Source organism: Methylovorus glucosotrophus, assembly GCF_009858335.1.
Taxonomy (GTDB): Bacteria; Pseudomonadota; Gammaproteobacteria; order Burkholderiales; family Methylophilaceae; genus Methylovorus; species Methylovorus glucosotrophus.
Genome location: NZ_VMSE01000001.1, coordinates 1,153,432 through 1,211,102, shown reverse-complemented (window position 1 = coordinate 1,211,102; position 57,671 = coordinate 1,153,432). Strand labels below are relative to the sequence as shown.

Annotated in this window: 46 protein-coding genes and 1 tRNA gene (2 of these 47 only partly in view); 11 read left to right on the top strand and 36 right to left on the bottom strand. The window is 56.6% G+C overall.

All coding sequences use genetic code 11. The features are described 5' to 3' along the window. Together rlmB and rnr are read right to left on the bottom strand one after the other, a co-directional pair. Nucleotides 1–720, bottom strand: partial view of a 23S rRNA (guanosine(2251)-2'-O)-methyltransferase RlmB gene (gene rlmB, locus FNL37_RS05650; RefSeq protein WP_159355434.1) — the 5' portion only. The gene continues 30 nt to the left of window position 1, outside the view; 720 of the gene's 750 nt are visible here — the first part of the coding sequence; the start codon lies at nucleotides 718–720; its stop codon lies off the left edge, out of view. A 6-nt stretch (nucleotides 721–726) separates the two neighbouring features. Next, nucleotides 727–3,171, bottom strand: coding sequence for a ribonuclease R (gene rnr, locus FNL37_RS05645; protein WP_159355432.1), 2,445 nt, complete (start codon nucleotides 3,169–3,171; stop codon nucleotides 727–729). Nucleotides 3,172–3,248: 77 nt separating this feature from the next. Here rnr and FNL37_RS05640 point away from each other — a divergent pair. Beyond that, nucleotides 3,249–3,333, top strand: a tRNA-Leu gene (locus FNL37_RS05640). A 274-nt stretch (nucleotides 3,334–3,607) separates the two neighbouring features. Here FNL37_RS05640 and FNL37_RS05635 read toward each other — a convergent pair. From FNL37_RS05635 to FNL37_RS05625, 3 genes are all read right to left on the bottom strand, one after another. Beyond that, nucleotides 3,608–4,159 carry a hypoxanthine-guanine phosphoribosyltransferase gene (locus tag FNL37_RS05635; protein ID WP_013442498.1) on the bottom strand — a complete coding sequence of 184 codons (552 nt, stop codon included), beginning with the start codon at nucleotides 4,157–4,159 and terminating at the stop codon, nucleotides 3,608–3,610. A 69-nt stretch (nucleotides 4,160–4,228) separates the two neighbouring features. After that, entirely contained in the window at nucleotides 4,229–6,163 is a 1,935-nt protein-coding gene (locus FNL37_RS05630) for a polysaccharide biosynthesis protein (RefSeq protein WP_159355430.1), read from the bottom strand. A gap of 231 nt (nucleotides 6,164–6,394) precedes the next feature. Continuing rightward, nucleotides 6,395–7,561, bottom strand: a complete 1,167-nt coding sequence (locus FNL37_RS05625) for a nucleotide sugar dehydrogenase (RefSeq protein WP_159355428.1) — start codon at nucleotides 7,559–7,561, stop codon at nucleotides 6,395–6,397. Between the two features lie 399 nt (nucleotides 7,562–7,960). On the opposite strand from FNL37_RS05625, the gene FNL37_RS05620 reads away from it, so the two are divergent. Then, complete coding sequence (locus FNL37_RS05620) at nucleotides 7,961–8,659, top strand: SDR family oxidoreductase (RefSeq protein ID WP_159355426.1); 699 nt, start codon at nucleotides 7,961–7,963, stop codon at nucleotides 8,657–8,659. Next, on the top strand, nucleotides 8,634–9,776 hold the full coding sequence (locus FNL37_RS05615; protein ID WP_159355424.1) for a PA0069 family radical SAM protein: 1,143 nt from the start codon (nucleotides 8,634–8,636) through the stop codon (nucleotides 9,774–9,776). Before FNL37_RS05620 ends, FNL37_RS05615 begins: the two co-directional genes overlap by 26 nt. Before the next feature lie 61 nt (nucleotides 9,777–9,837). Here FNL37_RS05615 and FNL37_RS05610 read toward each other — a convergent pair whose 3' ends face one another. From FNL37_RS05610 to FNL37_RS05590, 6 genes are read right to left on the bottom strand one after another with little or no spacing between them, the layout of a single operon-like run. Beyond that, entirely contained in the window at nucleotides 9,838–10,236 is a 399-nt protein-coding gene (locus FNL37_RS05610) for an RNA-binding S4 domain-containing protein (protein WP_015830377.1), read from the bottom strand. After that, nucleotides 10,233–12,386 (bottom strand): Lon protease family protein, encoded by a 2,154-nt coding sequence (locus FNL37_RS05605; protein ID WP_159355423.1) that lies wholly within the window; start codon nucleotides 12,384–12,386, stop codon nucleotides 10,233–10,235. The genes FNL37_RS05610 and FNL37_RS05605 overlap by 4 nt, the downstream gene beginning before the upstream one ends. A 51-nt stretch (nucleotides 12,387–12,437) precedes the next feature. After that, entirely contained in the window at nucleotides 12,438–12,893 is a 456-nt protein-coding gene (gene moaE, locus FNL37_RS05600; protein ID WP_013442505.1) for a molybdopterin synthase catalytic subunit MoaE, read from the bottom strand. Between the two features lie 6 nt (nucleotides 12,894–12,899). Beyond that, nucleotides 12,900–13,151, bottom strand: a complete 252-nt coding sequence (gene moaD / locus FNL37_RS05595) for a molybdopterin converting factor subunit 1 (RefSeq protein WP_013442506.1) — start codon at nucleotides 13,149–13,151, stop codon at nucleotides 12,900–12,902. After that, the gene (locus FNL37_RS13890; RefSeq protein ID WP_013442507.1) at nucleotides 13,148–13,324 is read right to left on the bottom strand and encodes a hypothetical protein; all 177 of its coding nucleotides are present in this window, start codon (nucleotides 13,322–13,324) and stop codon (nucleotides 13,148–13,150) included. The genes moaD and FNL37_RS13890 overlap by 4 nt, the downstream gene beginning before the upstream one ends. 27 nt (nucleotides 13,325–13,351) lie before the next feature. Next, nucleotides 13,352–14,707, bottom strand: coding sequence for a DNA recombination protein RmuC (locus FNL37_RS05590; protein ID WP_159355421.1), 1,356 nt, complete (start codon nucleotides 14,705–14,707; stop codon nucleotides 13,352–13,354). Nucleotides 14,708–14,822: 115 nt separating this feature from the next. Between FNL37_RS05590 and FNL37_RS05585 the strand changes: the two genes are divergently transcribed. Genes FNL37_RS05585 through FNL37_RS05575 form a run of 3 tightly spaced genes read left to right on the top strand, consistent with a single transcriptional unit; the run spans nucleotide 14,823 to nucleotide 17,955 of the window. Further along, complete coding sequence (locus FNL37_RS05585) at nucleotides 14,823–16,550, top strand: CHASE2 domain-containing protein (RefSeq protein WP_159355419.1); 1,728 nt, start codon at nucleotides 14,823–14,825, stop codon at nucleotides 16,548–16,550. A 2-nt stretch (nucleotides 16,551–16,552) separates the two neighbouring features. Continuing rightward, nucleotides 16,553–17,062, top strand: coding sequence for an SH3 domain-containing protein (locus FNL37_RS05580; protein ID WP_159355417.1), 510 nt, complete (start codon nucleotides 16,553–16,555; stop codon nucleotides 17,060–17,062). Continuing rightward, nucleotides 17,059–17,955, top strand: a complete 897-nt coding sequence (locus FNL37_RS05575; protein WP_159355415.1) for a M48 family metallopeptidase — start codon at nucleotides 17,059–17,061, stop codon at nucleotides 17,953–17,955. The genes FNL37_RS05580 and FNL37_RS05575 overlap by 4 nt, the downstream gene beginning before the upstream one ends. An 87-nt stretch (nucleotides 17,956–18,042) precedes the next feature. Here FNL37_RS05575 and typA read toward each other — a convergent pair whose 3' ends face one another. Then, the gene (gene typA / locus FNL37_RS05570; protein WP_013442512.1) at nucleotides 18,043–19,851 is read right to left on the bottom strand and encodes a translational GTPase TypA; all 1,809 of its coding nucleotides are present in this window, start codon (nucleotides 19,849–19,851) and stop codon (nucleotides 18,043–18,045) included. Nucleotides 19,852–20,194: 343 nt separating this feature from the next. On the opposite strand from typA, the gene FNL37_RS05565 reads away from it, so the two are divergent. Beyond that, complete coding sequence (locus FNL37_RS05565; RefSeq protein WP_013442513.1) at nucleotides 20,195–21,601, top strand: DEAD/DEAH box helicase; 1,407 nt, start codon at nucleotides 20,195–20,197, stop codon at nucleotides 21,599–21,601. Nucleotides 21,602–21,639: 38 nt separating this feature from the next. Then, nucleotides 21,640–23,019 (top strand): DEAD/DEAH box helicase, encoded by a 1,380-nt coding sequence (locus FNL37_RS05560; RefSeq protein WP_159355413.1) that lies wholly within the window; start codon nucleotides 21,640–21,642, stop codon nucleotides 23,017–23,019. Between the two features lie 77 nt (nucleotides 23,020–23,096). Here FNL37_RS05560 and FNL37_RS05555 read toward each other — a convergent pair whose 3' ends face one another. From FNL37_RS05555 to FNL37_RS05530, 6 genes are all read right to left on the bottom strand, one after another. Further along, nucleotides 23,097–23,510 (bottom strand): group II truncated hemoglobin, encoded by a 414-nt coding sequence (locus FNL37_RS05555; protein ID WP_159356163.1) that lies wholly within the window; start codon nucleotides 23,508–23,510, stop codon nucleotides 23,097–23,099. After that, the gene (gene purT / locus FNL37_RS05550; RefSeq protein WP_013442517.1) at nucleotides 23,510–24,709 is read right to left on the bottom strand and encodes a formate-dependent phosphoribosylglycinamide formyltransferase; all 1,200 of its coding nucleotides are present in this window, start codon (nucleotides 24,707–24,709) and stop codon (nucleotides 23,510–23,512) included. The genes FNL37_RS05555 and purT overlap by 1 nt, the downstream gene beginning before the upstream one ends. 97 nt (nucleotides 24,710–24,806) lie before the next feature. After that, entirely contained in the window at nucleotides 24,807–26,225 is a 1,419-nt protein-coding gene (locus FNL37_RS05545; protein ID WP_013442518.1) for a sigma-54-dependent transcriptional regulator, read from the bottom strand. 27 nt (nucleotides 26,226–26,252) lie between these two features. Next, on the bottom strand, nucleotides 26,253–28,676 hold the full coding sequence (locus FNL37_RS05540; RefSeq protein ID WP_159355411.1) for a TonB-dependent receptor: 2,424 nt from the start codon (nucleotides 28,674–28,676) through the stop codon (nucleotides 26,253–26,255). 203 nt (nucleotides 28,677–28,879) lie between these two features. Then, on the bottom strand, nucleotides 28,880–31,369 hold the full coding sequence (locus FNL37_RS05535) for an ABC transporter permease (RefSeq protein ID WP_159355409.1): 2,490 nt from the start codon (nucleotides 31,367–31,369) through the stop codon (nucleotides 28,880–28,882). After that, nucleotides 31,366–32,055, bottom strand: coding sequence for an ABC transporter ATP-binding protein (locus tag FNL37_RS05530; RefSeq protein ID WP_159355408.1), 690 nt, complete (start codon nucleotides 32,053–32,055; stop codon nucleotides 31,366–31,368). Before FNL37_RS05530 ends, FNL37_RS05535 begins: the two co-directional genes overlap by 4 nt. Here FNL37_RS05530 and FNL37_RS05525 point away from each other — a divergent pair. Next, nucleotides 32,054–32,695 (top strand): arylesterase, encoded by a 642-nt coding sequence (locus tag FNL37_RS05525; protein WP_159355407.1) that lies wholly within the window; start codon nucleotides 32,054–32,056, stop codon nucleotides 32,693–32,695. The genes FNL37_RS05530 and FNL37_RS05525 overlap by 2 nt on opposite strands. On the opposite strand, the gene tilS is transcribed toward FNL37_RS05525, so the two are convergent. From tilS to FNL37_RS05485, 8 genes are all read right to left on the bottom strand, one after another. Next, nucleotides 32,692–34,062 (bottom strand): tRNA lysidine(34) synthetase TilS, encoded by a 1,371-nt coding sequence (tilS, locus tag FNL37_RS05520; protein WP_159355405.1) that lies wholly within the window; start codon nucleotides 34,060–34,062, stop codon nucleotides 32,692–32,694. The genes FNL37_RS05525 and tilS overlap by 4 nt on opposite strands. 20 nt (nucleotides 34,063–34,082) lie before the next feature. Next, nucleotides 34,083–35,051 (bottom strand): acetyl-CoA carboxylase carboxyltransferase subunit alpha, encoded by a 969-nt coding sequence (locus FNL37_RS05515; protein ID WP_170291269.1) that lies wholly within the window; start codon nucleotides 35,049–35,051, stop codon nucleotides 34,083–34,085. 39 nt (nucleotides 35,052–35,090) lie between these two features. Beyond that, nucleotides 35,091–38,540 carry a DNA polymerase III subunit alpha gene (gene dnaE / locus FNL37_RS05510; protein ID WP_159355402.1) on the bottom strand — a complete coding sequence of 1,150 codons (3,450 nt, stop codon included), beginning with the start codon at nucleotides 38,538–38,540 and terminating at the stop codon, nucleotides 35,091–35,093. Between the two features lie 172 nt (nucleotides 38,541–38,712). Continuing rightward, entirely contained in the window at nucleotides 38,713–44,013 is a 5,301-nt protein-coding gene (locus FNL37_RS05505; protein WP_159355400.1) for a hybrid sensor histidine kinase/response regulator, read from the bottom strand. Between the two features lie 25 nt (nucleotides 44,014–44,038). Then, entirely contained in the window at nucleotides 44,039–45,724 is a 1,686-nt protein-coding gene (locus tag FNL37_RS05500; protein ID WP_015830395.1) for a methyl-accepting chemotaxis protein, read from the bottom strand. A gap of 132 nt (nucleotides 45,725–45,856) precedes the next feature. Further along, complete coding sequence (locus FNL37_RS05495) at nucleotides 45,857–46,372, bottom strand: chemotaxis protein CheW (RefSeq protein ID WP_015830396.1); 516 nt, start codon at nucleotides 46,370–46,372, stop codon at nucleotides 45,857–45,859. Then, on the bottom strand, nucleotides 46,359–46,736 hold the full coding sequence (locus tag FNL37_RS05490) for a response regulator (RefSeq protein WP_013442529.1): 378 nt from the start codon (nucleotides 46,734–46,736) through the stop codon (nucleotides 46,359–46,361). The genes FNL37_RS05495 and FNL37_RS05490 overlap by 14 nt, the downstream gene beginning before the upstream one ends. A 2-nt stretch (nucleotides 46,737–46,738) precedes the next feature. Continuing rightward, the gene (locus tag FNL37_RS05485; protein WP_159355399.1) at nucleotides 46,739–47,146 is read right to left on the bottom strand and encodes a response regulator; all 408 of its coding nucleotides are present in this window, start codon (nucleotides 47,144–47,146) and stop codon (nucleotides 46,739–46,741) included. Nucleotides 47,147–47,378: 232 nt separating this feature from the next. Here FNL37_RS05485 and FNL37_RS05480 point away from each other — a divergent pair, with 232 nt between their 5' ends. Both FNL37_RS05480 and tpx read left to right on the top strand, forming a co-directional pair. Continuing rightward, complete coding sequence (locus FNL37_RS05480) at nucleotides 47,379–48,539, top strand: FIST signal transduction protein (protein ID WP_015830397.1); 1,161 nt, start codon at nucleotides 47,379–47,381, stop codon at nucleotides 48,537–48,539. A gap of 218 nt (nucleotides 48,540–48,757) precedes the next feature. Then, nucleotides 48,758–49,261, top strand: a complete 504-nt coding sequence (gene tpx / locus FNL37_RS05475) for a thiol peroxidase (RefSeq protein ID WP_013442532.1) — start codon at nucleotides 48,758–48,760, stop codon at nucleotides 49,259–49,261. 106 nt (nucleotides 49,262–49,367) lie between these two features. On the opposite strand, the gene FNL37_RS05470 is transcribed toward tpx, so the two are convergent. The 10 genes from FNL37_RS05470 to FNL37_RS05425 form a co-directional block, all read right to left on the bottom strand. Next, on the bottom strand, nucleotides 49,368–50,051 hold the full coding sequence (locus tag FNL37_RS05470; RefSeq protein WP_015830398.1) for a DUF4197 domain-containing protein: 684 nt from the start codon (nucleotides 50,049–50,051) through the stop codon (nucleotides 49,368–49,370). Between the two features lie 100 nt (nucleotides 50,052–50,151). After that, nucleotides 50,152–52,629 (bottom strand): glycogen/starch/alpha-glucan phosphorylase, encoded by a 2,478-nt coding sequence (locus FNL37_RS05465; RefSeq protein WP_159355398.1) that lies wholly within the window; start codon nucleotides 52,627–52,629, stop codon nucleotides 50,152–50,154. A gap of 245 nt (nucleotides 52,630–52,874) precedes the next feature. Then, a complete protein-coding gene (locus FNL37_RS05460) occupies nucleotides 52,875–53,300 on the bottom strand; it encodes an ExbD/TolR family protein (protein ID WP_015830400.1) in 426 nt (141 codons plus the stop codon). Next, a complete protein-coding gene (locus FNL37_RS05455) occupies nucleotides 53,297–54,040 on the bottom strand; it encodes a MotA/TolQ/ExbB proton channel family protein (protein WP_159355397.1) in 744 nt (247 codons plus the stop codon). The genes FNL37_RS05460 and FNL37_RS05455 overlap by 4 nt, the downstream gene beginning before the upstream one ends. A gap of 56 nt (nucleotides 54,041–54,096) precedes the next feature. Then, the gene (locus tag FNL37_RS05450) at nucleotides 54,097–54,879 is read right to left on the bottom strand and encodes an energy transducer TonB (protein WP_238525292.1); all 783 of its coding nucleotides are present in this window, start codon (nucleotides 54,877–54,879) and stop codon (nucleotides 54,097–54,099) included. Beyond that, nucleotides 54,869–55,111 carry a hypothetical protein gene (locus FNL37_RS05445; protein WP_013442544.1) on the bottom strand — a complete coding sequence of 81 codons (243 nt, stop codon included), beginning with the start codon at nucleotides 55,109–55,111 and terminating at the stop codon, nucleotides 54,869–54,871. The genes FNL37_RS05450 and FNL37_RS05445 overlap by 11 nt, the downstream gene beginning before the upstream one ends. 9 nt (nucleotides 55,112–55,120) lie before the next feature. Then, nucleotides 55,121–55,255, bottom strand: coding sequence for a hemin uptake protein HemP (gene hemP, locus FNL37_RS05440; protein WP_202943907.1), 135 nt, complete (start codon nucleotides 55,253–55,255; stop codon nucleotides 55,121–55,123). 270 nt (nucleotides 55,256–55,525) lie between these two features. Next, nucleotides 55,526–56,143, bottom strand: coding sequence for a 30S ribosomal protein S4 (rpsD, locus tag FNL37_RS05435; protein ID WP_013442546.1), 618 nt, complete (start codon nucleotides 56,141–56,143; stop codon nucleotides 55,526–55,528). 31 nt (nucleotides 56,144–56,174) lie between these two features. Further along, complete coding sequence (locus FNL37_RS05430) at nucleotides 56,175–56,453, bottom strand: hypothetical protein (protein ID WP_013442547.1); 279 nt, start codon at nucleotides 56,451–56,453, stop codon at nucleotides 56,175–56,177. Between the two features lie 152 nt (nucleotides 56,454–56,605). Further along, nucleotides 56,606–57,671, bottom strand: the 3' portion of a protein-coding gene (locus FNL37_RS05425) for a choice-of-anchor I family protein (protein WP_015830404.1). Its footprint extends 422 nt past the window's final position; the window shows 1,066 of its 1,488 coding nt (coding positions 423–1,488); the start codon falls outside the window, past its right edge; the stop codon is at nucleotides 56,606–56,608.

Genomic DNA, 57,671 nt, shown 5'->3' with positions numbered 1-57,671 from the left:
GTAAAGGCAAATCCCACTTGCCACCGATACATTCAAGCTCTCCACCGAGCCGAACATGGGAATGCTTACCAGCGTATCGCAGGTTTCAGCGGTGAGACGACGCAAACCCGCACCTTCAGCCCCCAGCACCAGCGCCAATGGACCGTCCAGCTTGGTGGTGAACAGATTGCCCGGTGCATCGGCCGCAGCGCCAACAACAAATACTCCTGCCTCCTGCAACTCGCGCAGGGTACGCGCCAAATTGGTCACTGCGATGAAAGGAATCGTCTCGGCAGCACCGCACGCAACCTTACGCACGGTCGCATTCAAACCTGCCGCTCTATCCTTGGGGGCAATCACCGCATGTACGCCCATGGCATCCGCCACGCGCAGGCATGCACCCAGGTTATGAGGGTCTTCCACGCCATCCAGCACCAGGAAAAACGGGGGTTCGGTCAGATCCGACTCCAGAATATCGTGAATATCCTTGTACGGAATCGGCGTATCCACCACGCGTGCAATCACGCCCTGATGCCGGCCGTTAGCGCCTGCCATGCCATCCAGACGGGAGCGCTCTACCTGCATCAGACGCACAGAAGCACCTTCCGCCAGATTGATCAGGTCCTTCATGCGGGCGTCCACACGATCTTTGTCGATCAGGATTTCCTGCACGCTGGCCGCATGCTGACGCAGGCGGCTCAAGACGGCGTGAAATCCAAACAATATACGGCTATCACTCATTACAACTTATGACCTTTTACTGGTTTTACGGGAGGACACCTTGGCGCCTGATTTTGCGCCAGGCTTGGATGCGCTGCTTTTTCTGGGCTTGGCAGCAGGTTTGGCTGCTGACTTGCTGCGCGACGGCTTGGCTGCCGTGCGAGGCCGGGCTCCAGCGCTGGCTGCAGGCTTTCTATCGGCAGAGCGGCGCGGCTTGGCGAGCCGAATTGTATCACCATCTGCCCCACCCTCCTGCGCAAAGGCTTCATCCGGCACGGTATTTTTTGCCTTGTCAGACGAGGCCAGCACAAAGTCGATGCGACTGACTTCCAGGTCCACCCGGCTTATCTTGACGCGCAGGCGATCACCGAGGCGGTATTTCACGCCCGTACGCTCCCCTGCCATTTCGTGGCGGGTCTTGTCGTAGATGAAGTAGTCGTTGCCGAGCTCGGTCACATGCAACAGGCCTTCGACAAAAATACCGTCCAGCGCGACGAACAACCCAAAACTGGTGACGCCAGCCACGGTACCGGCAAATTCCTCGCCGATTTTATCCTGCATGTAATAGCACTTGAGCCAGGCCTGAACATCACGGGTGGCATCATCCGCGCGCCGCTCGGTCATGGAGCAATGCTGGCCCAGGGCCTGCCAGTCTCCCGCCTTGTAGCGCTCGCCATTCAGCACGGCCTTGATGGCGCGATGCACCAGCAAGTCAGGGTAACGGCGAATGGGCGAGGTAAAGTGGGTGTAAGCCTCATATGCCAAGCCAAAGTGGCCGACATTATCCGGGCTGTAAACCGCCTGTTGCATGGAACGCAGGAGAACGGTTTGCAAGAGCTGCTCATCCGGGCGCCCCTTGATGCGGGAGATGACCTTGCCGTAATCCTTGGCATGCGGGGTATCTCCACCGCCTACACCAAAGCCGAACTCACCCAGGAACGTACGCAGAGCTTCCAGTTTTTCCGGGGTAGGGCCTTCGTGAATACGATACAGACCGGGCTGCTCGTGCTGTATCAAAAAGTCAGCGGAACAGACATTGGCCGCCAGCATGCACTCTTCAATCAACCGATGCGCCTCATTGCGCGTCACAGCTTCAATGCGGTCTATCTTGCCGTTATCGTTAAAAATCATGAGGGTTTCGGTGCTTTCAAACTCAATCGCACCGCGCTTTTCTCTGGCCTTGAGCAATATCTTGTAAAGACTGTACAGATGGTCGATGTGCGGAACCAGCCATGCATACTCTTTTGCCAGCTCTCCATCCGGGTGGCTGATGATGTCATACACCTTGGTGTAGGTCATGCGAGCCTTGGAGCGCATCACGGATGGGTAGAATTCATAGCGCTTGATCTTGCCCAGAGCATCAATCTGCATATCGCAAACCATGCACAAGCGCTCCACATCCGGGTTAAGCGAACACAGGCCATTGGAAAGTGCTTCCGGCAACATGGGGATCACGCGGCGCGGGAAGTAGACCGAATTACCCCTGTCGTACGCATCCTTGTCCAGCGCATCGCCAGGCTTCACGTAAAAACTGACATCGGCAATCGCCACTACCAGACGCCAGCCTTTGCCTTGCGGCTCGCAGTAGACAGCATCATCAAAATCCCGCGCGGTTTCGCCATCAATGGTGATCAATGGCATGTCACGCAAATCGATACGGCCCTTGTAATCCGCTGGGCGCACCTGTTTGGGATACTTGGCCGCCTGTTTTTCCGCTTCCGCAGAAAACTCATACGGCAATTGATGCTTGCGCAAGGCGATTTCGATCTCCATGCCGGAGTCCGCATAGTTGCCCAATACTTCTACCACTTTGCCGATAGGCTTGGCATAGGCCGACGGCTGCTCAATCAGCTCCACCATCACGACCTGGCCTGCACCGGCATTCATGTCCTGTCCGGGCGGCACCAGAATATCCTGATTCACCCGCTTGTCTTCAGCGGCGACAAAGGTCACACCCTGCTCGCGAATCAAACGCCCCACCAGCTTTTTGGTCGAACGCTCCAGCACTTCCACAATCTTGCCCTCGGGACGTCCGCGGCGGTCAAAGCCGGCGGGACGCACCATGACACGGTCACCGTGCATGACTTGCGACATTTCACGCGGACTCAAAAACAGATCATCCCCGCCATGGTCAGGCACCAGAAAGCCAAACCCATCAGCATGCCCGACCACACGGCCAGCAATCAGATTCAGCTTCTCGGCAATACACAGCGCACCCTTGCGATTGCGCATGATTTGACCATCGCGCTCCATCGCATTCAGACGACGATTAAAAATCTCCCGCTCTTCTTCCGAAATGCCGACCAGCTCATATAACTGCTCAACACTCACGGGCACCCCCTGCTCGGTCATCACATCAAGGATGAACTCCCGACTGGGCAGGGGGTTAGCATAATTCTCGGCTTCGCGCTTGGCATAAGGATCGGCTTTACGCACTTGGCTTATACTGGCGTTACGCGATTTCTTTTTCATTCTTTAAATATTCCATTTGACAAACTTTTTTGTTGATATAAAATCTCGGCTCTTTCGATGCACAAGCATCTAAGAAAGCCCAGATGGCGGAATTGGTAGACGCGCATGGTTCAGGTCCATGTGCCTTCGGGTGTGGAGGTTCGAGTCCTCTTCTGGGCACCAGATACAAACAAAACGCACTGTACATTTTAGATGTCGGTGCGTTTTTGTTTTTGGCCTCGACGATGGGCATAAGTGCTTTATCAATGCTCTAGTTTCAATCTCGAATTGATTATACAGAAGACCGCCCGGCTTGATATTGCCGAATCATGACATGCAGGGGTTTAGTTGAATCTGATGCATGTTGAAATCCACGGCGTAACATCAATCCGCCTGCAGAAGATAAACCCGCCAGAGAGCTCCAGCGGTCGACAATCACATCAAGCTTCAGAACGTTTTAATTAACGTTCAGTGCATAAATGGCAGGCAGGTTACGCCACCAGCCATATACATCCATCCCACAGCCGAAAACATAGCGATTGGGTACGGATAAGCCAACATAATCGGCCTGAATGGGTTTGACGCGCTCGAGATCTTTTTCGACCAGCACAGCAATCACCACTTCGGCAGCGCCGTGGGCCAGGCATTTCTCACGTATGGCCGCCAGGGTTTGTCCCTCATCAAGAATATCATCCAGCAGCAATACGGTTTTGCCACGCACATTATCGCGTGGCTCAACAGTCCAAACCAGTTGCTCACCTTCGGTTTTTTCATGATATCGGCTGGCTTGCACATAATCGAACTCAAGCGGAAAACCAAGCTGGGGCAGGAGCTGACCGGAAAATACAACGGCGCCACCCATCACACACATGACCAGCGGCTCGGTACCGGCGATGCGTGCCGATATCTTCTTGGCAAGCACCGCAATCGCATTCCTGACATCTTCTTCAGTGTAAATAATCTCTGACTGTTGAAGAATTTGCTCTGGATTAACGGATCGATTTGCCACACATGCCCCTTTGTTGATTACTTTTCGACAAAATACCACATATCCGCATAAATGCTTAGCCATGCCCCCTTAATGAAGGGTAGACGACTGCGGTCCGAGGGTGCGTTTGGTTTCAGTGGCAACCTTAGTGGTGTCTTGATGCTGATATTCCTGCACCCACAGCTTCAGCTCCTGCTTGATCGTCGCCTCATCCGCATTCAAGGTAGTGGCTATCCATTTGAGCAAGGCGTGTACCCAGGTCAAGTCAGCGGAGCGGGCAATGGCAATGCGCAGTTTTTCGTGAGGCGTCGGCAAGGTATGTTCATCATCGGCGAGCAGCTCTTCATATAACTTCTCTCCAGGGCGCAGGCCGGTGAAGACGATTTCGATTTCATCGTCCTGCAGGCCAGACAGTTTGATCATATCGCGAGCCAGATCAGCAATCTTCACCGACTCACCCATATCCAGCACAAAAATCTCGCTGCCCTTACCCATCAAGCCCGCCTGCATGACGAGCTGGGTAGCCTCGGGAATAGACATGAAATAACGGGTGATATCCGGATGAGTCACGGTGACAGGCCCCCCCTTGGCAATCTGTTCACGGAACTTGGGAATAACACTGCCGCTACTGCCCAGGACATTGCCAAAGCGGACAATAACAAAACGGGTGCCATGACTTTCCTGCAGGCCCTGGCACACCATTTCCGCCAACCGTTTGCTGGCCCCCATCACATTAGTCGGATTCACGGCTTTATCGGTCGAAATCAGCACGAATTTGGCAACACCGGCCTCTTTCGCAAGGCTGGCAAGGGTATAAGTCCCGAGCACATTGTTATGCAGGGCTTCCGACACATTGCCGGTTTCCATCATGGGCACATGCTTGTAGGCGGCTGCATGAAAGATGACAGCCGGCTTGGTCTGCTGTAACAGATGACGAAGACGTTCCGCGTTCTTCACATCGCCAACCACATATTCAATATCGGCAGGCCGGTTGCTCATCGCTGAGAACTCCTGCTCCAGCTTATATAAAGCGAACTCCGAGATATCAAGACAGATCAGCTTGGCTGGCTTGAATGCCAGTATCTGACGGCAGAGCTCCGAACCGATCGAGCCACCAGCACCGCTCACCATGACCACCTGAGCCTGCAGGAGAGCGTGCATGCCTTCGGTGTCGAGTTGCACAGGCTCCCGCCCCAGCAGATCTTCCACTTCAACCCGACGTATTTGTGAAATGCTGACCTTGCCATTCATCAAGTCTTCCACCGAAGGCACCGTCAGGATGGTCAATGCATGCGCATTGGCTTTTTCCACGGCGGCCCTTCTCTGCTGATGCGAGGCGGAAGGCATGGCCACAATCACATGCTCCACCTGGTAGCGACGTGAAAAATAGCCTATGTCATCAATATTCCCCAGCACCTTGACGCCCAGCAGCTGGCGCCCATGCATGGCCTCATCGTCATCCAGCATGCCCACCACGCGCCACTCCTGGCTGCGCGTCAGGTCCTTGAGCAGATTGATGGCCGACGTACCCGCTCCCAGCAGCAGAACGGGCTGCCCCTGAGAGTGAAAAGCCCCATACAGGCGATGCTCTTTCCAATAGCGATAGAGAAAGCGGCTCCCTCCCATGCCCAATACCAGCAACATGGGGTCGAGGATCAGCACTGAACGAGGAATCACGCCATGTGGCTTGGTCATGAAAATGACCGCCACCACCGTCGCAGCGGCCGTCGCGACAGCGAATAGAATACGCTTGAGATCGGGCAGGCTGGCAAAGCGCCAGACGCCGCGATACAGCCCAAAATTGATAAAAAACACGAACTGCAAAGGCACTATCCACAGCATGGCCTGCAGCATGGAATCCTGGAATGCGGAGGGAATCTGAAAGTTAAAACGCAATGCAAAAGCGAAATACCATGCAGCAACAGCCACCGTCAGATCATGCAAAACCGCAGCCGCCGTACGTGGATTCGCCATGCGCCGATATTGCGACCAATGGTCGCGCAATTTATTTTTAAAACCTGGCATACCGTACCGCACTAAAAAGGTATTGCAATTCTACTTAACCTTAAGCGATTAATAGAGATAATTTTAGGCGTTTTACATTATCAGGCGGTTTGATAGACCGCATCTTGGCAAGGTGAGGATTGTTTGCGCTTGCGACAAAGCAAGCAGACTGGCCATATCCTGCATCACAGCGGACGTTGGGCAAGGCCAGGCTGACAGCTTATAGTCGGTGATCCGTCATGCCACGGACGCTTAATCACTGCCAAACAAATCGCGCGTAAACACCTTGTCCGCCACATCCGCCAGTTCCTTGGCCATGCGGTTGGAGACGATCACATCGGCCTTTTGCTTGAAGGCTTCCAGATCATTCACCACCTTGGAGCGGAAGAACTCGGGCTCAGTGAGCACAGGCTCATACACAATCACTTCAATCCCCTTGGCCTTGATGCGCTTCATGATGCCCTGGATGCTGGAGGCACGGAAGTTATCTGAACCGCTCTTCATGATGAGGCGATAGATACCAACGACATTCGGCTTGCGCTTGATGATGCTGTCCGCCACGAAGTCCTTGCGGGTGGTGTTGGACTGCACAATGGCGTTGATCAGTGTTTGCGGTACATTGTTGAAGTTCGCCAGCAACTGCTTGGTGTCCTTAGGCAGGCAGTAGCCACCATAGCCAAACGAAGGATTGTTGTAGTGGCTGCCAATACGCGGATCCAGGCCCACGCCTTCGATAATCTGCTTGGTGTCCAGGCCATGGGTCAGTGCATAGCTGTCCAGCTCGTTGAAATACGCCACGCGCATGGCGAGATAGGTGTTGGCAAACAGCTTGATGGCCTCGGCTTCGGAGCTATCGGTAAACAGCAGCGGGATATTCTCTTTCAGTGCGCCTTCTTGTAGCAGCCGGGCAAAGGTTTCGGCACGGGCGGACTTCTCGCCCACCACGATACGGGAAGGATAGAGGTTGTCGTAAAGCGCTTTGCCTTCCCGCAGGAATTCCGGCGAGAAGATCAGGTTATTGGTCTGGTATTTTTCTCGGGCACCAACAGTAAAGCCGACCGGAATGGTGGACTTGATGATCATCACGGCATTCGGTGCGTAGGTCTTGACGTCGCGAATCACGGCTTCTACCGAGCCGGTATTGAAGTAGTTGGTCTCGGGGTCGTAATCGGTCGGGGTAGCGATGATGACATAGTCAGCGCCCTCATAGGCCGCCTGCTTGTCCATGGTGGCCTTGAAGTTCAGGGTCTTGGTGGCGAGATACTCTTCAATCTCGGCATCGGCAATCGGCGATTGCTTGCGGTTCAGCATCTCCACCTTCTCCGGCACGATGTCGAGCGCGACCACTTCGTTTTTCTGGGCCAGCAACACCGCCATGGAAAGTCCTACGTAGCCGGTACCGGCAATTGCTATCTTCATCTAGTGACTCCTGAGTCTGTGGAATTTATTAAGGTCATCAATGACATATTCTGCCAAGCAAAAATCGTGACAGCCAAGGCTGAAAGCCGCATGACATGCGAGTGACTGGTCAGAGATTTTCGCCATTGTTTGTTTATTCTGATTGACGTGTTTAGTGTTTCTCATGAGATGCCTGGCGCATGCCTCATTGTAATCTGCTGTGCTGCCTCGTCACAATTTTAGTTGGCTCCCGGCCCGCACCTCGCCTTCAGGTGAGCAGGTTACGTTTCTCCCTCGGATACCCCTCTGCAACTGTTCATGATCGCCGACAGTCTTACCCGTAAATCGAGATTATTTATGATGCCTCAAGTTATATAATTCCAAGTAACTCACCGCAATAGTCCATGGAGACCATACCCAATGCCAACTTTACTTGTTACAGGCGCCAATCGTGGCCTGGGCCTGGAATTTACCCGCCAATATGCCGAAGCCGGCTGGCAGGTGCACGCATGCTGCCGCAGGCCTGAAGACAGCCATGCACTCAAAGCCTTGCATACCGCGCACCTGGACCGCATCACCCTGCACAAGCTGGATGTCGCGGATTTCAATCAGATAGACAAGCTGGCCGAGACACTCGCCGACACGCCAATTGATGTACTCATCAACAACGCCGGGATCTATCCCGACCATGCAGGCAGCCGCCTGAGCAATGCCGATTATGAAGCCTGGCTGACAGCATTCCGCGTCAACAGCATGTCACCCCTGAAAATGGCGCAGGCATTTGCTTCACACGTGGCAAAAAGCAGCGAGAAAAAAATCATCAACATCACCAGCAAAATGGGCAGCATTGCCGACAATGGCAGTGGCGGCCACTATATTTACCGCTCCAGCAAAACGGCGCTGAATAGCGTGAGCAAGAGCCTGGCGATTGATCTGGGCAATCAGGGTATCAGTGTGCTCGTGCTGCATCCAGGCTGGGTGCAAACCGACATGGGCGGCCCCAACGGCTTGATCAATGCCGAGCAAAGTGTCAGCGGCATGCGCCAGGTCATCGCCAAACTGACCCCCAAGCAGAGCGGGCAATTCATTGCGTATGACGGACAAGCCATCCCCTGGTGAAGAAGATCAGCTGCCTACCCGGCCCTTGATCTTCAAGGGCCGAGGCAGCACCAGCAACCAGAACGGGCGTTTCGAGCAATTGCAGCGCGAAGCCTTTGATGACGGCTGGGCACAGGAAGACGCCGACACTGGCACGCCGCGACTGATCACCGAGATCATCCACGATAGCAGTCGCAGTATCCTGCAGTACAACGACTCGCCCGATATCCCGTTTGACCGTTCCATCAACCCCTACCGTGGCTGTGAGCATGGCTGCATCTATTGCTATGCGCGCCCCAGCCATACCTACCTCGGGTTTTCGGCCGGGCTGGATTTTGAGAGCCGCATATTGGTGAAGCCTGATGCCGCTGCCCTGTTACGCCAGGCGCTGGCAAAGCCAGGCTATGTGTGTCAGCCGATCGCCATGGGGACCAATACCGACCCCTATCAACCACTGGAACGGCAGCAGCGCATCACGCGCCAGATCATTGAAGTGTTGGCCGAACACCAGCATCCCCTCACCATCGTCACCAAATCTGCCATGGTAGAGCGAGACATTGATCTGCTGGCGCCGATGGCAGCCCAGAATCTGGCGCGCGTCTTCATGTCAATTACCACCCTGGATCGCCATCTCAGCCGCGTCATGGAGCCGCGCGCCGCCGCGCCAGAACGTCGCCTGCAAACACTGGAAAGATTGTCCAAAGCAGGTATTCCCTGCGGCGTCATGACAGCACCCATGATTCCCGCGCTGAATGATGCGGAGATGGAACATATTCTGGAACATGCCCATGCAGCAGGTGCGCGCTATGCCGGCTATGTATTGCTGCGGCTGCCTTTGGAGGTGGCTCCGCTTTTTGAAGAATGGCTGCAACACCACTTTCCACTGAAGGCGGCGCATGTCATGAGCATCATCCGGCAATCACGTGGGGGCAAAGCCTACGATGCCCAGTTTCATCAGCGCATGCGCGGACAAGGCATATTTGCCGATCTGCTAGCGCAGCGCTTCCGCCTGGCCGCGAGCAAACTGGGATTCATGCAGGAGCGCAGCCCTTTGAATACCAGCATTTTCCGGCCGCTCGCCGCGACGACTGCTCGCACAGCCAAAAAGCTGACACCGCAACGCGATCTGTTTGAGTAAGGGAGTAAGAGAAGAACTTGGTGAGCTAGCGCAAAAGACGCTCACCAGGTGGATCGCAGGCTTACCAGCTTCCGCCAGTAAATCGCTTGATATCGCGCAACTGGCGTTTGGTAGGCCGCCCGGCGCCGCGCTCGCGCTTGCCATGGTCGGCTTCGCGCGTGACCGCTGCATCTTCACGCTTACGCGCACTTTCCGGGGTTTCCTGATACAGCAAGGCGGCCTCGGGGGCGCCACGGCGTTGATTGGACAAGGCCATGACCTCCACTTCCATTTCCAGCTCTTTGCGGCGGATGTAAATGCGCTGCCCTACCCGCACCTCTTTGGCTGGCTTGGCGCGATCCCCATCCACATGCACCTTGCCGCCATCAATGGCATCCGTCGCCAGGCTGCGTGTCTTGAAAAAGCGCGCTGCCCACAGCCACTTGTCGAGACGGCACTTGTTGTCTTCTTGCATGCTCATCTGGCGGGCGTATTATTGAAATAATATTGACGGAAGGCCTCCAGACTCTGCTGAACGCGCCCCATGATGCTGCCCGCTGGATACTCACCCTCGTGAAGCTCGGCGCCCGCCTCCATGCCCGTCAGCAAGGCCATGCCTTCCAGCACATGCTCAATGGCATATAAATGAAAACGTCCCTGCTCCACCGCGGCAATCACCTCTTCATCCAGGATCAGATGTCGCATGTTGGCCTTGGGAATAATCACGCCCTGGCTACCGTCAAGACCTACCCGCTGACATACCCGGAAATAGCCTTCAATCTTCTCGTTGACGCCACCAATCGCGGTGACTTCACCGTGCTGGTTCAGCGCCCCGGTAACCGCAATGCCTTGCGAAATAGCCAAGCCCGACAGGGCCGACAACAACACGAACAATTCGGCACAAGAAGCCGAATCCCCTTCCACCCCATGGTATTCCTGCTCAAACACCATGGATGCTGCCAGCGATAGAGGCGTCAGCATCGGAAAACTGGCAGACAGCCAGCTTTGCAGAATGAATACGCCCTTGTCATGGTTAGGGCCGCTCATCTTGACCTCGCGGTCAATGTTGATCAGGCCTTGCGCGCCAGCAAAGCAGCGTGCCGAGATACGAATCGGCGAGCCGAAACTGGCATCGCCCAGATCAATATGGCTAAGGCCGTTGATCTGCCCTACCGCACCACCGTGCAAGCGCAACATGAGTTCGCCTTCGGCAATCGAATCGCGCAGCTGCTGCTCTGGTATCTGGTGCCGTGCCAGGCGCGCTTGTTGCGCGGCGCGTACATGCTCAGGCTGGACAATGCCATGGGCGGTAGCGGCGGATGGCGCCTTGCGCATGAAAGACGCGCTTTCCTGCATCAAGGTACTGAGAGCGGCATATTGGGTGCTGATGCGCGCCTGATCCTCCACACGGCGGTGCATGGCGCGTATCAGCGCCGCCACAGCATTTGCACTGAATGGCGGCAAACGCAGCTCGCGCGCCTGGTAGGCAATGAATCGGGCCATGGCAGCGTAAGCGTCCGGCGTTGCCGCAAAGCTATCGACAAAATCCACCTTGACCGGGAAATAACGTGCCAGGCCAGGCATTTCGTCATGCAATTCGTAATACTCTTCCGGAGTGGCAATCAGGACCAGTTTGACATCAGCCGCCAGTGGTTGCGGACAGAAATGCCCCGAGCCGCCTTGCCCGCTGCTGCCATTGGATTCCTCGATCAGCACCTGACCATTCCGTAAAAAGCGGAACAGCTTTTCCACGATCTGGCTGCCACTCTGCTGGTCAGAAGCCAGGTCACGCAGATGCAGCATCAGCATGCCACCATGGGCACGCAACAGATTGCCAGCGCGCAGACGCAGGAAGTCAGGCGTAGTCGTGCTATCCATGCCCGCATCAAAACCGCCAAACAGGGAGTGGAAAGTCGGGTCGTTGTCATAAATCACCGGCGCCATTTGCAGCTGGCGGTTATCCACCAGCAGATTGACGCGGTAGCGGTGCAAAAAGCTTTCCAGCAGGCCTTCGTTTTCCGTGCTTTGTGCGGGCACAAACACGTCGAGATTTTCCAGGGTGTCGTGCTTGAGGCTCTGCAGGTATTGCTCAAACAGCGCTGTGTCGTGCTCCACATCTGCCAGCACCTCGCGCAGCGCCGCCTGCTGCTGGTCTATCCAGGCAGCGGCATCCTGACGGGCTTTATCCTGCTGCGTTTTATCGCCTGTATTGGCCGCGGCATCCAGCTCAGCCAAGAGTAGCGGCAGCCCCTTGCCCAATTGGCGCAGATACTGCTCCATGGCCTGGCGCAGACGCGCTCCCACGCCTGCTGGCAGATAAAGGCTGATCGGCTTGTCGGCCTGACCAATATTCATCAGCAATACCAGATCAGGCGCCACCGGCCAGCGCGCCGCTGCAGCCTGCATGGCGGACTGCATTAATACCGTGCGCCCGCTTCCCGGCTCGCCCAATACCAGCAAGTTGAATCCCGGCGCGCGCATGCCCAGGCCAAACTCGGCAGCCTGCTGCGCATCGGCCTGGCCCAGCCAGGTGGCATCGGGCTGACCATCCAGTTGGGAGGTATCTTCGAAGCCCAGGGATTGCGGAATCACCGCGGCGGTAAGAGAGGAGGAATTAAGCCTGTGTAGCATGAGCGAAAAGTGCTTTACGGGTGAGTGAATAAAATGGGGAAACAGGACAACTCAAGCATCCTGCCAGCGTGCGCGGGCGGCATCATCGCTGCTGCGGGCATCTACCCAGCGCTCCCCTTCAGGTGTTTGTTCCTTCTTCCAGAAGGGAGCTTCGGTTTTCAGGTAATCCATAATGAATTCGCAGGCATGGAATGCTTCGCCTCTATGGGCACCAGCCACGGCCACCAGCACAATCTGGTCCAGGGGCTTCAGCTCGCCAATACGATGTATCACGACAGCATCCATGATATCCCAGCGTGCTTTGGCTTGTTGCACGATGGCTTCCAGAGACTTTTCCGTCATGCCGGGGTAATGCTCCAGCGTCATGCCGGCAATGGCGTCGCCCTGATTCAAGTCCCGCACCTGACCGACAAAGGCGGCCACGGCGCCAATGTCCGGACGTTGCTGACGCAGGCGGTTTATCTCGGCACCGACATCAAAGTCGTCGGCCTGCACGCGTATCGTCATGCGCGATTACCCGCCTGTCACCGGGGGGAAGAACGCGACTTCGTCCCCGTCGTGGATCTCGGTCTTCACCGGAGCCAGCGTCTGGTTAACCGCCGCGCGCAGTGATTTGCCACTGCCAAACTCTTCCGCCCATACACCACCGCGCGCCGCGAGTTGCTGCATCAGAGCCTCGATCGTGAGGCCAGCCTGTGGTGTAAGCTCCTCGCCCACCGAGCCCAGGGCTTCGCGCAAACGTGCGAAATACAGAAGGCGTATCATTGCAGCACGTCTTCGTCGGTGAAGGCGCCGCGCTTGCCGCTCAGGGCTTCGGCCATCAGCGTGATGACGCGGGCCTTGTGCTGCTCGTCGGCCATCAGGCTGGAGCTGAAGGTAATGCCAAACCGGGCAGCGTATTGCTGCACCAGCATGATCATGGTGGATTCGTCGCTCATGGTGTTCCTTTCATCCTGCAAATCGTCTTACTGGTTGTCGTCTGCGAGTATATCGTCCGGCAAATCCGGCAAGGCCAGAGCCGCCTCGGCATCGCCTTGCAACTCTACCCGCTCAATCTGGGCAAAGCGCCGTGAAATCTTCTGGCTGGTGGTATGCACATCCAGCGCGTCTTCATGGGCCTGGCGGATATGGTCAGCCAGTTTTTTCATGCGCACATCAAAGCGGCCGAATTCCTTGCCCAGTTTGCCCAGCTCATCCTTGATAATGTGCACCTGCTTGCGGGTTTCCACATCTTTCAATACTGCGCGGGCAGTATTCAGCACGGCCATCAATGTCGTCGGCGAGACCACCCACACCCGTTTGGCCATGGCGTAATCCACCACATCAGGGTGGTAAGCGTGAATCTCGGCAAACACCGCCTCGGCCGGTATAAACATCACCGCACCATCGGAGGTGACATTGGGAATAATGTACTTGCTGGCAATGTCATCCACGTGTTTTTTGACATCGGCCTTGAACTGGCGTTGCGCCAGCGCGCGCTCCACCTCGGAGATGCCGCTTTCCAGCATGCGATGGTAGTTTTCCAGCGGGAATTTTGAATCGACCGCTACCGTGCCGGTAGGCTCGGGTAAAAAGAGTGCGCAGTCGACCCGGGTGCCATTAGGCAGCACATGCTGCATGGCAAAGCCGCTATTCGGCAGCACATTGCGCACCAGCGCTTCCAGCTGCACTTCACCAAAGGCACCGCGCGAGCGCTTGTCACCCAGCAGCTCTTGCAGGCTGACCACATTGGTGGTCAGTCCATCGATCTTTTTCTGGGCTTCGTCGATGGTCGCCAGACGCTCCATCACGCGCACAAAGGTATCGTTGGTTTTCTTGAAGCCTTCATCCAGGCGCTCTGATACCTTGCCGCCGATTTCTTCCAGGCGGGCATCCACGGCTTTGGTCAGCGTTTCAATACTGGCAGTGAGTTGCGAGGTGGCCTTCAGCATGGTGTCCTGAATCAACGTTTGCTCAGCCTTGCCCTGCTCGGCCAGGGTGGTATGCAATTTTTCCAGCACGGTTTCACGGGTCTGGGCAAGACTGTTGGTTTGCGCGGCCTGCAAGGCCTGCATGGCGTCGCGTGTTTCCTTGAGTTCCTGCGCGACGGCTTGACGCAGACGCTCGCTGCTATCCACTGAAGACAGGCTCAAGCGATCACCGAGTTTATTGAGCCCATCGTGCAGATCGCGCAGCATGGCGCGGTGTTTTTCCTCAAACTGAGGCATAAGCTGCGCCAGCAGCTCGCTGGCAGCATCCGGGGTTCTGGATTGACGTAACAACAACACGATCAATGCCAGCAGGCAGGCAATCACAAGCACTAAAATCACAATTTGCATCATGCGTGAAATTATACCTGAAGCGCTGGCGATATCCCCGTTCGCAGCCGGGATCAGCCTTTAAAACCCGCGACATTTATGCCACACTCAGGCTCTTGAAAAATGCGGGAGCCCTCCGGTGATACGACTGAAACTGCGCATAGGGCAATGGCTGGCCAACGTGACCCGTCGCTTGCACAACAACTTCTACATTTATCTTGCGGCGTTGCTGACGGTGTTTGTGCTGCTGGATGCAGGGCTGTTTCATGTTGGCGAAAACATGCGGCAGAAAGCGTTTGATTTCATGGTGCGCAGCCGTGTGCTGGCGCCCGCGCCGGACAAAGACATCGTGATCGTGGATGTCAATGAGGCCAGCCTGGCTGCCATGGCCAAGGAATACGGCCGCTGGCCCTGGCCACGTCAGGTGTTTGGTGAATTCCTTGAAAACATTGAAGCCCAGCACCCCAAGGCCGTGATCTTCGACATTCTGTTCAGCGATGCCGATGTTTACAACCCCGATAGCGATGCCTATTTCAACGACGTCATCAGCGGTACGGATAACACGTTTTTCCCCTTCCTGCGCCTGCCAGAATCAAGTGACAAGCTGAGCCAGGTCAAACCCAACATGATTGCCGGCATCAGCGAAAGCCAGCCCAGCCAGGGCGACATGCAGGCCACGATCGCAGTGGTGCTGCCACATTTTGATGCGGCCTTGAATTCGGGGCGGCTGGGCACCCACAACATCTACCCGGACAAGGATGGCATTGTTCGCGAATACCAGCTGTATCAGGATGCTTACGGCTGGCGCCTGCCTTCACTGCCCATGACGGTGGCAGGCAAGCTTGGTTACACACTGCCACCAGACCAGAACATTCTGCTCAACTGGCGCGGCATGCCATTCAGCTATCAGTATGTGTCGTTCAGCGATGTCATGCAGGACATGGGCAGCAAAGACAAAAAGCGCCCACAGAACGAGTTCACCGACAAAATCGTCATCATCGGTTCCACCGCGCCCAGCCTGTTTGATCTCAAAGCCACCGCCATGGCCAAGGCGCATCCCGGGGTGGAAATCCTGGCGACGGCTATCGATAACGTCAAACATCAGGACTACCTGAAAGTATGGCGCGGGGCGATACCCTATATCCTGATCAGCTTGTTGCTGATCTGGCTCACCACCCTGGCGTTTTACCTGAATGCCGACCGCGACCGTTTCAACAAAGTGTTCAGTTTCAGCCAGATCGGGCTATTGGTGCTGTCATACATCGGCATCAACCTCAGCAACTTCTACCTCGACTTTACTGGCCCCATTACCTGGGCGCTGTTTTACTTCAGTATCGCCAAGATATATGCCCTGGCAACAGACCGCGCCTTGCAGCGCTGGCTGGCCTATGGGGTAAAGGAAGGCGCCAGCGACACCCACGTCATGATCATGCCCATCCTGATCGAAAGCGATGAGCCCCTGGGCGACAGCATCATGAAGAAGCTGAAGCGCCAGATTGAGCTGACCAGCCGCACACCCAGCAGCGTCGATATACTCAAAGGCGTGCAATCCGGCATCTGGGGCCTGTTTGGCGAATTGACCGTGGTGAGCTGGACCTTTGCCGAAGGCCGGCAGGAATACGCCAGCGAAGCACACATGGATGCCGAACGGATCGCCAAAGCCTTGCCCAGCATGATTGCCAGTCTGGACTTGCCCGGCAAGCCGCAGGCTGTGCATACCGTTTATGAAAACAGGCTGGATGGCAGAGCGCCACTCGGCAGACAATGGCGCAGCGCATTTGCGGCAGCACTATTGCAACTCGAAGCTATCAAACCTGACGCAACGCCTGTTCAAGCAGATACCCCCACCCCATCTCCGGAGCTTTAGACATGCGATATTCCCTGACTGCCATACTGGCAGCCGCCTTGCTGGCCAGTACGCTGGCACAGGCCGAAAGTGGCACTGCGCTCAAAAACGACAGCTTGCGCAAAGAACCCTATAACGATGCAAAAACCAGCGGCAAGCTGGTACGTGGTGACAAGGTCGACATCCTCAGCAAACAAGGCGCCTGGCTGCAAGTTAAAACCAGCAAGGCTTCTGGCTGGGTAAGGCTGCTGTCGGTCAAGCGTGTCGCCAGCACCGGCAATCAGGCAGCGGGTGTTCTTGGCGTTGCCAGTGGTCGCGCAGGCACTGGCCAGGTTGTGGCCACCACCGGCGTGCGCGGACTGACAGAAGATGAACTGAAACAGGCCCAATTCAGCGAGCCCGAAACCAAACTGCTGGAAAGCTACAGCGCATCGGCAGCCGATGGCGCGCAGTATGCCAAGGCAGGCGGCCTCAAGCCCATCAAACTGGGTTACTTGCCCAAACCCGTGGCAACGCAGGGAGAAAATCCATGAAAAAAACTGCATGGGCATGCCTCTTCGCTTCGCTGTTCAGCCTCCCGCCACAAGCCATGGCATTTGATCTGGGGGGAGCACTGAAAGATGCGGTTGAAAAAAATGCGGGCGACCTGATCAACAATAAGAACTCGAACGACGCCGATACCACGCCAGCCAACCCGGAAGCCAACAGCCTCGCCAGCATCAACTGGAAAAGCCCGTCCAAGGACGAAGAAATCAAACTTGGGCGTGAAATTGCAGGCAATCTGCTGGGCGCCGCGCCGCTGGTGAAAAATCCGGCATTGCAGCAATACGTCAACCGCGTGGGTCGCTGGGTAGCCAGCCAGAGTGAGCGTAGCGATCTGCCATGGCATTTTGGCGTGATTGATAGCGATGACATCAATGCCTTTGCCGCCCCCGGTGGCTATGTATTGATTACCAAAGGCCTGTATAAACGCCTGCAAAACGAGGCCCAGCTGGCCGGTGTGCTAGGGCATGAAATAGCCCACATCGTGCAAAAACACCAGCTCAAGGTACTGCAAAAACAGCAATTGCTGAGCCTGGGGGCTGGCCTGCTTAGCGGCAAGGTCGCCAAAGGCAACCAGACCATCGAAAAAGTCATCGGCAGTGGTGCCGAAATCAGCGCACGCAGCCTGGACAAGGATGCCGAATACGAAGCCGACCGCATGGGTCTGGTACTGGCAGCTCGCGCTGGATATGATCCTTATGGCTTGCCAGAGGTATTGAGTGGGCTGGAAGATATCAGCAGTAACGATGGCAGCATTGCCCTGCTATTCAAGACACACCCTGCACCTGAGGAGCGCCTGGCGGCACTGGGTGCTGCCACGGCAAAATCCGGCACCCTGCCCACGGGTAAAACACTGGAAAAACGCTTGCTACCGCTCCCATAAATTCAGCGGTATCCAGGCAATAAAAAAGGCACTGCAGATGCAGTGCCTTTTTTCATTCCTTGTCAGGAACCGTGCAACCCTCGGAGCTTAGTCCTTGGATGCGCGCTTGCGCTCATGCTCTTGCAGGTAGCGCTTGCGGATACGGATGGATTTCGGTGTCAATTCCACCAGTTCATCATCATCGATAAACTCCACGGCAGATTCCAGCGTTAATTGCACGGCAGGAACCAGACGCACAGCTTCGTCAGTACCGGAAGCACGCACGTTGGTCAGTTGCTTGCCCTTGATCGGGTTAACAACCAGATCATTGTCGCGACTATGGATACCGATCACCATGCCTTCGTACAGGCGGTCACCAGGTACGGAGAACATACGGCCGCGGTCTTGCAGCTTCCACAACGCGTAGGCAACAGCTTCGCCTTGCTCGGAGGAAATCAGCACACCATTGCGACGACCTGGCATGTCGGCTTTTACCGGTGCGTATTCATCAAAAATGTGTGCCATCAGACCAGTACCACGGGTCAGGGTCAGGAATTCGCTCTGGAAGCCGATCAGGCCACGTGCGGGGATCTTGTATTCCAGGCGGGTACGGCCATTGCCATCCGATTCCATGTTTTGCAGTTCGCCACGGCGACGGCCCAGTTCTTCCATCACGGCGCCCTGGGTGTCATCTTCCAGGTCCACGGTCAGGATTTCATAAGGCTCACACTTCTGGCCGTCGATTTCACGGTACACCACACGTGGCTTACCCACGGCGATTTCAAAACCTTCACGGCGCATGTTTTCCAGCAGAATGGTCAGGTGCAACTCACCACGACCGGACACGCGGAATACGTCAGCATCAGCAGTATCTTCAACGCGCAGCGCCACGTTAACCAGCAGTTCCTTGGTCAGGCGGTCACGAATCTGGCGGCTGGTGATGAACTTGCCTTCAGTACCGGCCAATGGGGAAGAATTCACCATGAAGTCCATGGTCAGGGTAGGCTCGTCCACACCCAGGATTGGCAGGCCAACCGGCTTTTCGCGGTCCGCAATGGTCACGCCGATACCGATTTCTTCGATACCGGAAATAATCACGATGTCGCCAGCTTCGGCCTCTTCGACTGGCACACGCTCAAGGCCGCGGAAACCCAGCACCTGATTGATACGGCCCTGGCCGGTTTGCGTATCGCCATTCATGACGACAACCACTTGGCCTGGCTTGATACGGCCATTCAGAATACGGCCAACGCCCAGACGACCGGTGTAGCTGGAGTAATCCAGCGCAGAAATCTGCAATTGCAGAGGCGCATTGCTATCGCCTTGTGGCGGTTGCACGTGGCTCAGGATGGTTTCGAACAGCGGACGCATATTATCCGACTCGTTCTTGAGGTCCAGCGTCGCAAAGCCATTCAGTGCAGAAGCATAAACCACGGGGAAGTCCAGCTGTTCATCCGTCGCGCCCAGATTGGCGAACAGATCAAAGGTCTGGTTGATCACCCAGTCAGTACGTGCGCCTGGACGGTCCACCTTATTGATGACCACGATCGGACGCAGACCAAGTGCCAGTGCCTTCTTGGTGACGAAGCGGGTTTGCGGCATCGGGCCTTCCACTGCGTCAACCAGCAGCACCACACCATCCACCATACCGAGAACGCGCTCAACTTCGCCGCCGAAGTCGGCGTGCCCTGGCGTATCCACGATATTGATGTGGGTGCCTTCATAGTTAACAGCGGTGTTCTTGGCAAGAATGGTAATGCCGCGCTCTTTTTCCAGATCGTTGGAATCCATCACGCGTTCAGATACCTGCTGATGCGATGCAAAGGTGCCTGCCTGCTGCAGGAGCTTGTCCACCATAGTGGTTTTGCCATGGTCAACGTGAGCGATGATGGCGATATTACGAAGATTGCGCGACATGTGTTTTGAGCCAGTCCATTAGAAAGGGCGCGATTTTAACACAAAAGCTTTGACAAACTGATGACTATCTATATACTTCGGCCTTCGATGAATTTGTAGCGTAGTCCTCAAAGGCCTGTTCTGCAAATATTTCGGTAATTCATCGCCCTAGCCCTCTCGAAGCCCATTGCTGTATTTGTGGCTCTCCAGTTTTTTACCGGTTAGTGGCTATGCCCGTGCGCCGGTAGAAATACACCTCCAAAATTTAGTGTATTGCGCCTAACGTTGCTGACAACTTATGTTGTGTAGCTGATTGCGTCCTGCTTGCGCCCTTTGTTTTAGTAATTCACCTTAAGGGAAAATTGTGTCCGTAACTTTTGAAACTCTGAATCTGCATCCTTCCATCCTGCGTGCGCTGGAGGAAGCTGGCTATTCCACCCCTACTCCTATTCAGGCTCAGGCAATTCCTGAAGTCCTGGCTGGTCACGATCTGATGGCTTCTGCCCAGACCGGCACCGGCAAAACCGCAGCGTTCACGCTGCCAGCCCTGAATCTCCTGGCTGACATCCATCCGTCCAAGAGCCGTGGCCCACGTATTCTGGTATTGACCCCAACCCGCGAACTGGCAGCCCAGGTAAATGATGCTGCCCGCAAATACGGCAAGTTCATGCGTGCCCGTACCGTCAGCATCGTCGGTGGCATGCCTTACCCACTGCAAAACAAGCTGCTGTCGCAACCACTGGATATTCTGGTAGCGACCCCAGGCCGTCTGCTGGACCACATGGAACGCGGCCGTATTGATATGTCCCGTCTGCAAATGCTGATTCTGGATGAAGCGGATCGCATGCTGGACATGGGTTTCATGCCCGATATCGAACGCATCAACGAAGCACTGCCACGCGAGCGTCAGACCCTGATGTTCTCGGCCACCTTTGAAGGCCCGATCGCCAACATCGCAAAAACGCTGCTGAAGGATCCGAAAGTCATCCAGATCGCCGCACAAAAAGAAAAGCACGCCAATATCGAACAGCGCCTGCACTTCGTGGACGACATGAACCACAAGAACAAGCTGCTGGAACATCTCCTGATCGCTCCTGATGTTAACCAGGCTATCGTCTTCACCTCCACCAAGCGTCACGCTGACCTGCTGGCTGAAGATCTGTATGCTGCCGGCCACAAGTCTGCCGCGCTGCATGGAGACATGACCCAGGGTGCCCGCAACCGCACGCTGACCAAGCTGCGTCACGGCGATGTACGTGTACTGGTAGCTACCGATGTGGCAGCCCGTGGTATTGACGTACAAGGCATTACCCACGTCATCAATTACGATCTGCCGAAGTTTGCCGAAGACTACGTTCACCGTATCGGCCGTACTGGCCGCGCTGGTAACACCGGTGTCGCTGTTTCTTTCGCTTCACATGCAGACCGTCATCAATTACGCAAAATTGAGCAATATACTGGTCAGCGCATTGAGATCACGGTGATCGAAGGTTTTGAGCCAAAGCGTCCAGCCCCACGCACCGATGACCGCGGCAGCAATGGTCGTCCACGTAGCGGCAATCCTGGCAGCAAGAGTGGCTTCAAGCCACGCGGCCAAGGCGGCTATGCTGGCAATAACCCACGCTCGGCTTCCGGCGCAGGCAATTCCGAAGGCAATCGTGGCTTCGGTGGCCGTAGCGAAGGTAATCGCAGCGAAGGCAACCGTGGCAATGACAAGTTTGGTGGCCAGAAGCGTGCTGATGCGCCTCGCCGTCCACGCAATTTTGCGTAAAATGCCCTGTTAACCAACAATAAAGCCCATAGACTACATTGAGTACAGAAAACATTCGTTTCGCAGACCTGGGGTTGGCGCCTGAAATTCTCAAGGCGCTGGAAGAGTTTGGCTATACCGTGCCCACGCCGATTCAGGCGCAGGCCATTCCCGTCGTGCTCCAAGGGCACGACCTGATGGCCGGTGCCCAGACCGGTACTGGTAAAACCGCCGCCTTTTCACTCCCCTTGCTGCAAAAGCTATTGCCGCAGGCGAGCAGCAGTGCATCGCCAGCTCGCCATCCGGTGCGGGCGTTGATTCTGACGCCGACACGGGAGCTCGCCATTCAGGTAGAGGAAAGCGTCAAGGTGTATGCCAAGCATACGGCCCTGCGTTCGCTGGTGGTATTTGGCGGCGTGGACATCAAGACGCAAACCCCCAGCCTGATGAAGGGTGTGGAAATTCTGGTAGCGACCCCTGGTCGCCTGCTGGATCACGTGGAGCAGCGCACCGTGCAGCTCGGACAAGTGCAAATGCTGATTCTGGATGAAGCAGACCGCATGCTGGACATGGGCTTTATGCCTGACCTCAAGCGCATTCTGGCGTTGCTGCCTAAAAAGCGGCAAAACCTGATGTTCTCGGCCACCTTCTCCAATGACATCAAAAAACTGTCCGAAGAGTTTCTGACCAACCCCAAGCTGATCGAAGTCGCTCGCAGCAATGCAGCGTCTGACAAAGTGACGCAGAAGGTGTATCAGCTCGACAAAGACAGCAAAGACAGCTTCCTGGCCAAGCTGCTGCTGGAAAGCAACAGTGAGCAAACCATCGTATTTACCAAAACCAAGCTGACGGCAAGTCGTCTTGCGCGGCAACTGGTACGCGAAGGCATTGCAGCAGATGCGATCCATGGCGACAAGAGTCAGCAGGAACGCATGCAGGCACTGGAAGCTTTCAAGCAGGGCAAGGTAACCACCCTGGTAGCAACCGATGTTGCTGCACGCGGACTGGACATAGACCAGCTGCCCATGGTGATCAACTTTGAACTGCCTAGCGCGCCAGAAGACTATGTGCATCGCATTGGTCGTACAGGCCGGGCTGGCGCTTCAGGCACCGCGATTTCGCTGGTATGCCCAGAGGAAGAAAAATACCTGAAGGAAATCGAAAAGCTGATCAAGCGCGAGATCCCGCGGGAAACGGCCGTAGTAGCAGAACGGCCTCGCGAGCGCGCAAGAGAAGCCCGTGAGCCACGTGCCGATTCGGCAGATCGCAAGCCGGCAGCTCCACGCTCCCCTGCCCCACGCAAAAATCAGGACCCCTGGTTTGACAAGCCCTATGAACCCTCCGGCAATGCCGAGGTGAAACAATCCATGGGCTTGGCACGCAACAAGCAGAAAAAAGAAGTGGCAGCACTGCTTGGTGGCTTGCTGAAACGCGACTAACACTTAGCAGAGCATCACGATGTAAAAATTAAAAGGCCGCATTCGCGGCCTTTTCTTTTATTCAGTTGCCCGTCAAATCAACCAGGTTTATTCCGCATAAAATCGGCTACACCCCACAGGGCTTCAGCCAGTTTGCGCATGACCTCCTCTTCCACGCCTATGTCATGCATGGCTCGCACCATGCAGTACATCCACTGATCGCGCTGCTCTTCGCCAATCGCAAATGGCAGATGGCGACGACGCAAAAAGGGATGACCATAGCGCTCAATATAAAGCTGCGGGCCACCCGTCCAGCCAGTCAGAAACATGAACAGCTTTTCACGCGCTTCGGTGAGGTCAGCCGCATGAATGGCGCGGAGATTGGCGGCTTTTGGGTCGCTGTCCATGACATCGTAAAAACGCTCGACCAGGCCGCGAATCTGATCCACACCACCCAGTAACTCGAAAAACGTGGCCTTGCTGCTGCCGGGTTCGCCTATCTTGTCCAGCATCATGCTTCTCTGGGCTTGACCAACGAGGCCGCCAAGTGCGCGCGGGCGCGGGCTTCATCCACACCAGGCGCCGTTGCCAGCGCAACCCCCATGCGACGACGTACAAAGGATTCGGGCTTGCCGAACAGGCGAATATCGCTCTCCGGCACGCGCAATGCGGCGTCCAGCCCTTCAAAGACCAGGGCATCGGTATCCACGCCGCCGTAGATAACGGCACTGGCGCCTGGCGCCAGCATGCGGGTATCCACCGGCAAACCAAGAATGGCGCGAGCGTGCAGTTCGAATTCGTTAAAGCGCTGGCTGGCCATGGTCACCATGCCGGTATCATGTGGACGCGGACTGACTTCGGAGAACCAGACCTGGTCGCCTTTGATGAACAATTCCACACCAAATAAACCCAGGCCACCCAGACTATCGGTGACCGCCTTGGCGATACGTTGTGCTTCAGCCAACGCCTGGGAGGTCATTGCCTGTGGCTGCCAGCTTTCCACATAATCGCCACTTTCCTGGCGGTGGCCAATCGGCTCGCAAAAATAGGTCTGGATAGCGCCAGTGGAATCCTTTGCGCGCAGGGTCAGCAGGGTAATTTCAAAATCAAACGCAATCTGGCCCTCCACAATCACGACACCCTGATTGACCCGCCCGGCACTGGCGGCGTAATCCCAGGCTTTTGCTACCTGATCCTGAGAGGTAATGCGCGATTGGCCCTTGCCAGAAGACGACATGGTCGGCTTCACAAAGCAGGGATAGCCTATGCCGTTATCAATCGCGGCCTGCAGTTCCTGCTCGCTACGGGCAAATGCATAAGGGGAAGTGGGCAGACTTAAGGTTTCGGCGGCCAGGCGGCGTATGCCCTCACGATTCATGGTGAGTTGCACCGCTTTTACCGTGGGCACTACCGTCGACAGGCCCTGCTCTTCAATACGGGCGAGCACCTCGGTGTTCAAGGCTTCAATTTCGGGAACGATCAGATGCGGTTTTTCCAGGGCGACCAGCGCCTGTAGCGCATCAGCATCGGTCATGTCGATCACATGGCTGCGGTGCGCCACCTGATGCCCCGGTGCATTGGCATAACGGTCCACGGCAATCACTTCAACACCCAGGCGCTGTAGCGCGATGATGACTTCCTTGCCTAGCTCACCGCTACCAAGCAGCATGACGCGGGTGGCACTGGGCGTGAGGGGGGTACCAATATTCATGATCGCTCCGGGGGAATGAAGCGTGCATTTTATCATGCGGGCAGGTGCTTGACCTATGCCGCGTGCGGCGTGTCTGGATTAGCTGATGGGAGATAAATCAGGCACGAATGCCGTGTTTTTCCATGCGATAGCGCATTGCCATGCGGGTAATCCCCAACTGGCGCGCCGCTTCGGAAATATTGAAATGGGTTTGTTCCAGCGTTTTTTCGATCATAAGCTTTTCAGCAGCATCCAGCGTCATGCGGGTAGCCGCCGCCACATCCTCTGTCGCTGTCGTCGTCAGCTTGACGTTTGCCACCAGTTCCACGGGCAACGCCACATCCTGTAGCCTGATTTGAGCGGTCTTGCTAAGCAACACCGCCCGGCTGATCTGATGCCGCAGCTCGCGCACATTGCCAGGCCAGCGATAGCGCATCAGCATCTCGGTCACTTCCGGCGAAAATACGCGCTTTTCCAGGCCATACCGGCGCTCGGTCTGCGTCGCAAAATGCTGGGCAAGCAGAAGAACATCACCACCGCGGTCGCGCAACGGCGGCATATTGAGGGATAACACATTCAGGCGATAAAACAGGTCGGAACGAAAGCGACCGTCAATCACCATTTGCTGCAAGTCTCGATTGGTAGCGGCAATAAAGCGCGCCATCACCGGGCGCTCCTTGGTAGAGCCTATGCGGCGCACCACGCGCCGCTCCAGCACATTCAAGAGCTTGGCTTGCAGGGTCAATGGCAGCTCGCCGATTTCATCCAGAAACAGCGTGCCATCTTCGGCCGCTTCAATCAGGCCGCAGCGCGCATTCTGCGCACTGGTGAATGCGCCCTTCTCATGACCAAACAACTCGTTTTCGATCAGTTCGCTCGGCAGGGATGCACAATCCACATGCACAAACGGACGATCACTATTTTTGCAGGACTGGTGTAGCAGGCGTGCCACCACGTCCTTTCCGGTTCCGGTCTCGCCGGAAATCAGGATGGTAGGCGGAGCAGCCTCAACTGACACCAATTGGGCAATGCGCTCCACCTGTGTTCGGATAGCTTGTATGGGGGCACTTTCCCCCAGCATTTCAATATTTTCAGTTTCGTGGGAATTGCGCTGGCGCGAGTAGTCCAGCTGGCGTTTGAGGTTGGTCGCGTTTTCCGCTTTCTCTATCGCCAAGAGTAATTCTTCAAGGTCTACCGGTTTTTTAATGTAATCGGTCGCCCCTTGCTTCATGGCATTGACGGCATCCATCACATCGCCATGGGCGGTGAGCACAATCACGGCTACACCTTTTGCCACCAGATCAGAGAGCAGCTCCAATCCGTTTCCATCTGGCAATCGCATATCCAGCAATGCCAGATCGGGTGCAAACTGCCGTGCCAATGCACGGCCGTCTGCAATCGATTCTGCATGCTCGCACTCGTAGCCCGCCTTTTGCAGGCGTTTGGCTACGGCACGAGCAAATACTGCTTCATCTTCAACAAGCAAGATACGCATCCTGGGTTTCACATTTGCATGATGTGCAGCCGATTCTTCCATGATGGTTGCTTGCATGTGGGTTAGCGCTTAGTTAGCATCCGCAACGCTAGGCTTGGCACCGCCAAATTCCCAGCGCACACCGATCCAGCCGGCACGAGGAGAACCAGGAGCACGCAGGCTTGCACGGTCATCATCACCATTCAAGTAAGCACCGTTAGCACCAAAGAAGGTTTCGCCGATCATGCCGCCACTGCTGTACTCCTTGTCAAAGAGGTTGTTGACTTTTGCAAACACACTCCAGCCTTTGCCAACGTTATAGCGGGTATCCAAGTTAACCACTGTATAGCCGCCCAACTTTGCGCCATCGCCAGTGTCTTTGTTGTTTTCATTACCACGAGCATATTGATCGGAGAACAAGAAAACATTAGTACCGACAACCCACTTGGGTGTAATAGCGTACTGACCACGGAATTTGATCTGATGCGATGGGATACCAACCATGCGATCACCCTTTTTCACGCGAATGCCTTCAACATCATTGCCATCGGAATCCTGGCCAATGACCTCACTCGAACTATTCACTTCGTTCACCAATGTGAAATCGCTTTCGTAAGTGGCCTTGATGTAGCTATACCCAATACGCCAGTCAAATGCACCGATAGATCCATTCAGACCTGCATCCAAACCCATACGACGAGTTTTCCCAACGTTATCAAAATACCCCATGCCATTAGATGCACTGGCATAGATAAACTGGATATCATCGGTATTTTGTGCGCGGTAGATACTGCTATACCAATGCACATCTTTAGTCAGGTTTCCACGCATACCAGCCTCATATGTCTTGGCAACCACTTGTTTGAGTGGTGGATCACCCGCCATGGCATTTGGCAACTTGCATGGTTGCTCAGGATTTGCACAGCCCAACTCAATAGCAGTTGGTGCACGGCTACCTTCAGTGTAAGAACCATAAACGGTCAGATCACGTGTAGGTGTGAAATTCAGACCAATTGCAGGGTTGATACGATTGAAACTATGATCGCCAGACAAGGACTCATCACCCGTTGGGATCAGCTTGTCTGTGTTTTCCACCTTGGTATGGTTGTAACGGGCAGAACCAGTCAGATGCCAGAACTCATTCAGCGATAGAGTATCGGTCGCGAATACGCTCCAGGTTTTGGTCTTGCCGGTCAGGTTCACAGCGGCTTCATCCGAGAACAGACCCAGGCCAGTTACCGAACGGGAATCTGTCAAGTCGCCATATTCAGTGGATTGGGTGAAACGCGTTTTACTATAGTCATAGCCCATACCGACGATGAACTGGTTCTTCTTTTGCAGCCAGTCCTGATTGAAGGTCAGCTGCGTAGTGAAACCGTAGCTGTTCTTCTTGGATGTGCTGCGATTCAAAGCACCAGCACATGAAGATTCAGCATCCTCAGCATCTCCACCAGCAACGCATGAACCATCGCCAAACTCTGCATCACCATTACCATCACCAGTTGCGACAACATCATCATTACCATCACCATTCAAGGTCTTGGTCTTGGCATGACGATAATAGACATTACCGCTCAGCATCACATCATCATTGAACCAGTGCGCGCCGTTCAAATTCAGCATGGACATGGTGTTTTTGGTCTGGTCAGGACGCGTCAGGATAGTCTCGCGACCCAGCGTGCGCAGCATGCTGTTAGGCGTAAGACCGTTACCGATCATGTCGTTATCAGCACCGGTGTAGCTGAGGTTGATCTGGGTGGTTTCATTCTGCCAGCCCACCTTGCCAAATACCTGGCGAACATCGGTGGGGGAATATTTACGCCAGCCATCTTCAGTGAAGGAGTTGGCGGAGAAGAAGTAATCCACCGAACCATCCTTGGAAACACCGCCGTATTCGGCAGAGGCTGCCTTGCGGCCCCAGGAGCCGGTGTAGGCTTCCACGGCACCGCCAGGGTTGGTACGACCGCTCTTGGTCTGGATGGAAATGGCACCGCCCAGGGTATTCAAACCAAACAAGGGATTGGAACCAGGGATCAGCGACATGCCCTGGATGGCATTCATCGGGATCAGATCCCAGCTGACAACATCACCGAAAGGCTCATTCACACGCACGCCATCAACAAATACAGACATACCTTGCGGCGTGCCGAGCAATGGCGATGCGGAGTAACCACGGAAGTTGATATCAGGCTGGAAAGGATTGTTCTGGGTGTCATTGACGTTTACACCGGCCAAGTTCTGGTTCATGTAGTCGGCAATGGTCAGGCTGCCCTGATTGCGCATATCTTCGCCCTTGACGACCTGGATATTCGCAGGCACTTGCTCAAGAGGCAAACCGATAGACTGCAAAGGTGTCGTGCTGACAACTTCCAGCTTTTTAACTTTGAGGGTATCGGCCTTCTGCTCTTCGGCAGATTGCGTCGTTGTTTCTGCCACCGCAAAATGCGGAACAGCTAACAAACTGGCCACTATCACCGCTCCCGCGTTGAGGCGGAATCTGGTTGTTTGATTCATGGTCTCTCCACTAATTTCCACTGTTAAAAACGTTAGCTGCTACACAAGTTTCATGCCAGTGAACGAGAGAGAGAGATAAGCCTTTAATACTAAACATGGAAATAAAATTTCAGCGCATATGACATGGTTGCATTCTACAACCAAATTGGTTGTATACAACCACCACATTGGCTGCATACAACCAATTACAACCACCTCGGTGGTCAGGTGCTATGCAGAATTTCGCGCGGTGAAAAACGCAAAAAGCGCCGGAGCACCCACCAGGACGCCATCGGGATCAATACCATCGCCAGGACTATCGTCAGGATGCTGGTCTGCCAGTTAAAGCTGAAAGGAATATTCAGCACCTGCTGACTGATATAAAACGCCAGCCCATTGGCGATCAGGCTGGCCACCAGCGCTGCCATCAAGCCGACGGCGAGATACTCGACCCATACACTTTGCCGGATCTGTCTGGTCGAGGCGCCGAGGACCCGCAACAGGGTCGCCTCCTTCACTCGCTCGCGCCGGGTCGCCACCAGCGCCGCATAGAGCACAATCAAGCCAGCCAATACGCTAAAGCCAAAAATGTATTGCAAGGCACTCGTCATCTTGTTGATGATCGCCTGCACCTGCTCCAGCACCGCCGCGACATCAATCACCGTCAGGTTGGTGAACTGCTGCACCAGGCGATTGAGCATGTTTTCCCGGTTACGCGGCACATGCAGACTGGTCAGATAATTGGCGGGCATGGCATCCAGCACACCGGGCGGTGTCAGGGCAAAGAAATTCGCCCGCATGGTATCCCACTCCACCTTGCGCAGGCTGCTGACCGTCAGTTCCAGCGGTTGCCCGGCGACGTCATAGCTCAGATGATCGCCCAGCTTCACATGCAACATATCGGCGATGCCCTGCTCCAGCGAAAGCAACGGTTGGCCCGCCTGATCTGGCGTCCACCACTGCCCTGCCAGCAAGCGATTGTCGTCTTGCATGTCCGCAGCCCAGGATAAATTGAACTCGCGCTCGGCCAGCCGCTTGGCGCGCTCATCCTTATAGCTGGCAATGTCCAGCGGCTTGCCGTTAATCGCGGTCAGGCGCGCCCTCACCATGGGGTGCAGCTCTGGCGTCGGCAGGCCTTCCTGTTTAAAAAATGCCTTGATCGCGTCCAGCTGATCCGCCTGGATGTTAATGACAAACCGGTTAGGCGCATCCGGCGGCAGGGAAGATTGCCAGTTATGCAGCAAATCGCCGCGTATCAGGGCGAGCAACATGAGCGCCGCCATGCCCAGGCTGAAACCCAGCACCTGTGCCATGAAGAGTCGGGGCCGACGCCGTATGGCAGCAAGCCCCAGTTGCACGGCCCCCGATTGCTGTTGCGGCAAGGCCAGCAGCAAGCGCCGCAACAAGCGGGTTAAAGCGAGCACGGCAATGATCAAGGCAGAGAAACCACCAATCGCGGCCAGGGCCAATTTGATATCCCCAGCATGCCAGGCAATCAGCCCAAATGCCAGCAACACGCTGGGCGTGTATTGCCAGACCGCAGACCATGATGGCAAGGCAATATCCTGCCGCAAAATATGCAAGGCCGGCACGTTGCGCAAACGCAGCAGGCTGGGCCACATTACGGCCAGCAAGGTCGCAAAGCCAACAATAAATCCGGCGAGTGCGGGTTGCCAGCTCGGGGCCGGCAAAGTCTCGACAAACAGTTTACCCGCCAGCCAGCCCAGGCCCAGTTGCCCAACAAACCCGAGCAGGCTGCCGAGCGCACTGCCGATCACCGCCAGCATCAGCGTCTGTAATAAAAGAATTCGCGAGATGAGCTTGCCGGAGGCGCCAAAGCAACGCATCAGCGCATAGCTATCCTGACTGCTCTGCACATAGGGCATGGCCGCCAGAAACATCGCCACCATCGCCAATACCACGCTCACCATGGCGGCCAACCCGAGAAATTGCTGGGTTTTCTCCAGGGCATTGCGGATTTCCGGCCGGGCTGTCGCCAGATCCTGCAAACGTTCGCCGCGGGCCAGCAGCGGCTGCGCCCAGTCGGTATAGCTTTTCATGGCACCAGCATCGGCTGCCAGCAGCAGCTGGTATTTCACCCGGCTGCCAAACTGGATCAAACCTGTCGCCTGCACATCCGCCGCGTTCATCATCACCCTGGGGGCAAAGCTGAACATATCGCCGCCACGCGATGCCTCGCTATAAAGAATAGCGCTCACTTTGAAACGACTATTGCCGAGCTCCAGGCTATCCCCTTCTTGCAATTGCAGGCTATTCGCCAGGCGGGGTTCTATCCACACCGTACCTGGCGCGGGAATCGTTTGTGCCTCATGCGCAGTTCCGCCGTTCTGCTGGATCATCAGCGCGCCACGTAAAGGAAAGCCCTCCCCCAGCGCCTTGATTTCACTAAGCTGGCTGCGCTCGCCGCTCAGGACCATGCTGGGGAATTCCAGCGTATGGCTGATCTGTATATTGGACTGCCTGGCTTCTTCAGCAAAGCGCGGTGGAATGGGATGATCCGCCACAATAACGGCATCGGCACCCAGCAGCATGGCGCCTTGGCGCGCCAGCGTGGATTGAATGCGGTCTGTAAAAAATCCGACGGAGGTGGTAGCGGCCACCGCCATCACCAGGGCGAGCAACAGCACCCGGATTTCGCCTGCGGCCCACTGGCTGCGCAGCTGACGCCAGGCCAGGTTGAATGCCAGACTCATGCCACACCTTCCAGCTCAACGATACGGCCCTGCTGCAGGCTCAGCACGCGGCCGCAGCGATTCGCCAGCTTGAGATCATGCGTCACCAGTACCAGCGTGGTGCCGGATTCGGCATTGAGCGCGAACAAGAGCTCGATGATGTTTTCGCCAGTGGCAGCATCCAGATTGCCTGTGGGCTCATCGGCGAACAGGATGGCAGGCCGCGGCGCAAATGCCCGTGCGATGGCGACGCGCTGCTGCTCACCTCCGGAAAGATGACGTGGGTAATGCGAGAGGCGATGCGCCAGCCCGACACGTTCCAGCGCAGCCATGGCCTGCGATTTGGCATCGTCACGCCCCGCCAGTTGCAAGGGCAGCATGACATTTTCCAGCGCCGTCAGCGTAGGCAAGAGTTGAAACGACTGAAACACAAAGCCCATGCTGCGTGCTCGCAGGGCCGCGCGTCCATCTTCATCCAGCGGTGCGATATCCTGCCCCTGGATCAGCACTTTCCCCTGCGTGGGGTTGTCCAACCCGGCGAGCAAGCCCAGCAAGGTGGACTTGCCGGAACCGGAACTGCCGACAATGGCAATCCGCTCCCCTGCTGCAATCGCCAGATCCAGTCCACTCAGGATGACCAGCGGGTTACCATTACTGTTAACATGTTTATCGAGTTTTACTGCTTCAACTGCCAAAGGTTTCTGCATGATTTTCCGTTTACTGATCATTACGTTTTTTTCGTGTTGCACCGCGCTCACCGCCATGGCGGCCGCGCCATCCAGCAATTCTGCACCTGTCATTCTGGTGTTCGGCGACAGCCTGTCGGCTGGCTATGGTATTCCGCGTGAATCGGGCTGGGTCAGCCTGCTGCAGCAGCGTTTGCAACAACGCGGGCTGCCGCATCGTGTCGTCAATGCCAGCATCAGCGGCGAAACCACCAGCGGTGGCCTGAGCCGCATCGCCGAGGCCGTGCGTACGCATCAGCCCTCGCTGGTGCTGGTGGAGCTGGGGGCGAATGACGGCCTGCGTGGCCTTCCCGTTGAGCAGATGCAGCAAAACCTCAACAAGATCATCGCCACCAACGAGGCTGCCAAGGCCAGGACCATCCTGATCGGCATGATGATTCCCCCCAACTATGGCCCTCGTTATACGCAATCGTTCAATGGCAGCTTCCGCGAGTTGGCAGAAGCGCACAAATTGCCGCTGGTGCCCTTTCTGCTGGAAGGCGTGGCAGGCAATGCCAGCCTGAATCAGGACGATGGGCTGCACCCACGTGCCGAAGCCCAGGAGCGATTGCTGGATAACGTATGGAAGGTGCTGGCACCTGCACTGAAAATCGCGCCTTAACTCTGCTGTTTCAAGGGGCTGCCGCTCCAGCGTATCAGCAGCCCTTCCTCATGCGACTCCGCCTGCAAATGGCTTGCCATGCCGATACCCGGCACCCAGATCAACACATCATCAGCAAACACCAGCGGTAACTGCTCGCGCTGCCAGGGTGGCATCTCAGCCTCCTGCAGCCAATGCTTGAGCGACCGGCTTGGTCGATTGGCATAGGGCTTGAAATACTCACCGCCTTGCCGGTGGCGAATATGAAGGCGTTTCCCGGCAAGGCGTTCAAGTGCCAATCCGGCACCCCGCTGTTGTTCAAACTTGAGCTGGCTACCGTCAGGCAAGGCGACCACAGGCTGTTGATCCCAGACGATATCCAGATCGGCAGACTTGCGTTGGGCTACCACATAGGCATGTCCACGATACCGCCGCAGCCACAAGCCCTGTTCGCCATCCAGCAGCAAGGCGAGTTTGGCATCGTCTGCGGCCGTTAGCAGTTGCCGCAGCATTTCCTGCAGATGCTCGCGGTGCGGCAGGTAACGCAAGCGCGACGATAACCACCAGCGCAGCAGATTGCGCGCGCGCGCCTCGCCCAGTGCCTGCAAGCGGGCCACATTCAAAGCATCCCCACGCTGGGCATCTGCAGCATCCAGCTGTGCCAGCGCCATCTGCAGGCTCTCGGCTTCAGCCGCATGCAGCGCACTGCGCGCGAGCGCCTTGCCTGCGCCAGGGAATCGCTGCTCCAGCAGCGGCAACACTTGCTGGCGACAAAAATTACGGTCGTAATGGGTATCGTGATTGCTTTCATCTTCTACCCATTCCAGCTGATGCTGCGCGGCATACTCAGCCAGCTGCGCGCGTGAAATATCCAGCAAAGGGCGCAGCAGACCTTGCTGAGCATCATAACTCGCCATGGCGGCAAGGCCGCGCATACCTGCGCCGCGCAGCAGTTGCAGCATGACGGTTTCTGCCTGGTCATCCAGATGATGGGCCAGTACCACATAATCGGCGTGGGCCGCCCGCATGGCTTCATAGCGCAGATGCCGTGCAGCGGCCTCCAGCCCCTGCCCGCTATCGCGCGGCACCTGCACATGCACGACCTGCAAGGGGATAGCATGGCTGGCGCACAGGCGCTGACAATGCTCTGCCCACTCATCGGCATGCGGACTCAAGCCATGATGCACATGCATGGCGGAAAGCCGGATGCCGGGGTTATTGGGTAGCGTCGCCAGCAGGTGCAGCAAAACGCAGGAATCCAGCCCGCCGCTCAGCGCGACGAGCAAATGGCCTTCAATATGGTGTTGGGTAATGAATTGCTGCAGATGTTGCTGCAAGCGGGAGGAATGAAGCGCCCCGGCAGAACCCGGGGCGGCAGAATGTGACATCGACGGAGGCGGCGACTTGTCTATTTGACAGTAACTTCCTTGAATTCGCCGTAGCTCATCAGGCGCTCATACCGGATCGTCAGCAACTGATCGACAGGCACGGCCTGCAAGCGCAGCAGCTCTTCGGCAATGGCACGACGCAGATTCTGCATCATGACTTCCGGGTTGCGGTGGGCGCCGCCCATAGGCTCGCTAACGATACGATCCACCAGACCGGCTGTTTTCAGACGAGTGGCGGTAATGCCCAAAGTTTCCGCGGCCACCGATGCCTTGTCGGCACTCTTCCACAGAATGGAAGCGCAACCCTCAGGCGAGATCACGGAGTAAGTGGAGTATTGCAGCATCATGAGATGATCGACCACGCCCAGTGCCAACGCACCGCCAGAGCCACCCTCACCGATAATCACGCCAATGATCGGGGTCTTCAGTTCGGCCATGACGAACAGGTTCCGGGCAATCGCTTCAGACTGGCCGCGCTCTTCCGCACCAATGCCAGGATAAGCACCCGGGGTATCAATCAGGGTAATAATCGGCAGGCCAAATTTCTCGGCTAGGCGATAAAGACGCAGTGCTTTGCGATAGCCTTCAGGGCGTGGCATGCCAAAGTTGCGGTATTGACGTTCTTTTACATCCCGGCCTTTTTGATGGCCGATCACGACCACGGGCTGACCTTCAAACCGTGCCAGGCCACCGACAATCGCAGGGTCATCGGCAAAGGCACGGTCGCCGTGCAATTCTTCAAAATCGGTAAACATACCCTGAATGTAATCCAGGGTGTAAGGACGCTGCGGATGGCGTGCCACTTGGGAAATCTGCCAGGCATTGAGCTTGCTGTAGATTTCCTTGGTAAGGGTCTGGTTTTTTTGCTGCAAGCGGTCAATTTCTTCCGAAATATCCAGCGCAGAGTCATCCTGAACGTAACGCAGCTCTTCGATCTTGCCTTCCAGCTCGGCGATCGGCTGCTCAAATTCCAGGAAACTCGTTTTCATATCTTTGGCCATGCAAACTCTACCGTTTTCTAAACTGGTTTAATTATAAAGGATTTTAACATTATCTTCGCTTAACCAGCCCTTAAGATTGCTTAACAGCTCGTCATGCAATTCCACCCGCCACTGCTCGCCCAGCATGAGCTCCACGCGGGCACTGCCGTTGTGATATTCGATCTTCACGGCGCAATGGCGGCGGTCTTCTTCGCCACCCTGCCGGCAATACGGCGCGAGAATCTCGCGCAGGCGTCCGGCATCGGCCTGACCATTGCACGAAATCTTGAGCAGGCTGGCATTGGCACTGCGGGCCGCCGCCAGATCGTAGACCTTGCGGGCATTGACGCGCAAGCCACCGGAGAAATCATCATTGCTGACGCGCCCTTCCACAATCACCAGCGCATCTTCCTTCAACAGATGCTGGCTCTGGTTGAGCAGCTCATTGCCCACCACGATTTCTATGCGCGATGTCGCATCATCCAGCGTCACAATCGCCATTTTGCCGCGCTGCGTCATGCGGATGCGTATGCCCATGACCACACCCGCCAGCAGCTGCGGCTGATCCTGCGGCTTGAGATTGCCCAGCGTGGTACGGACAAATGTCGCCAGCTCGCGCTTGTAACCTTCATACGGGTGACCGCTGAAATAGAAACCCAGGGCTGATTTTTCCTGCTGCAGCTTTTCCTGCTCGCTCCAGGCATTCACCTTGGGCAGGGTGTGCGCCACGCTATCGGACATTTCACCGAACAGGCTATTCTGCCCGCTGGCCGCCCCACTCTGCTCTGCCGCGCTGATGGCAAGGCTGACGCCAGCCAGCAAGGCCGCGCGGTTGGGTTCCAGCTTGTCGAATGCGCCTGCGCGTATCAGCGACTCGATCACACGGCGATTGACCTTGCGCAGATCCAGACGGCGACAGAAATCGAACAGGTCCTTGAATGGCCCCTCGGCTTCGCGTACAGCGAGGATCACCTCAATCGCTGCCCAGCCGGTGCCTTTAACGGCGCCCAAGCCATACAGCACCTGCTTGTCGCTAATAGGCTTGAAGCGGAACTCACTCTGGTTGATATCTGGCGCCAGCACTTCCACGCCATTTGCCGCGCAATCATCGTAAAAGATGTGCACGCTGTCGGTGTTGTTCATGTCCGCCGACATGGTGGCCGCGAGGAACGCGGCCGGGTAATGCGCCTTGAGGTAAGCCGTGTGGTACGCCACCAGGGCGTAAGCTGCCGCGTGTGACTTGTTGAAGCCGTAGCTGGCGAACTTTTCCATCAGGTCAAACAGCTCGGCCGCCTGCTTTTCCGGCGTGCCGTTCTTCACCGCACCTTCAACGAAAACGGCACGCTGCGCGTCCATTTCCTCTTTTTTCTTTTTACCCATGGCGCGGCGCAGCAAGTCGGCGCCGCCGAGGCTGTACCCCGCCACCACTTGGGCAATCTGCATCACCTGCTCCTGATAGACCATGATGCCGTAGGTTTCTTTCAGGATGGGCTCCGTAGCCGGGTGCGGATACTCCACACGCTGCTGCCCATGCTTGCGGCGGCAGAAATCGGGGATCAGGTCCATCGGGCCCGGACGATACAGCGCCACCAGGGCGATAATGTCCTCAAAGCAGTCCGGCTTGGCCTGCTTCAGCATGTCTTTCATGCCGCGCGATTCCAGCTGGAACACCGCCGTGGTATTGGCAGATTTCAACAGCTGGTAGGTCGGCTTGTCGTTGATCGGCAAGGTCTCAAAATCGAGCGGCGGCAGCTCCTTGAGCGCGCGCTGGGCATTGGCATTTTCCAGCGCCATTGCCAGAATGGTCAGCGTGCGCAAGCCCAGAAAATCGAACTTCACCAGGCCAACGGCTTCCACGTCATCCTTGTCGTACTGGCTAACCAGGCTTTCGCCATTCTGCTGGCAATAGATAGGCGAAAAATCCGAAATCTTGCCGGGCGAGATCAGCACCCCGCCAGCGTGCATGCCGATATTGCGGGTCAGGCCTTCCAGCCTGAGCGCCAGCTCCAGCAACTCGTTGACTTCTTCTTCCTGCTCGCGCCGCTCCTTGAGTTGCGGCTCTTTTTCCAGCGCATCGGACAAGGTAATGCCAAGCTCATTCGGAATCAGCTTGGCAATGCCATCCACAAAGTTGAACGGCAGGTCCAGCACACGGCCCACGTCGCGGATCACGGCCTTGGCGGCCATGGTCCCGAAGGTGGCGATTTGCGATACCGATGCCAGGCCGTATTTATGCTTCACATAATCAATGACGCGATCGCGGCCTTCCTGACAGAAGTCGATATCGAAGTCGGGCATGGAAACCCGCTCAGGATTCAGGAAACGCTCAAACAGCAAGGCGTATTGCAGCGGATCCAGATCGGTAATGCCCAGGCTGTAAGCCACCACCGAGCCCGCACCGGAACCCCGGCCCGGCCCCACTGGCACGCCATTATTCTTGGCCCAGTTGATAAAGTCGGCCACGATAAGGAAATAACCGGGGAAGCCCATCTGGATGATGATATTGGTCTCGAACTCCAGGCGGGTGAGGTAGACAGGCCGCTTGGCATCGCGCACGGCCTCGTCCGGATACAACACCTGCAGGCGCTTCTCCAGCCCCAGCTTGGCCTGCACTACCAGGTATTCGTCCAGGCTTTCGCCATTCGGCGTCGGGAATTGCGGCAGATAGTTTTTGCCCAGCGTCAGCGTCAAATTGCAACGCTTGGCGATTTCCACGCTATTGGCCAGCGCCTGTGGCACATCGGCGAACAGCGCTGCCATCTCGGCCTGGGTCTTGAAAAACTGCTCGGGCGTGAAATGCTTGGGGCGACGGTTATCGGCCAGCACATAACCTTCGGCAATGCAGACGCGGGCCTCGTGTGCCTTGAAGTCATCCGCCTGCATGAACTGCACGGGATGTGTTGCCACCACCGGCAGATCCAGCTCACCAGCAAGCGCCAGGGCGCGGCTGATGTAAAACTCCTGCTGGGCATGGCCTGCGCGTTGCAGCTCGATGTAAAAACGGTTGGGGAATAACGCTGCCCATTGCTGGGCCAGGGCCAAGGCCGCCTGCTGGTTACCCTGCAATATCGCCTGCCCAACATCGCCCGCCATGGCGCCAGACAGCATGATCAGACCTTCGCCTCCGGCTTCTACCAGCCACTGGCGCTTGATTTCGGCGCGGCCGCGATGCTGGTTTTCCAGATAGGCACGGCTCAGCAATTCACATAACTTGAGATACCCTGCGTGCGTCTGGCACAGCAGCAGCAATCGATAAGGCTGATCGCGGTTGGTTTCATTTTCCAGCCACAGATCGCAGCCGAGCACGGGCTTGAGGCCTTTGCCGCGGGCGGATTTGTAAAACTTGACGGCACCAAAGAGATTGCTGAGATCGGTCAGCGCCAGCGCTGGCATGCGGTCAGCGGCGGCCGCCTTGACGTAGTCGCCAATGCGCACCGTGCCATCCACCACGGAGTATTCACTGTGGCAACGCAGGTGTATGAAAGTGGGTTGTGACATGGGGTCAATTTTACCCGATTCGGGGCGCTTTTTCCGCCCTGGGCATGCACAAAAAGCGAGAGATCCGACTTGACTTTGCGCCGCTTTGCGGGGGCGCGGGAGGCCAGCTTGGCGCAAAGCAGCAAGCCATCGCGAACCGGGCAGCGCGCGGCTGCCCTCGAGCACCGTTCCGTTACTGAGCGTCCAGCAGGGCTTTCACTTGCGCCAGCAACTCGTCATCCTGCACGGGTTTGCCAAGATAGGCATTCACGCCTAATTCGCGCGCAAGGCTGCGGTGCTTCTCTGCCGTGCGCGAGCTGATGATCAACAGCGGAATATTGGCAGTGCGGCTATCGCCACGGATATTGCGCACCAGTTCAAAGCCATCCATGCGCGGCATTTCAATATCGCTCAGGATCAGGTCGGGCAGGCTGTCCTGCAAGAGTTGCAGCGCATCCATGCCATCCTTGGCGACCACCACGCGATAGCCTTCGCGCTCCAGCAGACGGCTCAACACCTTGCGCATGGTCAGCGAGTCATCCACCACCATGATCTCGGGCGCACGTGGCGGCACGGTGTCCACATTGACCACCTGCACGCTGCCCACCGCCAGCGCTTCACGGTTGGCAAGCTGCACCGGATTGATGAAGAGCACGATATTGCCATCGCCCATCACACTGGCTCCGGCCATGCCCGGCACCCGCGCCAGCTGCGGGCCTATCGGCTTCATGACCACTTCGACATTGCCCAGCACTTCGTCCACATGCAGCGCAATGTGGTAACTGCCGCTGCGCAGCAAAATCACCGGCGTATAGCGCTGGTCCTGCGGCTGTGTCGCGCTGTCGCCAATCAGTTGCGCGAGGTAATACAGCCCGTACGACTGATCAGCCCAGTTAAGCTGCCCTTCGGCCCTGGCTTGAGCCAGCGCATCGGGTTTCAGTTTCTGCACTTGCTCCACCATCACCGCAGGCAAGGCGAAGACATGCTGACCGGCACGCACCATCACCACCTGCGCCACTGATAGCGTCACCGGCAGGTAAATGCTGAACGTAGCCCCCTGCCCGGCCTGATTGGCGATATCAATACGCCCACCCAGACCGGTAATATCGCTGCGCACGGAATCCAGCCCCACGCCACGGCCGGCAATCTGCGTGACATTATCGGCCGTGGAGAATCCAGGCTCGAATATCACCGCCAGCAAGGTCGCATCGCTAAGCTTTTGATCCGCCACCAGTAAACCGCGCTCTATGGCTTTTTGCCGCACCTGCGCCAGCGGAATGCCCGCGCCATCGTCGGTCACGGTGAGGGTGATTTCATCGTTTTCACTCTTGACCTGCAAGCGTATGGTGCCCGTCTCGGGCTTGCCGGTCGCCCGGCGCTCCGCCACGGACTCCAGGCCATGCGCAACCGCATTGCGCAAGAGGTGCTCCAGCGGCGCCCCTATCTTGTCCAGCACGGTTCGGTCAATCTGTACCGTTTCGCCCTCAATCAGCAATTCGGCGGGCTTGCCCAGCGTACGGGCTGTCTGCCGCACAATGCGTTGCAGCCGCTCGCTGATCATGGAAAACGGCACCATGCGCACATCCATGAGGCCATATTGCAGCTCACGGTTCATGCGCGCCTGCTGCTGCAGGGCAGATTCGGTCTCGCCCAGATTGCCGAGCAGGCCATGCTGGATGGTGGAAACGTCGTTCACGCTTTCCGCCATCATGCGGGTCAGTTCCTGCAGGCGGGTAAAGCGGTCAAACTCCAGCGGATCAAAGGTTTCGCTGGTTTCCTGCAGATGCGCCATGCGCGACTGCATCTGGCTCTCGGCCTCGATTTCCATTTCACGCAACTGATTGCGCAAACGTGCCACGCTCTCGGTCAGATCCTGCGAGTATTGCTTGAATGCCAGCATCTCGCGCTCCATGCGCGAACGGGCGATACTGATTTCCCCGGCTTCGTTGATCAGCCTGTCCAGCACATCGCCACGCAAGCGCAGGTATTGCGCCTGACGCTCGGCAGGCATGCCGGGGGCCACGGGAGGCGCATCGGCCGCCACCGGACCTTGTTCAGCGGCTTCCAGCAGACTGCCGATCTGGTCCAGATCATTGAACAAATGCTCAAAGTCCAGCGCCTGCCCATCCTGCTTGCGGGCACGCACGATGGTGTCTTCCATATCGTGCACCACATCGGCCAAAGCCATCTGGCCTGCCATGCGGGCACTGCCCTTCAGGGTGTGCAGCGCGCGCTGCAGCTCTTCCGGATGCTCATGGGCCTCAGGTGCATGACGCCAGGCGCGCAATTCGGAACCGATGCGCGGCACCAGCTCATGCGCTTCGATCATGAAGATGCCATGCAATTCGCTCTCGATGGATAGCTCTGGCTCTGGCTCTGGCTCTGGCTCTGGCTCTGGCTCTGGCTCTGGCTCTGGCTCTGGCTCTGGCTCTGGCTCTGGCTCTGGCTCTGGCTCTGGCTCTGGCTCTGGCTCTGGCTCTGGCTCTGGCTCTGGCTCTGGCTCTGGCTCTGGCTCTGGCTCTGGCTCTGGCTCTGGCTCTGGCTCTGGCTCTGGCTCTGGCCCGAAATCAATATCCTTGAAGAGTTCGATTACTTTAGCCGCTGCACTCATCGCGTCAGCGGACGGGCCAGAGTCCGACTGATCCTCAGTCGTACTTTCCTCCGGCGCCTCTTCAACTTCTGGTTCTTCTTCTGCAAGCTCTTCTGTATCCAGCGCTTCGTCGTCTGCCGTCGCATCGGAAGGCAATGCCTCCGTCTCAATGTCATCAGCGACGGCCTGCATCTCGGTGTCGACGTCCTCGACCGCCTCAGCTGGCATATCGACTGCCACGTCCGCATCGGCTTCAGTTGGAGCATTAGCCGCTTCAACGGCTTCGCGCAGGGCGGCGAGCAAGCCCATGTTCTGGCGTGGCTGGCGGAACTGGCCTGCCTTGCGCAGCATATCGGCCAATACCGATACCACGTTGTCGGCCAGCTTGCGTTGTTGCGGCGTCCATTCGGCGCCTTGCACATCCAGCCAATGCTCCAGCGCACGGGCGAGATCGGCAATGGCTTTGAAGCCTGCGGTGCCGGCATTGCTGGCTAGCGTATGGGCGGCGCGGCGGCTCGCTTCGGGCGGGGCTTCGTCCTTGTCCTTCAGGCCGTCGACCCAGGCCTTGAGCATGGCGAGATGCTGATTGGCCTCGCCCATGAAAATATCAAACAGCGCACGGCTAAGCTTGCGGGTGCCGCCAATAATGACTTCGGCTGCGCTGCTGAGGCCGGGCTGGCTGGCGCATTCGTCTTCGAGTTCAGCGGCCTGGGCAAGCCAGGGGGCAGGGTCTATGGTGACTTCAGCGCTCTGGCGCAGGGTATCGGCCCATCCGGCAAAGGCACTGGCAGCGGATTGGGTAAACGCCAGCTGATTGGGGCTGGGCACCACGCGGCTATCGATCACGCGATTCAGCAGTTTTTCCACTGCCCAGCCGACTTCACCCAGATTCACCAGACCTATGGTGCGGCCACTGCCTTTCAGCGTATGAAAGCCGCGCCGCAAATCCACCATGGCGCGACGGTCGGTGGCATTGACGCGCAGGGCTTGCTGCTGCTGCGCAATGCTGGCGAGCACTTCTTCCGATTCGGTCAGGAATACATCCAGCAACTCGGCATCGTGGGCGCGATCCGGCACCAGCGCAGGCTCGGGTTCAGGCGTTTCTTCTTCCTGTGCGGCGCTGGCAGCGGCTTCATTAGCGGCGGCGAAGCTTTCCTGCAGCGTGGGCACATGGTCTTCCACCAGCGCATGCAGGTCTTCTTCCGCGTCGTCCGCCAGGGCATCGGGCGACATCTGGGCCTGCAGCATTTCCAGCGCTACGCGCATGGCGGTCTCGGCCTCGGGGCGCAAACGCGGAAAGCCGCTGACATAAAAATCCATGGCGCTCAGCGCTTCGGCCAGCGCCTCGAAAATGCCGGTAGAAGGTGCCACCGCATCATGCTGCAAGCTTTCGAGGGTCGCCTCGGTAAAGCGCGACAAGGTGGCGGGCAGCGTGAGATCCAGCAAATCAAAGGCGCCGGTAATCTGGGTCAACAGTGGCTGGCATTGCAGCACGGCATCGCGCTGGTCCGGTTTGCGGAAATAGCCATCCAGCAAGGGCTCAATGGTTTCCAGCACCTGGTGGATATGCTTGCCCATGGTCGCCAGCAAGTCCGCTGACAGCGGCGTTCCGCTGAGATCGGCGCCAGGCGTGGGCTGACGCCCTTCTGCCAGCTCCTGCAGGCGGGCAGCCTGCTGATGCTGGCGCTGGATCAGCGCATCGCTCAAGTCCACATAATGATTGAAGGTCTCTTCCAGCAGGGCCAGGGTGGAGGCGACCTCCAGCATGGCCGAATTGCTGACCACGTCCGCGCCTGCCAGGACGCGCATATTCATGCGCTGCAAGGCTTGCAGCATGGTATTCAGGCTGTCGTAACGAAAGGTCTGCTTGACCAGGCTATCACGCAGCTGAATGCTGAACTGCTCCAGCAGAGCCTTGAATTTGTATTCCTCATAGGCGGCCCAGGCATCCTGCAGGGCACGCAGCAAGGCCAGCATGCGCTTGGCGAGCTCGCGGTCTTCGCTCTCGACCTTGACATCCTGCGGCGTGCGCGGCGGCTCGGGCAGATAAGCCTGCAGCTCAAAGGCCGTCTGCACCTGCTGCAGGGCGTCGGTCTCGGCCGGGCTGATGGCGATGAAATACAGGAGGTCACGCAGCAGATTGCCACTGGCGCGGGTAGCGCCGTCATACAGACTGCGCAGTTGCTGGTCTATGCGGCGGCAGAGCTTCTTGATGCTGGCATTGGCCGCATGCTCGGGTTGCTGCAGGATATCGACAAACACACTGGCGACCCACCACAGCGTTTTCTGCCCCCCCTGCTTTTGTACCTGCTGCACTTGCTGCAATGCGGCACGCAGGATGTCCTGGCCTTCGGCGCCTTGCGATTTCAGCCAGATCAGCAGGCCTTTCTGGAATGCAGAGCGCTGCTCGGCCAGAAAACCAGCCAGCGCCTCATCAGGCAATGCTTGCGTGGGCAAATCACGCGGGGCACGCACATCGGTATCCGGGAAAAACAGTTCACTCTCTTCGGCTTCTTCACCATGCAGGGCCTGCAGGGCAGCAAAGGCGGGAAATAACAGCAGGGGCCGATCCGACGCCCCATCCACCAGCGCCTGCAGATAACGACTCAGGGCCTGGACGCCGTTTATCATGGCCTCCAGTGCCGCTGGGCTCATGGCAATCTCGCCCTTTTGCAGGGCCGCGGCTACATATTCGATCTCGGCACAGAAGCGTTTGCAGCCCTCCAGCCCGACCATGTCGAGCGCACCGCTCACCTGGTAAAGATGGGTTTGCGAAAACTTCAGGCTGGCGGCGTCTTCCGGGGTTTGCTGCAGGGTGGCCAGATTCTCCAGCACGCTTTTCAGCGCCTGGTCTATCTCACCCTTGACCCAGTTAAGGGGCCCTATGTCGAAATCGTCAACCACGGCTAGCTCCTGTGCGGCTTTACCATCAGGACAACTTGAAGCCGGCCACCGAGGCGCGGAGTTCTTCGGCCAGCGTGGCAAGCTGTTCGACCGATTGCGCGGTCAGCTTGGTGCCCTCCGTGGTTTGCGAGGTGATGTTCTGAATCTTCTGCATGTTGCGGCTGACGGTAGAGGCCACTTCGGTCTGCGCCACCGTCGCTTCGGAAATCGCCTGGATCAGGCGCGCCAGATTGGTACTCACCGTTTCAATTTCATTCAGGGCCTGACCGGCAGCATCCGACAGGCGCGCGCCATCGACCACACCCTCAGTGCTTTTCTCCATCGCCACCACGGCACTGTTGGTATCGGTCTGAATGGTTTTCACAATCGCGCTGATCTGCTTGGTCGCTTCTGATGAACGCTCGGCCAGTCGCTGCACTTCTTCTGCCACCACGGTAAAGCCACGACCAGCTTCACCGGCGGAGGCCGCCTGAATCGCGGCATTCAGCGCCAGAATATTGGTCTGCTCGGTAATGTCGGAAATCAGCTCCACGATTTCGCTAATTTCCTGCGAGCTTTCACCCAGGCGCTTGATGCGCTTGGAGGTTTCCTGAATCTGCGTGCGGATTTCATTCATGCCGGAGATGGTGTTCTGCACCGCCTTCGCACCCTGGGTGGCCGCTTGCAGCGAGCGTTGCGCCACTTGCGAGGCCTGACCGGCGTTGCTGGACACATGCAGGATGGAACGCGTCATGTTGTTGATAGCGTCACTGGTTTCGCCAATCTGCTTGGACTGCTCCTCAGTCGCTTTCAACAGGTAATCGGAGGTGGTACGGGTTTGCGCCGTCGCCTGGTTCACCTGCTCGGTCGCGCGGTTGATCTCGGCTACCAGGTCACGCAGGCTGTCGATGGTGTAGTTGATGGAATCGGCAATGGCGCCAGTGATGTTTTCCGAGACTTGCGCCTTGACCGTGAGATCACCGTCGGCCAGATCGCCCATTTCATCCAGCAAGTGCAGAATGGCTTCCTGGTTGCCGAGGTTGGTCTGTTCGATATCCAGGAACTGGCGGCGCGCCGACAGCACCTGGCGATAGCCCACCACAATCAGCATCAGCAAGGCCAGCAGCCCGGATAACACGGAGAGAATCAGAAACAGGTTGGCGCGACCCTGCTGCTTGTATTGATCCACCATGCGGCGGGCGGTGGCGACGATCTCATCACTGGTGTTGACGATGCTGATAAGCTGGGCCTTGTTGGCTTCATCCGCCAACACATCGGGGCTCAGCGTTTTAAGCGAATTGTGCAGCTGCTGCCAGGAAGCCTCCAGCTTGTTGAGGGCGGGAACCACTTCCTGCCCGCGGAACAGCGTGTCAGCTTCCAGCTTGCGCATCTGCTTGAGGTCGCTCTCCACACTGCCCATGACATTCACCAGACGCACGCTGGCCGCTTCACGGCTATGCGTGGCCAGCACGGCATCGCGCGCAGCCTGCTGCACAAACACCTGAACATCGCCCGAGAGGATGGAAAAACGGTTATCGCGCTCGACCTGGGTGATGTTGAACAGCAGATTGAGCAAGGCCACGGCAGCGGCGATCAGGAAAAATACCAGCAAGGTCTTGGGAATGCCCGAGGCCGAGCTGTCTCCCTGCCCTGTCAATGCGGACTTCACCCCGGAGCGCAAGCGCGCCAGCAGTGACGGTGTGTTTCCCTTTTTTGCTGCATTCAATGCCATATCACCCCTTTGTATGTTGCGGCCTCAAGCCTGGTAGGGCTCAAGGTAAATTCTGTACCACCTGTCTGTCACTGGCTCCGCCTGACCCGGGCTCCCGTTGCGTTGGGCAAGCGACCGGAATATCAGCGAAGACTAGGCAGCCACCTGCATGAATTCGCTGCCCGTCAGCAAGCCTTCCAGCGCGAGCACTTGCCAGACCTGGCCATGCTCATCCTTGTAATGCTCACCGTGAGTATCAGGCTCGCCTGGCTCAGGCGTCTGCACAGTCATGCTTTCCAGCGTACGCAGCCCCACCAGACGGTCAATCAGCAAGGCGGCGTTCACCTGATAACGTTCGTGTACCAGCAAGATGCGGCTTTGCGCGGTCATCGAAGTAAATGGCCCACCCATAAAGGCAGCCAGATCGGTAATGCCGTAAAGATTGCCGCGTACATTGGCCATGCCCAGAAACCAGCTACGCGTCAGCGGCACCGGGCTGATGTCCGGCACTGGCAGCACTTCGCTGATATCGCGCAGGTTGATCAGCCAATGTTGTCCGCCGACTTCCACCCCCAGGCGCGAGCTGCTGGTGCTGCCTGCGTTGGCCGTCACCTCTTGCAGGCGGGCCAGAATATCCTGCTGGTATTCGTGCAGGTTAAGTCTGGCCATTTTCCAGAGCCCGTATCTTGTTCAGCAATTCGTCCAGCTGCACTGGCTTGATGGCGCAATCCTTGGCGCCCTGACGCAAGGCCCACAGGCGATCGGTGGCTTGCTCCTTGCCGGTGCACATGATGACAGGGATATGCGCCGTGAGCGGGTTTTTTGAGAGTGCGCGCGTAGCCTGAAAGCCATTGAGGCCCGGCATCACCACATCCATCAGCACCAGATCGGGCGCTTCGGCCGCGACTTTTTCCAGGCATTCTTCGCCATTCTCGGCGGTCATCACGGTAAAGCCGGCATCCACCAGCAATTCCGTCAGATAAAAACGATCGGTAAAGGAATCATCCACGACCAGAATCTTTTGAATCGCCATGCCTATTCCTCGTCCGTTTCCACGCGGGCGTGATTGGTCACCGCATGCAGCAGCGACTCTTGGGTAAAGGGCTTGGTTAGGTATTGGTCTGAGCCCGCCATGCGGCCGCGAGCGCGGTCAAACAGGCCATCCTTGCTGGATAGCATGACCACGGGTGTAGCTTTGTAGCGCGGGTTGCGCTTGATCAGGGTGCAGGTCTGGTAGCCATCGAGCCGCGGCATCATGATGTCGACGAAAATGAGGTCAGGATGATAGTTGGCAATCTTGGACAAGGCTTCAAAGCCATCTTCGGCCAGAATCACTTCGCAGCCGGACTGCTTGAGAAAAAGCTCGGCACTACGGCGTATGGTATTGCTGTCATCGATCACCATGACTTTCACGCCCGCTAAACTGGTTTCCCCCACCTGCATCCCCTTTTATTGTGTAGTGCACTTTTGCCGTGCACGGCGGGAGGCCATGCACTCACATCATTCTATCCAGAATTCACGATGGTGCAAGACTCGTGCTGACGCAGCCGGTCACATTCTGTTGTCATTCCAGTGTCAAACAGGTTAAATATCGCAAGCTTGCAGTCATCATGGCTGCGCCGCATCCATCAAGATGAAAGACCTCTCACAGAAGGAGGCTCACGGGAAGGGAACAATGCAGATACGACAGGAATCACTGACCGCCAAAATGACGCTGAAAGAGCTGGCGGCGAATCCCCCGCTACTCACGGCCGACCTGGTATTGGTATTTGGCTCGGTGCGCCGCTTCAGTGAAAGCAAGCTGCAAAATATCCTGCGTGACCGCTACCCCGCCGCCCAGATCGTCGGCTGCACAACGTCCGGCGAGATACATGGCAGCGGCGTCTTTGACGATAGCCTGCAGATCACCGCCATCCAGTGGAATAAAACCGAGCAACGTGTCGTGCACACCCGCATGAACAATATGCAAAGCTCGTTTGAAGTCGCCACCAATCTCGCCAGGCAACTGCAAACCCCGGCTCTGCGCACCGTGCTGCTGTTCTCCGATGGCTTGCATGTCAATGGCTCCGAATTGCTGCAAGGCTTTCAGAGCGTGCTGGGCGATATCCCGATTGTAGGCGGCATGGCAGGTGATAACGCCGCCTTTGAAAGTACCCTGCAAATCTGCAACAGCGTCATTTCCGATAATCTGGTGATTGCAGTGGGCCTCTATGGCGATAGCCTGATTACCGCCAGTGGCGCACTCGGTGGCTGGAAGCCTTACGGCCCGCCACGCAAGATCACCAAATCCGAAAAAAACGTGGTGTACGAAATGGACGGCAAACCTGCATTGCCGCTCTACCGCATGTACATCGGCGAACATTACGCCAAAGGCCTGCCTGGCACCGGCCTCAAGTTCCCCTTTGCCATTGTCGAGGAAGGCAAGCGCGAGGTGGAAAAAATCCGCACACTGCTTGCCATAGATACAGCGCGCAACAGCCTGACTTTTGCCGGCAATGTGGAAGAAGGCGAAATCGTGCGCCTGTGCCAGACCAATCACGACCGCCTGGTGGAAGGTGCCAGCGAAGCCGCCCGGCTGGTCACCGGTAACCTGCAATCGCTCAACAATACCCAGCCGGGGCTGGCCCTTTGCGTGAGCTGTGTAGGCCGCAAGGGCGTGATGAACGAGCAGACCGCGGACGAGATCGCAGCCATCAAAACCATCCTCGGGCCACAAACCACCCTCACCGGCTTTTATTCCTATGGTGAATTTGCCCCGCGCCCCAACACCTCGGACAGCGTGCTGCACAACCAGACCATGACCATAGGCTACCTCAGCGAGAATTTATCGTCCTGATGGTGGTCACTGCTGGTGTATCATCTTTCATCCGCCCTTCACGCAAGGGCGATACAGTGCAAGAAAGCGTGGGCTGAACGCACTTCCGGAAAATCCATGAGCAGCCATCCTGCAACGGCATGACACCCGGGTGTAAGCATCAGTTCAAGTGGAACCATTAGCCCCCTACGCTTTCTGATTGGCAATCCCGCCCTCAATTTCTAACAAGGACATTATCCATGACCAGCACAGTAACGCTTAAAGGCAACCCTGTAACCGTAGCTGGCGACTTCCCAAAAGTCGGCCAGACCGCCCCTGACTTTCAATTGGCCAACGCCAAGCGCGAATTGCAATCCCTGGCTGACTACGCCGGCAAGCGCAAAGTACTGAACATTTTCCCAAGTGTGGATACCCCCACTTGCGCCACCTCGGTTCGCACGTTCAACAAGCGTGCCGCTGAAGTGCCCAACACCGCCGTGCTCTGCATCTCCGCTGACCTGCCTTTCGCGCAAAGCCGTTTCTGCGGTGCAGAAGGCCTGGAAAATGTAGTGACCCTGTCCACCTTCCGTGACACCGCCAAGTTCTCCAAAGACTACGGCGTGCAAATCGCCGACAGCAGCCTGGCTGGCCTCACCGCCCGTGCCGTGGTCGTGCTGGATGAAAACAACAAGGTATTGCACAGCGAACTCGTTTCCGAGATCGCCAACGAGCCTGACTACGATGCAGCTTTAGCAGTGCTGTAAGAAAAACAAAGCTTGGGTTTAGCCTGGCGATGCGAATAAAAAAGGGGCCATTGCCCCTTTTTTATTTCCCTGTCTATCAGAAATAATGACAGCTAGCAGTCCATCGCTAATTGCCCAGGCTGCCAAATACCTTTTTAAGCAAACTGCTGGCTTGCCCCATCGGGTCCTGGCGGATGGCTTTTTCTTCTTCCGCCATCATCAGGTAGACGCCATCGAGGGTTTTCTGGGTCACATATTGTTCAAGGGTCGCCTGATCTTTTTTCACCAGGCCAAACTGGCTGCCCATCTCGGCAAACTTGTTGTATTGCTGCGCCAGCGCGACATTCTCGGTGGCTTTTTTGACGATGGGCAGGAATTTCTCAGCCATGGGGCCGGAGGTGGTTCGTTTGAAATATTGCGTGGCGGCGTCGTCACCACCAGTGAGGATATTCTTGGCATCGGAGACACTCATGCTTTTTACCGAGTTAACCAGCAGCGTCTTGGCTTCCGGCACAGCAGCTTCAGCCGCGCGGTTCATCTTGAGCACCAGTTCATCTGCCTGGTCGCCCATGCCAAACATGCGCATGGCTTTTTCGGCTTTCTTCAGATTATCTGGCAGTGGAATTTTTACCTCCGGATTATTCAGAAATCCATCCACGGCCCCCAGTTTGCCCACGGCCTTGCCTGCGCCTTGAATCAGCGCTTCCTTGAGCCCATTGCTGGCATCCTTGTTACTGAGCGAGCTAAGGTCAGCACTGTAAGCACTCAGGGTAAAAGCAAGCAGGGTCAGGGTTGTGAGCAAACGGGACATGATGAATATCCATAAAGGGCATGAAGGAATCACAGTCTACCGCAAAAGAAAGGGCGTGCAAGCTTGCACGCCCCGACATTTTTATGACGGCTTGAAATGATCAACCGCGGATGGGATGCACTTTCCAGATGTTGTTGGCGTATTCGCCTATGGTACGGTCACTGGAGAATTTGCCCACGCGGGCGACATTCAGAATGGCGCGGCGCGTCCACTCTTCCTGATCCTCATACAGCCGGCCCACGGCATCCTGCGCATCAATATAGCTCTGGTAATCCGCCAGCAGCAGGTAGTTGTCGCCTTTATGCAGCAGGGTGTCAAAAATCGGCTGATAGCGGTCTGGCTCATCCACCGAGAAGAAACCGCCGGCAATCATATCCAGCACCTGGCGCAATTCTTCGTTGCTGTGGTAATAATCCCAGGGGTTGTAACCACGCGCCTTGAGCTCGGCGACTTCCGGCGTGGTGAGGCCGAAGATGAAGATATTCTCGTCACCCACCTCTTCCTTGATCTCGACATTGGCGCCATCCAGGGTACCGATGGTGAGAGCGCCATTCAGCGCCATTTTCATGTTGCCCGTGCCCGAGGCCTCGGTACCTGCAGTGGAAATCTGCTCGGAAAGATCACTGCCGGGGAACAGCAATTCGGCAGCGGAAACTTCGTAATTGGGATAGAACACCACCTTGAGCTTATCGCCCACCGCCGGGTCATCGTTGACGATGGCGGCGACATCGTTGATCAAGCGAATAATCAGCTTGGCCATCCAGTAGCCCGGGGCAGCCTTGCCCCCAAAAATCACCGTGCGCGGCGTAATGCTCTCGGCCTTGCCACTACGGATGCGGTTGTACAGGGTGATGACATGCAGCATGTTAAGCAGCTGACGCTTGTATTCGTGTATGCGCTTGATCTGCACATCGAACAGGCTATTGGGGTTGAGGCTGATGCCCGTGAGCTTGGTAATGCGGGCAGCGAGGCGGATCTTGTTCTGTAGCTTGATCTCGCGGAATGCCTGACGGAAATCGGCATCCTCGGCCAGGGGCACGATGCCCTGCAACTTGCTCAGGTCTTTGTGAAAGCCCTCGCCTATCACCTTGGCAAGCAAGGCGGTGAGCCCTGGATTGCACTGGTTAAGCCAGCGGCGCGGAGTAATGCCATTGGTGATGTTGATGAATTTGCCGGGATAAATCCGGTTGAAATCGGCAAACAAGGTGGTTTTGAGCAGCTCGCTGTGCAGCGCGGCAACGCCATTGACCGTGTGACTGCCGATCACGGCCAGGTGCGCCATGCGCACGCGGCGGCCGTGGGTTTCATCAATGATGGATACGCGGCTCAGCAGATCGGTATCGCCGGGGAAGCGGTGATTCACCATCTGCAAAAATTCATGATTGATCTTGTAAATGATGCCCAGATGGCGCGGCAACAGACGGCCGAAAAGATCAACCGACCAGGTCTCCAGCGCTTCCGGCATCAGCGTGTGGTTGGTGTAGGCAAAAATCTTGACCACCAGCTTCCACGCATGGCTCCACTCCAGCCGGTGTACATCGACCAGCTGATACATCATTTCGGCCACGGCAATCGCCGGATGGGTGTCGTTCAGCTGAATCGCCACTTTTTCCGGCAGCATGTTCCAGTCGTGATGATTGGCAAGGAAACGGCGCAGGATGTCCTGAATCGAGGCGGAGACAAAGAAATACTGCTGTTTGAGGCGGAGCTCCTTGCCTGAGACCGAGGTGTCATTTGGATAAAGCACCTTGGAGATATTCTCGGTGGCATTGCGCTCTTCCACGGCTTTTTCGTAATTGCCATCGTTGAAATGCATGAGGTCAAACTCACGCGTAGCCTTGGCCGACCACAAACGCAGGTTGTTCACGGTTTCCGTACCATAGCCGGGAATCGGCACATCATAGGCCATGGCGACAACAGCCTCGGAATCCACCCAGTGATATTCAATGCCCTGCTCGGTGGGGAACTCCACCACATGCCCGAAGAACCGCACGATATAGGTACTCTCGGGGCGCTGGAATTCCCAGATATTGCCGTAGCGCAGCCAGTTGTCCGGATTTTCGATCTGCTGACCATGGCTGATGGACTGGCGGAACATGCCGTATTCATAGCGAATGCCATAGCCAGTGCCGGGGATATCCATGCTGGCCATGGAATCAAGGAAACAGGCGGCCAGACGCCCCAGGCCGCCATTACCCAGCGCAGCGTCGGTTTCCATCTCCACCACCTGCTCCATATCGCGCCCCAGCGCGTGCAGGCCTTCGCTCACTTCCGGTGCTATGCCCAGATTTAGGGCAGCATTGGACAACATACGCCCAATCAGGAACTCCAGAGAGAGGTAATACACGCGCTTGGGGTCACGCTCCTGATAAGCCTCAGAGGTCTTGACCCAGCGTTCCACCACATGGTCGCGAACGGTATAGGCGGTCGTGGCATACCAGTCACGAGGCGTTGCCGTTGCACTGGTTTTGAATGCCGAAAATATCAGGTGGTTCTGTAAAGCCTGTGCTATCGGGGTTTTTTCAGTAGTAACGGTGGGAGTGAACTCGGAGGGCTGGGACGCATTTGAACTTATCATGGCGGTTAGATTCCTGTCATATATCTGGAGATTCAGTACAGGCTAACGGCCCACCGTGATCTGGAGATGACATTCCCAGGCAGGAAAATCCGCTCAAAATACCAGCAGGCGCGCAGCGCACAGTGACGACTTGTCATCTAGTCTAGCAAAAAACAAGCCCGTTTAATGTGCGAATGTGGACAGCCCAAAAGCAAAACCCCGTCAAGAGACGGGGTTTTGTTAATGCAAGAGACAGCAGACAGAGATTAGTTTGCAGCAGGCTCGCTAACAAACCCCAGCTTTTGCACGCCCGCATTCTTGGCATCTGCCATCACCTTGGCGATGACTTCGTAGCGGGTTTCCTTGTCGGCACGCAGATTGATATCAGGCTGCGGCTCTTTCTTGGAAGCCTGCTCCAGCTTGAGCACCAGCTCGCCTTCTACCAGCGGGGTATCGTTCCAGTAAATCTGCCCGGCGTTATCAATCGAGATGGTGAAGGACTCGGGTTTTTCTGGAAGAGGCTGGCTGCTGGCTTGCGGCAAGTCAATGCGTACAGCGTGGGTCAGCAAAGGCGCGGTGATGATGAAGATCACCAGCAGCACCAGCATCACATCCACCAGCGGCGTGGTATTAATCTCGGCCATCGGGGCAGAATGGCTGCCCGAGCCAAAACCGTTGCCTGAACCTATCATGCTGTCACCTCTTTAAGGTGACTTTGGGGCTTTAGTGCGCTTTCTCCTGGCGTATTGCCATGAGTCAGCGGAGCACCCGTGGTCAGCAGCACATGCAGATCGTTGGCAAAGCTGTCCAGTTGCGCCATCAGCACGCGATTGTTGCGCACCAGCGCGTTGTAAGCCAGCACTGCAGGAATCGCCACGGCCAGACCAAATGCCGTCATGATCAGCGCTTCACCTACCGGGCCTGCCACCTTATCCAGGGTCGCCTGACCGCTCATGCTGATGCTGGCCAGCGCGTGGTAAATACCCCATACGGTACCAAACAGACCAACGAAGGGTGACACGCTGCCGACCGATGCCAGGATGGTCAAGCCGTTTTCCAGCCGCGCACCCTCATCGCTGATAACGCGACGCATGCTGCGTGCGACAAATTCATCCTGATTGCAGGCATCAGCCAAGCGCTTGGAAGCGTGACGCTGATGATGTTCTGCGGCTTCGACTGCCTGATTGGCAAGGCGCGACATCGGAGTGGAGACACCGTTTTCACGGATAGCAACTTCCAGCGAGCTGGCATCCCAGAAACGCTGACTGTAATTGCGCGACGCTGCACGCAGGCGCAGGGACTGGATGCCTTTCACGATAATCAGGTACCAGCTGGCGACGGACATGACCAGAAGACAGAGTGCAACGGTGATGGAAACCACGCCGCCATCGGTAATAAAGGCCAGACTATTAAACTCGTAACCGCTTTGCATGCAATATTCCTTCTTGTTTTAACTAAATAATAATGGTGCTTTTGACAATATTCTGACTAGTCGTGCAGCGAATAGCTCATCGGCACAATCGCGTACACACTTACCGCCTTGCCATTCTTGCGATACGGCGTGAAGCGGGCTGCCTTCAGCCACTCCACCGCCGCATTGTCCAGTCGTTCAAATCCGGAGCGTTCCAGCAGCTGAATGTCTTCCGGCATGCCAGTGGCTGAAATACGCACCTTCATCTTGACCTTGCCCTCCTCTTTCAAACGCTTGGAGAGCGTGGGGTATTTGCGCTCAGGCTCATACAGGTAAGCGACGCCCGTCACCAGTTCTGGCTCATGGGTTTCAGGTGGCGGTGGAGGTGGTGCTTTTTCCACGATCTCGGCTGGCGGTGGTGGGGGCGTAGGCTTGGCCTCCTCTACTGCGCGCGGCGCTTCTACCGGGGCAGCAGGCTGAGGTTCAGCCACTTGTGGCTGCGGTTCGGGCGTGGGCTTGATTTGCTGTTTGACCGGCTTTTGCTTTTGAATCTTGACGACCGGCTTGGGGGGAGTGGGTTCGGGTTGCGGCTCTTCAGTGATGGACTTGGGGTCGCTCACGAGATTGACCACCATAGGCGTATCCGGCTGCTCGATGCGCACCTCTTCTGGCTTGAGCCAGACCACTGCGGCAAAGATCGCGGCATGGGCCAGCAATACCGCCAGCAAGGCCGAATACGAAGCACGCGATGGTGTTTGCCCACCCTGGTTGCCACCGCGCGGCTTGAGGCCACGGATCATGGCAATCGGCGCTTGCGCTGGTTGGAATGAAGGCTTTACCAGCCTCATTTCAGTGTACATTCCCTACCCCATTCATCATTGCATCGTTTCTTTCTCGTACAGCATTAAATATAGCCATTCTGGCTGCGCCCTCCTGCAGCAATTCTGCCAGGGAGCCAAACGCCTGCATGTCCAGCCTAAGGCTAAGCGCACCTACTTCCAGCTCAGCCACATTGCACTCTTCGCAGAATAATATCCTGCAGCCTTCGTTACCCGCGAGCACAATGCGCTTACAAGGATTTTCCGGTTTCATGCGAACTCCTTACTTCGTCAGAATCAGCTTGCCCTGACGGGTGAGCCGCAGACGATAGGTTTGATCGCCGTGCGCAATCTCCAGTTCGCGTTGCCCATTAAACAGCTCCTTGCTGTCGAGCTGACGCAGTTTCGCGTTCGTCATGGACGTTTGCACACCGGCATCCGCTCCTCGAGGTGCATCTGTTAACAATGTCGTCGCTGTCATATGACCCTCACTTGAACCTGAAATAATTGAACCTGAGCCTAGTCACTCAGGATAAAACAAATGATAACGATTCTCAATTAGACGGTCAAGCCTAATTTTACAATTGATTATTCACCTTGAATAGCCATGAGAACAGGGAATTTTTCCCTAAAAAAACGGCCGCCAGCAACGACGACCGAGAGAGGAGACCAGGAACAACCAGCAGAACTAGAGTCTGTTGGCGTAATACTCAACTACCTGCTGCACATCCACGGGGAATGGCACATCTTCAGCAGCAGGCAAATGCGCGATACGGGCAACGCGCTGTGTATCATCCCAACTCAGCCACTCAGGCCGAATCAAGGGCATATCTTTAAGTGTTTCATTCACAATGGGAATCTGCGCACTCGCAGGCTTCAGGCTAATTTCATCCCCTACTCGCAACCGAATGGAAGGAATGCTTACCACCTTGCCATTCAATTGCAGGTGACGATGCGATACCAGCTGGCGGGCGGCTGCAATGGTAGGAGCAAAGCCCGCGCGGAATACCACGTTATCCAGACGACGTTCCAGCAACTGCAGCAAAGTTTCACCGGTAGGTGCCTTGCCACGGCGCGCATCCACCATCAGGCGGCGCAATTGGCGCTCGGACAAACCGTAGTTGAAACGCAGCTTCTGCTTTTCCATCAGCTTGATGCCAAAATCTGATTTCTTGCGGCGCACAGCCTTGGCACCATGCTGACCAGGCGGCGTTGGGCGCTGCTCTATGCTTTTACGGGAAAGGCCTGGCAGATCGACGCCCAATGCGCGCATGACTTTCAGACGAGGGCCGGTAAAACGGGACATACTCTATACTCCGATATCGATAATGTTAGTTTTATTGCAGATGACGACTGCCAGGCACGACCACCGCCTGCATGGCATGCTGCTCATGAGCAATCGCCTCCCAGTCGCGCATCAGCCGCTGGGCCACTTCCGATACCAGTTTGGATTCGGCATATTGCGGAGCAGTCAGCTTGCGTGAAAGATCCAGGGCCAGCTCGGCAAGCTCAGCCGATGGATGACTTGCATAACGCGCCGTCACGCAGCACAGCGAAGCCAGCACGGCATTCGCATTCGGCAATTCTGGATCAAATATCGCTTCTTTGGGTTTCACGGACTATCCTTGTTAACCAAGTTTTAATAATGATAATGATTCGCATTTGTTAAGTCAACACGCATCATGAAAATTAGGGTAAAACCGCCCCAAATAAAAAAGCCACCGCAACTGCGGTGGCTTGTGTTTCTAGCGCGGCAATCTCCGGGAAATCAGACTTTACGACGATATGTCACAAAACCCATCAGCCCCATCCCCAATAGCAGCATACCGTAGGTCTGGGCTTCTGGCACTGGCGATACACCAGAAATACTGTAAAGACTGGTCGTGCCACTGACTTCGTTGGCAATCGACAGATAGTATTTGCCATCACGCACAAAGGTCATCAGGCCTTCAGGCGCGACATCGCCATCGGTCACGATCATATCCAGAAAGCTGGCTTTGCTGGGGTCGGTAATGTCATAAATCGCCACCGCACTTTTCAGGGTGCGCTCCAGACCGATGAAGGCCAGGGTGCGGCCCCCCAGTTCGAGCAAGGCAACACCTTCTGGCTCTACGCCCTTGTCATCGCTGCGACCATCATCGTAGATGCCGAGCTCAATGGCCTTGGCATCCAGCTGATTGCCACTATCAAACACAATGGCGCCAGAAGCATCGCGAATCGAGAAGGAACGAGCACCAAAGGTGACCAGATTGCCCGGGGTGGAATCCGGCACAGAAATATTCAGCTCTTTCAAATCTGCCGGTGCAGATGCTTTCAGAGCTGGAACATCTTTTACGCGCGCCTTGTCGCCGTCATCTTCACGGGTATCCCCTTCGTTCGCCATCACGATAAAGGTTTTGCCACCCACTTCATACGCTGCCATTGAATCTGGCTGGTACAGACCCTTCACGTCGCTGGCACGCAGTTCAACCTTGCCATCCTTATGGTTGGGATCGATCCAGTTGCCAACCTGGCTGAAATCCTTGGTGCCAAGACCAATCACACTGCTGAAGCTATTGGTCTTGAGATCCAGCACACCCATCGCGTTGGCTTCCTGCAGGGATACGTAGGCCTTTGTGCCTGCCTTGTTCACCGCAATATACTCGGGCTCGTAATCCATGCCCGTATTGGTGCGGATGTTGCTGCCGGTGGTCGGTACGCCGGTGAAGCCAGCATTTGTGATCACACTGCGTGATGTCATATTGATGATGCTGACACTGCCAGCAGGATCATATCCTGCATAGTTGGTCGGCGTGGCTTCATTGGCCACCAGCAGACGCGAGCCATCCGCTGTA

Excerpts from the sequence above, each read along its gene's own strand:
- rnr (WP_159355432.1), bottom strand. The coding sequence starts at position 3,171 with ATGAAAAAGAAATCGCGTAACGCCAGTATAAGCCAAGTGCGTAAAGCC.
- FNL37_RS05630 (WP_159355430.1), bottom strand. The coding sequence starts at position 6,163 with ATGCCAGGTTTTAAAAATAAATTGCGCGACCATTGGTCGCAATATCGG.
- FNL37_RS05625 (WP_159355428.1), bottom strand. The coding sequence starts at position 7,561 with ATGAAGATAGCAATTGCCGGTACCGGCTACGTAGGACTTTCCATGGCG.
- FNL37_RS05620 (WP_159355426.1), top strand. The coding sequence starts at position 7,961 with ATGCCAACTTTACTTGTTACAGGCGCCAATCGTGGCCTGGGCCTGGAA.
- FNL37_RS05615 (WP_159355424.1), top strand. The coding sequence starts at position 8,634 with ATGACGGACAAGCCATCCCCTGGTGAAGAAGATCAGCTGCCTACCCGG.
- FNL37_RS05610 (WP_015830377.1), bottom strand. The coding sequence starts at position 10,236 with ATGAGCATGCAAGAAGACAACAAGTGCCGTCTCGACAAGTGGCTGTGG.
- FNL37_RS05605 (WP_159355423.1), bottom strand. The coding sequence starts at position 12,386 with ATGCTACACAGGCTTAATTCCTCCTCTCTTACCGCCGCGGTGATTCCG.
- moaE (WP_013442505.1), bottom strand. The coding sequence starts at position 12,893 with ATGACGATACGCGTGCAGGCCGACGACTTTGATGTCGGTGCCGAGATA.
- moaD (WP_013442506.1), bottom strand. The coding sequence starts at position 13,151 with ATGATACGCCTTCTGTATTTCGCACGTTTGCGCGAAGCCCTGGGCTCG.
- FNL37_RS13890 (WP_013442507.1), bottom strand. The coding sequence starts at position 13,324 with ATGAGCGACGAATCCACCATGATCATGCTGGTGCAGCAATACGCTGCC.
- FNL37_RS05590 (WP_159355421.1), bottom strand. The coding sequence starts at position 14,707 with ATGATGCAAATTGTGATTTTAGTGCTTGTGATTGCCTGCCTGCTGGCA.
- FNL37_RS05580 (WP_159355417.1), top strand. The coding sequence starts at position 16,553 with ATGCGATATTCCCTGACTGCCATACTGGCAGCCGCCTTGCTGGCCAGT.
- FNL37_RS05575 (WP_159355415.1), top strand. The coding sequence starts at position 17,059 with ATGAAAAAAACTGCATGGGCATGCCTCTTCGCTTCGCTGTTCAGCCTC.
- typA (WP_013442512.1), bottom strand. The coding sequence starts at position 19,851 with ATGTCGCGCAATCTTCGTAATATCGCCATCATCGCTCACGTTGACCAT.
- FNL37_RS05555 (WP_159356163.1), bottom strand. The coding sequence starts at position 23,510 with ATGCTGGACAAGATAGGCGAACCCGGCAGCAGCAAGGCCACGTTTTTC.
- purT (WP_013442517.1), bottom strand. The coding sequence starts at position 24,709 with ATGAATATTGGTACCCCCCTCACGCCCAGTGCCACCCGCGTCATGCTG.
- FNL37_RS05545 (WP_013442518.1), bottom strand. The coding sequence starts at position 26,225 with ATGGAAGAATCGGCTGCACATCATGCAAATGTGAAACCCAGGATGCGT.
- FNL37_RS05540 (WP_159355411.1), bottom strand. The coding sequence starts at position 28,676 with ATGAATCAAACAACCAGATTCCGCCTCAACGCGGGAGCGGTGATAGTG.
- FNL37_RS05535 (WP_159355409.1), bottom strand. The coding sequence starts at position 31,369 with ATGAGTCTGGCATTCAACCTGGCCTGGCGTCAGCTGCGCAGCCAGTGG.
- FNL37_RS05525 (WP_159355407.1), top strand. The coding sequence starts at position 32,054 with ATGATTTTCCGTTTACTGATCATTACGTTTTTTTCGTGTTGCACCGCG.
- FNL37_RS05530 (WP_159355408.1), bottom strand. The coding sequence starts at position 32,055 with ATGCAGAAACCTTTGGCAGTTGAAGCAGTAAAACTCGATAAACATGTT.
- tilS (WP_159355405.1), bottom strand. The coding sequence starts at position 34,062 with ATGTCACATTCTGCCGCCCCGGGTTCTGCCGGGGCGCTTCATTCCTCC.
- FNL37_RS05515 (WP_170291269.1), bottom strand. The coding sequence starts at position 35,051 with ATGAAAACGAGTTTCCTGGAATTTGAGCAGCCGATCGCCGAGCTGGAA.
- dnaE (WP_159355402.1), bottom strand. The coding sequence starts at position 38,540 with ATGTCACAACCCACTTTCATACACCTGCGTTGCCACAGTGAATACTCC.
- FNL37_RS05500 (WP_015830395.1), bottom strand. The coding sequence starts at position 45,724 with ATGGCATTGAATGCAGCAAAAAAGGGAAACACACCGTCACTGCTGGCG.
- FNL37_RS05495 (WP_015830396.1), bottom strand. The coding sequence starts at position 46,372 with ATGGCCAGACTTAACCTGCACGAATACCAGCAGGATATTCTGGCCCGC.
- FNL37_RS05490 (WP_013442529.1), bottom strand. The coding sequence starts at position 46,736 with ATGGCGATTCAAAAGATTCTGGTCGTGGATGATTCCTTTACCGATCGT.
- FNL37_RS05485 (WP_159355399.1), bottom strand. The coding sequence starts at position 47,146 with ATGCAGGTGGGGGAAACCAGTTTAGCGGGCGTGAAAGTCATGGTGATC.
- FNL37_RS05480 (WP_015830397.1), top strand. The coding sequence starts at position 47,379 with ATGCAGATACGACAGGAATCACTGACCGCCAAAATGACGCTGAAAGAG.
- tpx (WP_013442532.1), top strand. The coding sequence starts at position 48,758 with ATGACCAGCACAGTAACGCTTAAAGGCAACCCTGTAACCGTAGCTGGC.
- FNL37_RS05470 (WP_015830398.1), bottom strand. The coding sequence starts at position 50,051 with ATGTCCCGTTTGCTCACAACCCTGACCCTGCTTGCTTTTACCCTGAGT.
- FNL37_RS05465 (WP_159355398.1), bottom strand. The coding sequence starts at position 52,629 with ATGATAAGTTCAAATGCGTCCCAGCCCTCCGAGTTCACTCCCACCGTT.
- FNL37_RS05460 (WP_015830400.1), bottom strand. The coding sequence starts at position 53,300 with ATGATAGGTTCAGGCAACGGTTTTGGCTCGGGCAGCCATTCTGCCCCG.
- FNL37_RS05455 (WP_159355397.1), bottom strand. The coding sequence starts at position 54,040 with ATGCAAAGCGGTTACGAGTTTAATAGTCTGGCCTTTATTACCGATGGC.
- FNL37_RS05450 (WP_238525292.1), bottom strand. The coding sequence starts at position 54,879 with ATGTACACTGAAATGAGGCTGGTAAAGCCTTCATTCCAACCAGCGCAA.
- FNL37_RS05445 (WP_013442544.1), bottom strand. The coding sequence starts at position 55,111 with ATGAAACCGGAAAATCCTTGTAAGCGCATTGTGCTCGCGGGTAACGAA.
- hemP (WP_202943907.1), bottom strand. The coding sequence starts at position 55,255 with ATGACGAACGCGAAACTGCGTCAGCTCGACAGCAAGGAGCTGTTTAAT.
- rpsD (WP_013442546.1), bottom strand. The coding sequence starts at position 56,143 with ATGTCCCGTTTTACCGGCCCTCGTCTGAAAGTCATGCGCGCATTGGGC.